The sequence below is a fragment of the Planctomycetota bacterium genome, from assembly GCA_035574235.1.
Lineage (GTDB): Bacteria > Planctomycetota > MHYJ01 > MHYJ01 > JACPRB01 > DATLZA01.
Map to the genome: position 1 here is coordinate 1 of DATLZA010000129.1, position 43,510 is coordinate 43,510.

General features: G+C 68.4%; 54 protein-coding genes. 39 read left to right on the forward strand and 15 right to left on the reverse strand.

Going from position 1 to position 43,510, the window contains the following annotated elements; genetic code table 11:
* Nucleotides 1-282 precede the first annotated feature (282 nt).
* Complete coding sequence (locus tag VNO22_11725) at nucleotides 283-555, forward strand: hypothetical protein (GenBank protein ID HXG62040.1); 273 nt, start codon at nucleotides 283-285, stop codon at nucleotides 553-555.
* Here VNO22_11725 and serS read toward each other — a convergent pair.
* The gene (gene serS, locus VNO22_11730) at nucleotides 552-1,850 is read right to left on the reverse strand and encodes a serine--tRNA ligase (protein ID HXG62041.1); all 1,299 of its coding nucleotides are present in this window, start codon (nucleotides 1,848-1,850) and stop codon (nucleotides 552-554) included. The two genes, VNO22_11725 and serS, sit on opposite strands and share 4 nt — an antisense overlap.
* A gap of 137 nt (nucleotides 1,851-1,987) precedes the next feature.
* On the opposite strand from serS, the gene rpsQ reads away from it, so the two are divergent.
* The 20 genes from rpsQ to rplQ all read left to right on the forward strand — a co-directional run bounded on the left by rpsQ (nucleotide 1,988) and on the right by rplQ (nucleotide 12,786).
* A complete protein-coding gene (gene rpsQ, locus VNO22_11735) occupies nucleotides 1,988-2,341 on the forward strand; it encodes a 30S ribosomal protein S17 (GenBank protein HXG62042.1) in 354 nt (117 codons plus the stop codon).
* A gap of 13 nt (nucleotides 2,342-2,354) precedes the next feature.
* Nucleotides 2,355-2,720 carry a 50S ribosomal protein L14 gene (gene rplN, locus VNO22_11740; GenBank protein HXG62043.1) on the forward strand — a complete coding sequence of 122 codons (366 nt, stop codon included), beginning with the start codon at nucleotides 2,355-2,357 and terminating at the stop codon, nucleotides 2,718-2,720.
* Nucleotides 2,717-3,034 (forward strand): 50S ribosomal protein L24, encoded by a 318-nt coding sequence (gene rplX, locus VNO22_11745; protein HXG62044.1) that lies wholly within the window; start codon nucleotides 2,717-2,719, stop codon nucleotides 3,032-3,034. The genes rplN and rplX overlap by 4 nt, the downstream gene beginning before the upstream one ends.
* Nucleotides 3,031-3,576, forward strand: coding sequence for a 50S ribosomal protein L5 (gene rplE, locus VNO22_11750; protein ID HXG62045.1), 546 nt, complete (start codon nucleotides 3,031-3,033; stop codon nucleotides 3,574-3,576). Before rplX ends, rplE begins: the two co-directional genes overlap by 4 nt.
* Before the next feature lie 47 nt (nucleotides 3,577-3,623).
* Entirely contained in the window at nucleotides 3,624-3,809 is a 186-nt protein-coding gene (locus tag VNO22_11755; GenBank protein ID HXG62046.1) for a type Z 30S ribosomal protein S14, read from the forward strand.
* Between the two features lie 21 nt (nucleotides 3,810-3,830).
* Nucleotides 3,831-4,238 (forward strand): 30S ribosomal protein S8, encoded by a 408-nt coding sequence (rpsH, locus tag VNO22_11760; GenBank protein ID HXG62047.1) that lies wholly within the window; start codon nucleotides 3,831-3,833, stop codon nucleotides 4,236-4,238.
* 4 nt (nucleotides 4,239-4,242) lie between these two features.
* The gene (gene rplF / locus VNO22_11765) at nucleotides 4,243-4,794 is read left to right on the forward strand and encodes a 50S ribosomal protein L6 (protein ID HXG62048.1); all 552 of its coding nucleotides are present in this window, start codon (nucleotides 4,243-4,245) and stop codon (nucleotides 4,792-4,794) included.
* A gap of 20 nt (nucleotides 4,795-4,814) precedes the next feature.
* Nucleotides 4,815-5,330, forward strand: a complete 516-nt coding sequence (gene rplR, locus VNO22_11770; GenBank protein HXG62049.1) for a 50S ribosomal protein L18 — start codon at nucleotides 4,815-4,817, stop codon at nucleotides 5,328-5,330.
* A 9-nt stretch (nucleotides 5,331-5,339) separates the two neighbouring features.
* Nucleotides 5,340-5,906 (forward strand): 30S ribosomal protein S5, encoded by a 567-nt coding sequence (gene rpsE / locus VNO22_11775; protein ID HXG62050.1) that lies wholly within the window; start codon nucleotides 5,340-5,342, stop codon nucleotides 5,904-5,906.
* Nucleotides 5,903-6,364 (forward strand): 50S ribosomal protein L15, encoded by a 462-nt coding sequence (gene rplO, locus VNO22_11780; protein ID HXG62051.1) that lies wholly within the window; start codon nucleotides 5,903-5,905, stop codon nucleotides 6,362-6,364. Before rpsE ends, rplO begins: the two co-directional genes overlap by 4 nt.
* A 3-nt stretch (nucleotides 6,365-6,367) precedes the next feature.
* Nucleotides 6,368-7,714 carry a preprotein translocase subunit SecY gene (secY, locus tag VNO22_11785; GenBank protein HXG62052.1) on the forward strand — a complete coding sequence of 449 codons (1,347 nt, stop codon included), beginning with the start codon at nucleotides 6,368-6,370 and terminating at the stop codon, nucleotides 7,712-7,714.
* A gap of 96 nt (nucleotides 7,715-7,810) precedes the next feature.
* The gene (locus VNO22_11790) at nucleotides 7,811-8,470 is read left to right on the forward strand and encodes an adenylate kinase (GenBank protein ID HXG62053.1); all 660 of its coding nucleotides are present in this window, start codon (nucleotides 7,811-7,813) and stop codon (nucleotides 8,468-8,470) included.
* A gap of 3 nt (nucleotides 8,471-8,473) precedes the next feature.
* Entirely contained in the window at nucleotides 8,474-9,256 is a 783-nt protein-coding gene (map, locus tag VNO22_11795; protein HXG62054.1) for a type I methionyl aminopeptidase, read from the forward strand.
* A gap of 60 nt (nucleotides 9,257-9,316) precedes the next feature.
* Complete coding sequence (infA, locus tag VNO22_11800) at nucleotides 9,317-9,541, forward strand: translation initiation factor IF-1 (GenBank protein HXG62055.1); 225 nt, start codon at nucleotides 9,317-9,319, stop codon at nucleotides 9,539-9,541.
* An 8-nt stretch (nucleotides 9,542-9,549) separates the two neighbouring features.
* On the forward strand, nucleotides 9,550-9,663 hold the full coding sequence (rpmJ, locus tag VNO22_11805; GenBank protein HXG62056.1) for a 50S ribosomal protein L36: 114 nt from the start codon (nucleotides 9,550-9,552) through the stop codon (nucleotides 9,661-9,663).
* 4 nt (nucleotides 9,664-9,667) lie between these two features.
* Nucleotides 9,668-10,051, forward strand: coding sequence for a 30S ribosomal protein S13 (gene rpsM / locus VNO22_11810; protein ID HXG62057.1), 384 nt, complete (start codon nucleotides 9,668-9,670; stop codon nucleotides 10,049-10,051).
* A 13-nt stretch (nucleotides 10,052-10,064) separates the two neighbouring features.
* Nucleotides 10,065-10,511, forward strand: a complete 447-nt coding sequence (gene rpsK / locus VNO22_11815) for a 30S ribosomal protein S11 (GenBank protein HXG62058.1) — start codon at nucleotides 10,065-10,067, stop codon at nucleotides 10,509-10,511.
* Between the two features lie 3 nt (nucleotides 10,512-10,514).
* Entirely contained in the window at nucleotides 10,515-11,141 is a 627-nt protein-coding gene (gene rpsD / locus VNO22_11820; protein HXG62059.1) for a 30S ribosomal protein S4, read from the forward strand.
* A gap of 105 nt (nucleotides 11,142-11,246) precedes the next feature.
* Nucleotides 11,247-12,269: a DNA-directed RNA polymerase subunit alpha gene (locus VNO22_11825; GenBank protein ID HXG62060.1), complete on the forward strand. Its 1,023-nt coding sequence runs from the start codon at nucleotides 11,247-11,249 to the stop codon at nucleotides 12,267-12,269.
* A gap of 4 nt (nucleotides 12,270-12,273) precedes the next feature.
* On the forward strand, nucleotides 12,274-12,786 hold the full coding sequence (gene rplQ / locus VNO22_11830; protein ID HXG62061.1) for a 50S ribosomal protein L17: 513 nt from the start codon (nucleotides 12,274-12,276) through the stop codon (nucleotides 12,784-12,786).
* Nucleotides 12,787-12,802: 16 nt separating this feature from the next.
* Here rplQ and VNO22_11835 read toward each other — a convergent pair whose 3' ends face one another.
* The 3 genes from VNO22_11835 to dnaE all read right to left on the reverse strand — a co-directional run bounded on the left by VNO22_11835 (nucleotide 12,803) and on the right by dnaE (nucleotide 17,200).
* Nucleotides 12,803-13,168, reverse strand: coding sequence for an STAS domain-containing protein (locus VNO22_11835; protein HXG62062.1), 366 nt, complete (start codon nucleotides 13,166-13,168; stop codon nucleotides 12,803-12,805).
* Nucleotides 13,169-13,238: 70 nt separating this feature from the next.
* Nucleotides 13,239-13,745 carry a hypothetical protein gene (locus tag VNO22_11840; GenBank protein HXG62063.1) on the reverse strand — a complete coding sequence of 169 codons (507 nt, stop codon included), beginning with the start codon at nucleotides 13,743-13,745 and terminating at the stop codon, nucleotides 13,239-13,241.
* Nucleotides 13,742-17,200 carry a DNA polymerase III subunit alpha gene (dnaE, locus tag VNO22_11845; GenBank protein HXG62064.1) on the reverse strand — a complete coding sequence of 1,153 codons (3,459 nt, stop codon included), beginning with the start codon at nucleotides 17,198-17,200 and terminating at the stop codon, nucleotides 13,742-13,744. The genes VNO22_11840 and dnaE overlap by 4 nt, the downstream gene beginning before the upstream one ends.
* A 98-nt stretch (nucleotides 17,201-17,298) precedes the next feature.
* Here dnaE and VNO22_11850 point away from each other — a divergent pair, with 98 nt between their 5' ends.
* Entirely contained in the window at nucleotides 17,299-17,568 is a 270-nt protein-coding gene (locus tag VNO22_11850; GenBank protein HXG62065.1) for a helix-turn-helix domain-containing protein, read from the forward strand.
* Here VNO22_11850 and VNO22_11855 read toward each other — a convergent pair.
* Genes VNO22_11855 through VNO22_11870 form a run of 4 tightly spaced genes read right to left on the reverse strand, consistent with a single transcriptional unit; the run spans nucleotide 17,565 to nucleotide 21,025 of the window.
* Nucleotides 17,565-18,353, reverse strand: a complete 789-nt coding sequence (locus VNO22_11855) for a hypothetical protein (GenBank protein HXG62066.1) — start codon at nucleotides 18,351-18,353, stop codon at nucleotides 17,565-17,567. The genes VNO22_11850 and VNO22_11855 overlap by 4 nt on opposite strands.
* Complete coding sequence (locus VNO22_11860; protein ID HXG62067.1) at nucleotides 18,350-19,255, reverse strand: ABC transporter ATP-binding protein; 906 nt, start codon at nucleotides 19,253-19,255, stop codon at nucleotides 18,350-18,352. Before VNO22_11860 ends, VNO22_11855 begins: the two co-directional genes overlap by 4 nt.
* Nucleotides 19,252-20,112 (reverse strand): ABC transporter permease subunit, encoded by an 861-nt coding sequence (locus tag VNO22_11865; GenBank protein HXG62068.1) that lies wholly within the window; start codon nucleotides 20,110-20,112, stop codon nucleotides 19,252-19,254. Before VNO22_11865 ends, VNO22_11860 begins: the two co-directional genes overlap by 4 nt.
* Before the next feature lies 1 nt (nucleotide 20,113).
* The gene (locus VNO22_11870; GenBank protein ID HXG62069.1) at nucleotides 20,114-21,025 is read right to left on the reverse strand and encodes an ABC transporter ATP-binding protein; all 912 of its coding nucleotides are present in this window, start codon (nucleotides 21,023-21,025) and stop codon (nucleotides 20,114-20,116) included.
* Nucleotides 21,026-21,129: 104 nt separating this feature from the next.
* On the opposite strand from VNO22_11870, the gene VNO22_11875 reads away from it, so the two are divergent.
* From VNO22_11875 to VNO22_11905, 7 genes are all read left to right on the forward strand, one after another.
* Nucleotides 21,130-21,843, forward strand: a complete 714-nt coding sequence (locus VNO22_11875; protein HXG62070.1) for a hypothetical protein — start codon at nucleotides 21,130-21,132, stop codon at nucleotides 21,841-21,843.
* 69 nt (nucleotides 21,844-21,912) lie between these two features.
* Nucleotides 21,913-22,512 (forward strand): cyclodeaminase/cyclohydrolase family protein, encoded by a 600-nt coding sequence (locus VNO22_11880; protein ID HXG62071.1) that lies wholly within the window; start codon nucleotides 21,913-21,915, stop codon nucleotides 22,510-22,512.
* A complete protein-coding gene (locus tag VNO22_11885) occupies nucleotides 22,499-23,671 on the forward strand; it encodes a HEAT repeat domain-containing protein (protein ID HXG62072.1) in 1,173 nt (390 codons plus the stop codon). The genes VNO22_11880 and VNO22_11885 overlap by 14 nt, the downstream gene beginning before the upstream one ends.
* 9 nt (nucleotides 23,672-23,680) lie before the next feature.
* On the forward strand, nucleotides 23,681-24,316 hold the full coding sequence (locus tag VNO22_11890; protein ID HXG62073.1) for an NAD(P)H-hydrate epimerase: 636 nt from the start codon (nucleotides 23,681-23,683) through the stop codon (nucleotides 24,314-24,316).
* A 195-nt stretch (nucleotides 24,317-24,511) separates the two neighbouring features.
* Nucleotides 24,512-24,817 (forward strand): hypothetical protein, encoded by a 306-nt coding sequence (locus VNO22_11895; protein HXG62074.1) that lies wholly within the window; start codon nucleotides 24,512-24,514, stop codon nucleotides 24,815-24,817.
* Nucleotides 24,818-24,895: 78 nt separating this feature from the next.
* The gene (locus VNO22_11900; protein ID HXG62075.1) at nucleotides 24,896-25,984 is read left to right on the forward strand and encodes a glycosyltransferase; all 1,089 of its coding nucleotides are present in this window, start codon (nucleotides 24,896-24,898) and stop codon (nucleotides 25,982-25,984) included.
* The gene (locus tag VNO22_11905) at nucleotides 25,962-27,308 is read left to right on the forward strand and encodes a sigma-54 dependent transcriptional regulator (GenBank protein HXG62076.1); all 1,347 of its coding nucleotides are present in this window, start codon (nucleotides 25,962-25,964) and stop codon (nucleotides 27,306-27,308) included. The genes VNO22_11900 and VNO22_11905 overlap by 23 nt, the downstream gene beginning before the upstream one ends.
* Before the next feature lie 9 nt (nucleotides 27,309-27,317).
* On the opposite strand, the gene VNO22_11910 is transcribed toward VNO22_11905, so the two are convergent.
* Nucleotides 27,318-28,988, reverse strand: coding sequence for a DUF1570 domain-containing protein (locus tag VNO22_11910; GenBank protein HXG62077.1), 1,671 nt, complete (start codon nucleotides 28,986-28,988; stop codon nucleotides 27,318-27,320).
* A gap of 170 nt (nucleotides 28,989-29,158) precedes the next feature.
* On the opposite strand from VNO22_11910, the gene VNO22_11915 reads away from it, so the two are divergent.
* Genes VNO22_11915 through VNO22_11925 form a run of 3 tightly spaced genes read left to right on the forward strand, consistent with a single transcriptional unit; the run spans nucleotide 29,159 to nucleotide 32,392 of the window.
* Nucleotides 29,159-30,613, forward strand: a complete 1,455-nt coding sequence (locus VNO22_11915) for an SUMF1/EgtB/PvdO family nonheme iron enzyme (protein ID HXG62078.1) — start codon at nucleotides 29,159-29,161, stop codon at nucleotides 30,611-30,613.
* Nucleotides 30,614-30,629: 16 nt separating this feature from the next.
* Complete coding sequence (locus VNO22_11920) at nucleotides 30,630-31,217, forward strand: sigma-70 family RNA polymerase sigma factor (GenBank protein ID HXG62079.1); 588 nt, start codon at nucleotides 30,630-30,632, stop codon at nucleotides 31,215-31,217.
* Nucleotides 31,218-31,273: 56 nt separating this feature from the next.
* Entirely contained in the window at nucleotides 31,274-32,392 is a 1,119-nt protein-coding gene (locus VNO22_11925; GenBank protein HXG62080.1) for a zf-HC2 domain-containing protein, read from the forward strand.
* Between the two features lie 5 nt (nucleotides 32,393-32,397).
* On the opposite strand, the gene yidD is transcribed toward VNO22_11925, so the two are convergent.
* Nucleotides 32,398-32,607, reverse strand: a complete 210-nt coding sequence (yidD, locus tag VNO22_11930; GenBank protein ID HXG62081.1) for a membrane protein insertion efficiency factor YidD — start codon at nucleotides 32,605-32,607, stop codon at nucleotides 32,398-32,400.
* Nucleotides 32,604-32,948 carry a ribonuclease P protein component gene (rnpA, locus tag VNO22_11935; protein HXG62082.1) on the reverse strand — a complete coding sequence of 115 codons (345 nt, stop codon included), beginning with the start codon at nucleotides 32,946-32,948 and terminating at the stop codon, nucleotides 32,604-32,606. Before rnpA ends, yidD begins: the two co-directional genes overlap by 4 nt.
* A gap of 86 nt (nucleotides 32,949-33,034) precedes the next feature.
* On the opposite strand from rnpA, the gene lysS reads away from it, so the two are divergent.
* The 6 genes from lysS (at nucleotide 33,035) to VNO22_11965 (ending at nucleotide 41,271) form a co-directional block, all read left to right on the forward strand.
* Entirely contained in the window at nucleotides 33,035-34,471 is a 1,437-nt protein-coding gene (gene lysS / locus VNO22_11940) for a lysine--tRNA ligase (protein HXG62083.1), read from the forward strand.
* 7 nt (nucleotides 34,472-34,478) lie between these two features.
* Nucleotides 34,479-36,206 (forward strand): FtsX-like permease family protein, encoded by a 1,728-nt coding sequence (locus VNO22_11945; protein ID HXG62084.1) that lies wholly within the window; start codon nucleotides 34,479-34,481, stop codon nucleotides 36,204-36,206.
* The gene (locus VNO22_11950; GenBank protein HXG62085.1) at nucleotides 36,199-36,891 is read left to right on the forward strand and encodes an ABC transporter ATP-binding protein; all 693 of its coding nucleotides are present in this window, start codon (nucleotides 36,199-36,201) and stop codon (nucleotides 36,889-36,891) included. Before VNO22_11945 ends, VNO22_11950 begins: the two co-directional genes overlap by 8 nt.
* A 64-nt stretch (nucleotides 36,892-36,955) precedes the next feature.
* The gene (locus tag VNO22_11955; protein ID HXG62086.1) at nucleotides 36,956-38,404 is read left to right on the forward strand and encodes an HD domain-containing phosphohydrolase; all 1,449 of its coding nucleotides are present in this window, start codon (nucleotides 36,956-36,958) and stop codon (nucleotides 38,402-38,404) included.
* Nucleotides 38,401-39,990 carry an L-aspartate oxidase gene (gene nadB, locus VNO22_11960; GenBank protein HXG62087.1) on the forward strand — a complete coding sequence of 530 codons (1,590 nt, stop codon included), beginning with the start codon at nucleotides 38,401-38,403 and terminating at the stop codon, nucleotides 39,988-39,990. Before VNO22_11955 ends, nadB begins: the two co-directional genes overlap by 4 nt.
* A 27-nt stretch (nucleotides 39,991-40,017) precedes the next feature.
* Entirely contained in the window at nucleotides 40,018-41,271 is a 1,254-nt protein-coding gene (locus VNO22_11965; protein ID HXG62088.1) for a Glu/Leu/Phe/Val dehydrogenase dimerization domain-containing protein, read from the forward strand.
* Here VNO22_11965 and VNO22_11970 read toward each other — a convergent pair.
* Genes VNO22_11970 through VNO22_11985 form a run of 4 tightly spaced genes read right to left on the reverse strand, consistent with a single transcriptional unit; the run spans nucleotide 41,241 to nucleotide 43,077 of the window.
* Nucleotides 41,241-41,717, reverse strand: coding sequence for a metal-dependent hydrolase (locus tag VNO22_11970; GenBank protein HXG62089.1), 477 nt, complete (start codon nucleotides 41,715-41,717; stop codon nucleotides 41,241-41,243). The genes VNO22_11965 and VNO22_11970 overlap by 31 nt on opposite strands.
* Nucleotides 41,717-42,172, reverse strand: coding sequence for a hypothetical protein (locus VNO22_11975; protein HXG62090.1), 456 nt, complete (start codon nucleotides 42,170-42,172; stop codon nucleotides 41,717-41,719). The genes VNO22_11970 and VNO22_11975 overlap by 1 nt, the downstream gene beginning before the upstream one ends.
* Complete coding sequence (locus tag VNO22_11980; GenBank protein ID HXG62091.1) at nucleotides 42,159-42,617, reverse strand: metal-dependent hydrolase; 459 nt, start codon at nucleotides 42,615-42,617, stop codon at nucleotides 42,159-42,161. The genes VNO22_11975 and VNO22_11980 overlap by 14 nt, the downstream gene beginning before the upstream one ends.
* A 1-nt stretch (nucleotide 42,618) precedes the next feature.
* Nucleotides 42,619-43,077 (reverse strand): hypothetical protein, encoded by a 459-nt coding sequence (locus VNO22_11985; protein ID HXG62092.1) that lies wholly within the window; start codon nucleotides 43,075-43,077, stop codon nucleotides 42,619-42,621.
* A gap of 301 nt (nucleotides 43,078-43,378) precedes the next feature.
* Here VNO22_11985 and VNO22_11990 point away from each other — a divergent pair.
* The coding region (locus VNO22_11990) for an Hsp70 family protein (protein ID HXG62093.1) at nucleotides 43,379-43,510 on the forward strand (132 nt) is incomplete at its 3' end.

A 43,510-nucleotide genomic window follows, 5' to 3' on the forward strand; every position in this document is an offset into this window, starting at 1 on the left:
CATGTAGACGGCGACCACGGTTCCCGTGGCATGCGTCGTGTTCCCGAGCACGGTGCCGGCCACGCGGATCCAGACGACTTCGTAGACCAGACCGCACAAGCCGGATGCGAAGAAGAGAAGCAGCGCCGCGGTTTTCATGAACTGGAGTGTACCCGCCGAAAGGTCGGAATCCGGAAGATTCTGCGCGAAGCGCCACCGGTTGGCCCGGATTCCCGGATTCGTGCGCCCGCGGGGTACGAAGTCGAGCGCGTCGCCGGTCCGCCGCTGGTCGAGCGTCCCATCATGGCCGGGTTCGACGACCAGGGGCGTCTTTACGTGAGCGATTCCGCCGGGGTCAACCTGCGCTTTCCTCAGCTCTCGGAGGCGGCGCCTCATCGGATCGTGCGGCTCGCGCGGCGGTCTTCGCGTTTCGGGAAGGGCTCAGGGAGGGTCCGGCGCGCCGCGATCGAGGACATCCGCGAAGGCCGCACGTCGATCATGCCCGCGGGGCTGGACCGGCAGCTCGCTCGGGAGGAGTTGCGGGACCTTCCGGCCTTTCTGGCGTCGCTTTGTTAGGCCGGCCGGATCGCCGGCAGGCCGTGCATGTAGGGGCGCAGCGCCTCCGGGACGACGACGCTGCCGTCGGCCTGCTGGTAGTTCTCGAGGATCGCGATCACGGTGCGGGGAAGCGCCAGCCCCGATCCGTTGAGGGTATGGACGAAGCGCACCTTGCCGTCGGCGTCGCGGAAGCGCATGTTGAGGCGCCGGGCCTGGAAGTCCGTGAAGTTGGAACAGCTGGAGACCTCGAGCCATTTGTCCAGACCGGGCGCCCACGCCTCAAGGTCGTAGGTCTTCGCGCTCGCAAAGCTCATGTCGCCCGTGGACAGAAGCACGACGCGATAAGGCAGTCCGAGCCGCCGGAGAACCTCCTCGGCGTTGCCGGTGAGGGACTCCAGCTCGTCCCAGGAGCGTTCGGGGCGGACGAGCTTGACCATCTCAACCTTGTCGAACTGGTGGATGCGCTGCATGCCGCGGGTGTCCTTGGAGTAGGCGCCGGCCTCGCGGCGGAAGCAGGCGGTGTAGCTCGTGTAGTAGATGGGGAGCCGCGCGTGGGGCAGGATCTCGTCGCGGTGGAGGTTGGTGACGGGCACCTCGGCGGTCGGGATGAGCCAGAGCTCGTCGTCCCGCAGACGGTACATGTCTTCCTCGAGCTTGGGGATCTGGCCGGTGCCGTACATCGAGGCGCGGTTGGCGAGGTAGGGGGGCCAGATCTCGACGTAGCCGTGCTCACGAATGTGGAGGTCGAGCATGAAATTGATAAGGGCGCGCTCGAGGAGGGCGCCGGCTCCTTTGAGGAGAAGGAAGTTGGAGCCGGAAAGCTTGGCGGAGCGCTCCTCGTCGAGGATGCCGAGGTCGCGGCCCAGGTCCCAGTGGGGCTTGGGGGCGAAGTCGAAGCGGCGGGCGGCGGGAGAGAAGCCCTCGGGCCACGTGCGCACGACGACGTTCCCGCGCGCGTCGGGGGCGACGGGGACGCTTTCGTGGGCCAGGTTGGGAATCCACTGGAGCAGGTCTTCCAGCCGGCGCTCGAGGGCTTTCATTTCCTCCTCGCGCTGGCGGATCGATTCTTTGACGGCCTTGGACTCCGCCTGGGGGGCCGAGACGTCGGCCTTGGGATCCTTTTTCTTGAGGGCGGCGATCTCCTCGGAGAGGGCGTTGATGCGGGCGCGGGCGGCGTCCACGTCCTGTTGAAGCTTCTTTTTTTGTTCGTAGAGGCGGACGACGGCGTCCACGTCGGCGCGGCGTTCGTTCTTGCGGAGGGCGTTTTCCCGGACGGCCTGCGCGTTTTCGGCGATGAATTTGACGTCCAGCATGGGGCGCGATTGTAGGAGGCGGGGACCCGTTCTTTCAATACAAAAGGGTGGGGCGGATTACGGGTTTTTGCTTGACTTCCGCGGGGGCGCGGGTATTAATTGTGTCCTCTTAACCGAGGCACTTTTCGGAGCCTGACGTGCCCCCGAAAACCGAGACGAAGGAAACTGTCGCCCGGAGCCGCCGCCGCACGGTGGTGGGAGTGGTGATCGGCGACAAGATGCAGAAGACGATCAAGGTGCAGGTCGAGCGCCTGGTGCGCCATCCGGAGTTCGAGAAGACGCTGCGCAAGCACTACGTCTGCTACGCGCACGACGAGAAGCGGGAAGCGCGCCGGGGCGACAAGGTCGAGCTGATGGAGACGCGGCCGCTCTCCCGGCTCAAGCACTGGAGGCTGGTGCGGGTGCTGGAGCGCTCGGCGGCGGGGGCGGCCGCGCCGGACGCCCGCCAGGCGGCGCGTCCGGGAGGCGGGGCGGAGTCGTCCCAGGCCTGAGGGGGACCCATCCATGATCCAGCTCAAGACGATTCTCGACGTGGCCGACAACACCGGGGCGAAGCTCGCCTCATGTATTCAGATCCTCGGGGACTCCAAGCGCCGCTACGGCCGGATCGGGGACATCATCGTGGCCAACGTCAAGCGGGCGGATCCCGGGGCGGCGATCAAGCAGGGGGATGTGGTTCGAGGGGTGATCGTGCGGACGCGGGCGGCGGCCCGGCGCGAGGACGGCTCGTACGTGCGGTTCGACCGCAACGCGATGGTGCTTCTGGACAACGACGGAAATCCGCGCGGAACGCGCATCTTCGGGGCGGTGCCGCGGGAGCTGCGCAACAAGTTCATGAAGATCATTTCGCTGGCGGCGGAAGTCGTATGATCCGCAGAAACGACATTGTTCGGGTGATCGCCGGCTCCGAAAAGGGGAAGACGGGGAAGGTGCTTTCCGTGGACCGGAAGGCGGGGCGGGCGCTCGTCGAAGGGGTGAACCGGCGGTGGAAGCACCTGCGCCGGTCGCAGCAGCACCCGCACGGGGCGCGTATTCAGAAGGAAGCGCCGCTGGATCTTTCGAATCTTCAGCTTCTCTGCGGCTCCTGCAACAAGCCGACGCGGGCGGTCATGAAGCGCCTGGAGGATGGGGAGCGGGTCCGCATCTGCAAGAAATGCCGCCAGGCGGTGGCGGCCGAGGTCTGATGGCCAGATTGCTTGAACGGTACCGGACGGAAGTGGTTCCGCAGCTCCAGAAGGAGCTGGGCACGGAGAATCCCCACGCGCTTCCGCGGCTGGACAAGATCGTGGTGTCCATGGGCGTGGGGAAGGCCCTGGAGAACAAGAACCGCCTGGACGCGGCGGCGCGCGATCTGGCGACGATCACGGGCCAGAAGCCGCTGGTGACGCGGGCGCGCAAGTCGGTGGCGGGCTTCAAGCTGCGCAAGGGGCAGGAGATCGGCCTCAAGGTGACGCTGCGGGGCCGGAGGATGTACGAGTTCCTGGACCGGCTGATCACGATCGTGATGCCCCGCATCCGGGACTTCCGGGGGCTGTCCCCGAAATCCTTCGACGGGGCCGGCAACTACAACCTGGGCATCTCCGAGCAGGTGGTGTTCCCGGAGATCAACATCGACAAGATGGAGTTCGTCCAGGGGATGAACATCACGATCGGGGTGAAGGCGCGCAAGCCGGAACATTCGTTCGAGCTTCTGCGCCGGCTGGGGGTGCCGTTCCGGGCGTCGTGAGGCGGGCGGCGGGGCAAGGCGTTCATCAACGCGAGGGTTTTTGAGTCATGGCGAGTCTTCGGTGGCGGGTCAAGCAGAAGCGCACGCCCAAGTTCCGCGTGCGGGCGTACAACCGCTGCGAGATCTGCGGGCGCCGGCGCGGGTACTATCGGAAGTTCCACATCTGCCGCCTGTGCTTCCGGAAGCTCGCCAGCAACGCGGAGATTCCGGGGGTCCGGAAGGCCTCCTGGTAAGGGTATAAGGGAGCCGTTCGCATGCCGAGTTCGGATCCGGTCGGCGACATGATCGCCATGATCAAGAACGCCGCGCAGCGGCGCCATCCGCGTCTTTCGCTGCCGCACTCCCGGCTGAAGGAGGGGGTGGCGCGGGTGCTCCAGAAGGAGGGGTACCTCCAGGACGTCCGGGTGACCGCCGACGAGAAGCGGCCCCAGATCAAGACGCTGCATCTGTACCTCCGGTACGATGAGGACGGGGCCTGCGTGATCTCGGAGATCCGGCGGGTGTCGCGGCCGGGGTGCCGGATTTTCCGCGGCGTGGACCGGCTGGGCCGGGTGCTGGACGGCCTGGGAATCGCCGTTCTTTCGACGTCCAAGGGGATCCTGAGCGACCGCCAGGCGCGCCGGGAGCGCGTGGGCGGCGAAGTCCTCTGCAAGGTGTGGTGAGGTCATGTCGCGCCTCGGGAAAAAGCCGATCGATCTGCCGGAGAAGGTCAAAGTCAGCGTGGCGGGACAGACCGTCACGGCCGAAGGCCCTCAGGGGCGGCACGCGCTGACGCTGCCGGCGGAGGTGTCGGCCAAGGTGGAGGAGGGCAAGCGGGTCGTCGTTTCCTGCAAGGGACAGACCCAGCAGCAGAAGGCGCTCTGGGGGACCTGGCGCAGCCATGTGGCCAACCTGATCGAAGGGGTTTCGAAGGGGTACGAGAAGAGTCTGGAGATCAACGGGGTCGGCTATAACGCCAAGGTGCAGGGCGACAAGCTCGTAATGACGCTGGGCTTTTCGCATCCGGTGGAGATGACGATTCCCAAGGGGCTGGCGGTGGCGTGCCCCTCGCCCACCGCGATCGTGGTCAAAGGCGTGGACAAGCACCTGGTCGGGCAGTTCGCCGCCGAGGTTCGGGCCAAGCGCCCGGCGGAGCCCTATAACCTCAAGGGCATCAAGTACAAGGACGAGGCGGTGCGCCGCAAGGCGGGCAAGACCTTCGTCACCGGGGCGACTTAAGAGACGAGGCGGGGGCGACCGTGAACCTGATCCGAGCGCAGGAAAGGCGCAAGTGGGAGCGGCGGCAGCGCCGGTCCTGGCATGTGGGCAACCGCATCTTCGGAACGAAGGAGCGGCCGCGGCTGTCCGTCTACCGGAGCCATCGGCACTTTCATTGTCAGATCATCGACGACACGACGGGGCACACCCTGGCGGCGGCCTCGACCCTGATGAAGGACCTGCGCGGGCAGCTCAAGCACGGAGGCGACAAGAAGGCGGCGGCCCTGGTGGGGCAGAAGCTGGCCGAGGTCGCCCGGGCGAAGGGGATCACGCGGGTCGTGTTCGACCGGAATTTTTACCGCTTTCACGGGCGGGTGCGCGCGTTCGCCGAGGCGGCGGCGAAGGGGGGGCTGGAGTTCCTGGTGAACCCGGACAAGAAGGAGCGTGCGCCCAAGGCGGCCAAACCGGCCAAGCCGGAGAAGGCTCCCGCCGCCAAGCCCAAGGGCGAAGGAAAGCCCGCCGCCAAGGCGCCGGCGCCCAAGCCCGAATCCAAGTAGAGGTGACGGATGGCCGAAGTGCGTGAGCGGCGCGAGAGCCGCGCGGGCGAGGACCTGGAGGAAATCGTCGTCAAGGTCAAGCGCTGCGCCAAGGTGGTCAAGGGCGGCAAGCGCTTCAGTTTCAACGCGCTGGTCGTCGTGGGCGACCGGAAGGGCCGCGTGGGCTGGGGCTACGGGAAGGCCAACGAAGTTCCCTTCGCGGTCAACAAAGGCATCCAGGAGGGCAAGAAGAACCTGATCGAGGTGCCCGTGGTGCGCACGACGATTCCCCACGAGGTGCGCCAGAAGCACGGGGCGACGGAAGTCGTGCTCCGTCCGGCCTGCGAGGGAACGGGCATCAAGGCCGGCGCGGCCGCCCGGGCGGTCCTGGAGCTGGCCGGCATCCACAACGTCCTGTCCAAGGTGTTCGGCAGCACGAATCCCATCAACGTGGTCAAGGCCACGTTCGAAGCGCTCTGCCGGCTGCGGCCGATCGGTCGGGTCGAGGAGCTGCGGGGCGTGAAGCTTCGCGAGAAGACGTCGGAGGCGCCGGCGCCGGCCGCCGCGGCGGCGTCCTCCGGGGAGACGAAGGCATGAACCTGACCGACGCCCGGAAGTCGCGGATTCCGCGCAAGAAGAAGTTCCCCGTGGGGCGCGGCCACTCCAGCGGGCTGGGCAAGACCTGCGGGCGGGGGCGCAAGGGCCAGTACGCCCGCCAGGGTGAAAGGTTCCGGCCCTACTTCGAGGGCGGACAGATGCCCATGGTGCGGCGCCTGCCCAAGCGGGGCTTCAATAACGCCGCGTTCAAGACGGATTACGAGGTCGTCAACGTCGGACAGCTCGAGGCGGCGTTCGCCCCGGGCGCCACCGTGGACGAAGCGGCCCTCCGGGCCAAGGGCCTGGTCCGCCGGACGGCCGATGGAGTCAAGATCCTGGGCGAGGGGGAGCTCACGAAGAAGCTCGTCGTCAAGGCTCACGCGTTCACCCGGTCGGCCGAGGAGAAGATCGTGAAGGCCGGGGGGAGCGTGGAGCGCCTGGGCGCCGCGGCGCGGTAGGCCATGCAGATCCTTCAGTCGTTCCAGAATATCTTCAAGATTCCGGAGCTGCGCGCCCGGATCCTCTGGACGTTCGCGCTTCTGATCGTCTTCCGGCTGGGAACCCACATTCCGCTTCCGGGCGTGAGCCCCGAGGGCATCCGTTCGTGGGCCGAGCAGCTGGAGCGGGAGGGGGGCGATCTTTTCGCCATGCTCCAGGTGTTCACGGGCGGCGGGTTCCTGAACCTGGCGCTCTTTTCGCTCGGGATCATGCCCTACATCACGGCCTCCATCATCATGCAGCTCATGACCAAGGTGAGCCCGACGCTGGAGGCGATCGCCAAGGAAGGTCCCAGCGGGCAGCGCAAGATCCAGCAGTACACCCGCTACGCCACGATTCCGGTGTGCCTGATCCAGGGGTTTTTCGCGGCCCGGCAGCTCGCCCAGGCGAGCGCTCAGCAGGCCGCGCAGAGCGGGCTTCCGCTTTTGACGAGCACGGGCTTCGGGACCTCGTTTCTCCTGGTGCTCGGCATGACGGCGGGGGCGCTCTTTGTCATGTGGCTGGGGGAGCAGATCAGCGAGCGGGGGATCGGAAACGGCGCCAGCGTCCTCATCATGGCCGGGATCGTCGCGCGGATGCCGGAGACGCTCTGGGAGATGTACACCAAGGCCCGGGAAGGATACGGCACGGTCACCATGGGTTCCATCCTGGCCACGCTGGCGCTTTATCTGGCGGCCATCGTGGGGGTCGTCTTCGTGACGCAGGCCCAGCGGCGGATTCCGCTCCAGCACGCCAAGCACATCCGGGGGCGGCGGATGATGACGGGCGGCCGGAACTACCTCCCCCTGCGGGTCAACACGGCGGGCGTGATGCCCGTGATCTTCGCCTCGTCGCTTCTGATTCTGCCGTCGCTTCTTTCGTATATTCCCGGTCTGGGATTCATGAGGGATATCTTCCAGCGCGGGTGGTTCTTCTACACGATCTTCTACGTGACGATGATCGTGTTCTTCTCGTACTTCTGGACGTACCTTTTCATGAAGCCGTCGGAGATCGCTCTTCAGCTCAAGGAGGCCGGCAGCTTCGTGCCGGGGATCCGTCCGGGGGAGAATACGACCGCCTACCTCGACCAGATCCTTTCGCGGATCACGCTCTGCGGGGCGGTGTTCCTGTGCGTCATCGCGCTGCTTCCGGATCTTCTGTCGGTGGCGATGGGGGTGGACCGGTATCTGGTGTCGTTCCTGGGCGGCACGGGGATCCTCATCGTCGTGGGCGTGAGCCTGGACGTGGTCCAGAAGATCGAATCGTATCTGCTGATGCATCACTACGGCGGCTTCCTCGGGCCGGGGACGACGATCCGCGGGCGGCGGTAGACCGCCGCGGGGTCCTCCGGAGGCCGCCCGAAGGAGCCCGCGCGGGGCGGGCCTTCACCCAGGCTGCGGCCCGCGAAGGCGGGTCCGGGGGCAAACGTGAGGCTTCTGTTGATCGGCGCGCCGGGATCGGGGAAGGGGACCCAGGCCAAGCGGCTTGCCGAGGAGCGCGCCGTGCCCCACATCGCCACCGGCGACATTCTGCGCGAAGCGATCCGGCAGGACACCCCCGTCGGCCGCGAGGCCCGTCCCTACATCGCCGCCGGAGGGCTCGTCCCCGACGACATCATGATCCGGGTGATCGAAGAGCGCTTCGGACGCGCCGACGTGGCCGCCGGATACGTCCTGGACGGGTTTCCCCGGACGCTTCCTCAGGCGGAGGCGCTGGAGCGGCTGCTGGCACGCCTGGGGCGGCCGCTGGAGCGGGTGCTCCTGCTGGAATGCCCCGAGGAGACGGTGCTGGACCGGATCACGGGACGGCGGACGTGCGAGGTCTGCGGGATGCCCTACCATCGGCGCCACCGTCCCCCGAGGCGCGAAGGGGTGTGCGATCGGGACGGGGGCCGGCTTGTCCAGCGCGAAGATGACACGGAACCCAAGGCGCGACGGCGCCTGGAGAAGTACCGGGCGGAGACGGCGGCGGTGGTGCCCTTCTACGAGGCGCGCGGGATCCTGAGGCGGGTGGACGCGTCGCGGTCGCCCGACGAGGTCTACGGGGCGATCCTGGCGTCCGTGAAGGATCTCGGGGGGAGGGAATAGGCCGTGGCCCCCATCGTGAAGGAAGTCTGGGAAATCGACCTGATGCGGCAGGCGGGCCGCATCGTGGCGCAGGGGCTCAAGCTTCTGGCGGAGCATGTGCGGCCGGGGGTGACGACCGCCGAGCTCGACGCGCTCTACGAGCGGCACGTGCGCGAGTCCGGCGCGGTGCCCACCTTCAAGGGATACCGGGGGTTTCCCGCCTCGATTTGCGTCTCGATCAACGAGGAAGTGGTGCACGGGATTCCCTCGCCCCGCCGGGTTCTCAAGGAAGGGGACATTGTTTCCCTGGACGCCGGAGCGACGTACAAGGGGTACGTGGGGGACGCCGCCGTGACGCTCCCGGTGGGGAAGATTTCCCCGGCGGCCCGGCGGCTGATCGACACGACGCGCGAGGCCCTGGAGGAGGCGATCAAGCTCGTGGCGCCCGGCGTCGGGCTTTCGAAGATCGCCGCGACGATTCAGCGGTACGCCGAGAGCCGCGGCTACAGCGTCGTCAAGAAGTTCGTCGGCCACGGGATCGGCCGGCAGATGCACGAGGAGCCGCAGGTGCCCAACTACGTGGACGGGCTGCCGCTGGAGCAGTTCGAATACATCCTGAAGCCCGGCATCTGCATCGCCATCGAGCCGATGCTCAACGAGGGGACCGACGACGTGCGGACCCTCAAGGACAACTGGACGGTGGTGACGCGGGACCGGAAGCTGTCGGCCCATTTCGAGCACACGGTGGCGGTGACCGAGAAGGGGCACGAGGTCCTGACGCGGCTGGAGGACCCGGGGCGCGCTTGACACGGCGGGGTCGAATCCCTATAGTAGGCGTTCCGCCGCGGGGCGTTTTTCGGGAGTCCGATGGCCAAAGAAGAGCCGATCCGCGTGGAGGCGATCGTCAAGGAGTCGCTTCCGAACGCGATGTTCCGGGTGAGTCTCGTGAAAAATCCGAACCACACGGTGCTCACCCACGTGTCCGGGAAGATGCGGATGAATTTCATCAAGATCCTCCCGGGCGACAAGGTGATCGTGGAGATGAGCCCGTACGACCTGACCAAGGGGCGCATCATTTACCGGGAGCATTAGCCGCGGCCATGAAAGTCCGACCGTCGGTGAAGAGGATTTGCGAGAAGTGCCAGATCGTCCGGCGCAAGGGGCGCATCCGGGTGATCTGCGCCAATCCGAAACACAAGCAGAGGCAGGGGTAAGCGTATGGCGCGCGTCGCCGGAGTGGAGATTCCCGCCCAGAAGCCCGCGTGGGTGTCGCTCACGTACGTTTTCGGGATCGGCCCGACGCTGTCGCGGAAGATCCTGAAGGAGGCGGGCGTGCCCGAACAGACGCGGGTGAAGGACCTCACGGAGGACCAGCTGGCGCGGATCAACTCGATCGTGGACAAGAACTACGTGGTCGAAGGCGCGCTGCGCCGCGTCATCGCCCAGAACATTCAGCGTCTCAAGGATATCGGGTCCTATCGCGGGGCCCGGCACCGGCGGGGGCTGCCGGTGCGGGGCCAGAGGACGCGCTCCAACGCGCGCACGCGCAAGGGACCGCGCAAGACCGTAGCGGGCAAGAAGCAGCCCAAGTCGCCGACCTAGAGGAGGAGCGCCCGTGGCCGACGAGAAGGACAAGAAGGACGCCGCCAAGCCCGCCGAGGGGGCGGCCCCGAAGGCCGAAGAGAAGAAGGCACCGGCCCGAAAGGCCAAGAAGCTCGTGCCCAAGGCCATCGCCCACATTCAGGCGACCTTCAACAACACGATCATCACCATTACCGATCCCGCGGGGGACACGCTGTGCTGGGCGTCCGCCGGGACGATCGGCTACAAGGGGTCTCGGAAGTCCACCCCCTTCGCGGCCCAGAAGGCGGCCGAGAGCGCCGCGGAGAAGGCCCAGAAGTTCGGCGTCCGGGAGGTGGAAGTGCGCATCAAGGGCCCGGGGGCCGGGCGGGAGAGCGCGATCCGGGCGCTTCAGTCGGCGGGGCTGGAGGTCCGCGTGATCGAGGACGTGACGCCCCTGCCGCACAACGGCTGCCGGCCCCGGAAGAAGAGGAGAGTGTAAGCGATGGCGCGCATCACCGGAGCCAAGTGCCGGATCTGCCGGCGGCTGGGGACGAAGCTTTTCCTCAAGGGCACGCGCTGCGACACGCCCAAGTGCCCCATTGAGAAAGACAATAAGCCCCCCGGCCAGCACGGCGCCAAGCGCGTCCGGCTGACCGAGTACGGCATCCACCTGCGCGAAGTGCAGCGCGCCAAGAAGATGTACGGCGTCCTCCAGCGCCAGTTCCGCCGGTACTACGCCGAGGCCATCGCCAAGCCGGGCAACACCGGCGATTACCTCATCCAGACGCTGGAACGCCGCCTGGACAACGTGGTTTACCGGCTGCGCATGGGGACCTCGCGGGCGCACGCGCGCCAGCTCATCCTCCACGGCCACATCCGCGTCAACGGGCGCAAGGTCACGGTGCCTTCGTATCCCACGGACGCCGGGGACGTCATCGAGCCCGCGCGCCGCGAGCGCAGCGTCAAGATCGTCAAAGAGGCCCTGGCGCTCAAGAAGGACGTCGAGGTGCCTTCGTGGCTCAAGCTCGTCGAGGACCCGCCCCAGGGGACGGTGGTGTCCCTTCCGACGGCCCAGGAGCTTCAGGTGCCCGTGGAGTCCCAGCTCATCGTCGAATACATGTCGCGATAGACGTCGTGTCCGAGCGCCGGCCCGGACGGCCGGGCGCGCGCGGGCCTTCGCGCCCGCGGAAGCGCGCGCGTCCGTGCGGGCCGGCCAACCTGAGGAGCCGCGGTCATGAGAGTCCGCTGGAAGGAATTCGAGCTGCCCACCCGGGTCGCGCTGGACGAGAAAACGTCCACGCCCACCTACGGGATGTTCATCGCCGAGCCGTTCGAGCGCGGGTTCGGCACCACGATCGGAAATTCGCTGCGCCGCGTCCTTTACTCGTCCATCGAGGGAACCGCGGTCACCCACGTCAAGATCAAAGGGGCCGCCCACGAGTTCACGGCCCTCGAGGGCGTCGTCGAGGACGTCACCGACATCGTGCTCAATCTCAAACAGCTCGTCGTCAAGATCGCCGACGAGGGGCGCAAGACCCTGCGCCTGGACGTCCAGAAGAAGGGCCCCGTCAAGGCCGCCCAGATCGTGCCCGAGGCGGGCGTAGAGATCATCAACCCGGATCTGCACATCTGCACGCTGGCGGAGGACACGGAGTTTTCCGCCGAGATCACGGTGGCCAAGGGCCGCCGGTACGTGACCGCCGAGGAGCACTCCAAGGACGGGTCCGAGATCGGCGTGATCCCCGTGGACGCGAGCTTCTCGCCCGTCAAGCGCGTCCGGTACAAGGTCGAAAACACGCGGGTGGGGAAGCTCACCAACTACGAGCGCCTGATCCTGGAGATCTGGACGAACGGCACGATCTCCCCCGAGGAGGCTCTGACCGAGGCCTCCAAGATCCTCCGCAAGCATCTGAATCCCTTCGTCCAGTACTTCGAGCTGGGCCGGGAGCTTCAGGTCAACGAGAAGAAGGAGGAAGAGCTTCGCAAGAAGGAGCAGGAGAAGGAGGAGCTTCGCCAGAAGCTCTCGATGTCGATCTCGGAGCTCGACCTCTCGGTGCGCTCGGCCAATTGCCTGTCCAGCGAGCGGATCGAGACGATCGGGGAGCTCGTCTCGCGCTCCGAGGCGGAGCTTCTCAAGGTCCGCAACTTCGGCAAGACGTCCCTCCGGGAGGTCAAGAAGAAGCTGGCCGACATGGGGCTGTCGCTCGGCATGGACCTGGAGGGGATCTTCGGCAAGAAAGCCCCGTTCCCGGGATAGCGCCATGCGTCATCGACTCAAGGGCCGCAAGCTCGGACGGACCACCGCGCACCGGCAGGCGCTGGAGCGGAACCTCGTGCGGAGCCTCTTCACGTACGGCCGCGTGATCACCACGCTCGAGAAGGCCAAGGAGTTCCGGGGCACCGCCGAGCGGCTCATCCAGCTCGGCAAGAAGGGCGGACTGGCCAACTTCCGGCGGATCCTCCGCACCGTCCAGGACCGCGCGCTCGCCCGGAAGATCGTCGAGGACGTGGCCCGGCGCTTTCCCGACCGCCAGGGCGGCTACACGCGCGTCGTGCGGCTGGGGGGATCCCGCTGGGACGGCGACGGGCGCGGGCTTTACGCCTTCAACCGGCTGGGGGACAACGGCCGCAAGGCCATCTGGGAACTCGTGGTCCGCAAGGATCGCGAGGAGGAGATGAAGCTGGCCGGCGTCGGCGCGGCCGCCCGGGAGGCGGAGGAGGCCCGCCGCGCGGAGCGCAAGAAAGCCCGAGCGGGCGGAAGCGCTTCCCCCTAGATCCGCGCCGCGTTCGTCACCGGCGCAGGAGCGCCAGCGCGGCCCTCGTGTCGTCGGCGAACCGCAGGACCTTCGACAGGCCCAGGATGTTGAAGACGTCCAGGATCTCCGGGGGCGCGGCGGCGAAGACCACGTCTCCGTTGTGCTTGAGCGCGGTGTCGCGCGACCCGATGAAACACCCGAACCCGGCCGACGAAACGTAGCGGCAGCCCTTGAGGTTCACCACGATCCGGTAGATCCCCTTCCGGAAGATCTCGTCGATCGCCGCCTCGACCCGTCCGAAGTTGGACCAGTCCAGGGAGCCCTCGATCCGGATCTCCGCGACGCCGGGAGCGGCCTCCGAAACGTCCACTCGGATGTGTTCCGCATCGGCGTCGGACATGGTCGCTCCTCGGGATCCCCGCCCTTCGAGTATATCCCTCCCTCCGTCCGGCCGGGGAGGGCAAATCCGATCAGACCGGCATTCCTCCGGGTCCCAGCTCGACGTCGAAGAGCGCCTCCATCTGCCGGCGCAGGTCCTCGAGCTCCGCGTCCGAGATGGGCGGGTCGGGGATCTCCACGGTCTCGCCGTCCCACGATTTCTCCAGGCGCAGGCGGCCGTCGCGGGACCCCAAGAGGCGGACCCGGCGCTTGCGCGCCAGGAGAAGCGCCGTGAGGTAGGCGATCTTGGTCCGGGCGGGATCGTCGGAGGGCTTTTCGAGCAGCCTCTTGAAGAACTCCTGCATCGCGCCGACGTCCTCCAGGCGGCGGCGCTCCAGGCGCGGCATCCGGGTCTTCCAGAAGGAGAAGAGGTCCGGCCGCCGGTCCCAGCAGCTCAGGCAGACGTCGCGGCGTTCGAAGCGGGATTCGACCTCCGCGATCCCGGAGTAGTGCTCCTCCTCGGACCCGAAGGCGCGCCCGCAGACCGAACAGGCCCTCCCGCGGCGGGCGATCTTCCATTCCTCGGCGTGAAGCGTCATCGTTGCGGTTTCCCCGTCAACCTCACGTGTCCGGTGCCCAGCACCTCTTCTATATCGGCAAAAAACCGCGCGGAAGGCGACACGAAGTGTTCGTTGCCCGCCTTGACGAGCACGCGGTGACCCGAGGGGGTGTCCACCTCGAAGAAGACGGGGCAGGAGCCGGAGTGGGCCCGCAGGACGTCCTGAAGGCGCATGAGCAGGTCCTCGTCCAGACCCGCGCTGGCCACCGTGAGGCGCACGCTGCCGGCCAGGATCTCGGGCGCCTTCTCGACGGGCACCACCTGCGAGACCCGCAGGAGAGGCGTGTCCTCGCGGAAACCCACGCGGCCCGCCACGAAGACGATCGCGTCGTTGACGAGATGCTCGCGGTTGGCCCCGAAGTCGCCCGCGTAGCAGACCGCCTCGCAGCTTCCGGTCAGGTCGCCGAACTTGAAAAAGACGTACTTCTGGCCGGCGTTCTTTCCGGTCTTGGCGACCTGAACGCGCAGGCCGGAGATCATGCCGCCCAGGGTGACCTCCTGACCTTCCTCCAGGTCCGGGAGCCGGTCCACCGTGGCCGACGAGAGGCTGCGCAGGAGTTCTTCGTAGCGCACGAGCGGGTTCACCGTGACGTAGCAGCCCAGGGCCTCCTTTTCGTACGCCAGGAGGGTCTCCGGAGGCCACGGCGGGACGTCGGGCAGACGCTCCTCGGAACCGCCGTTCTGGGGCCCGTCGAACATCGACAGCTGTCCCGTCTTGCGATCGGCCTGCTTGAGCGCCCCCAGACGCAGCGCCGTCTCCAGGGCCTCCCAGAACTGCGCGCGATGGCCGCCCAGGCGGTCGAAGGCGCCGCATTTGACGAGCTGCTCGACCGCCTTCCGGTCGGCCGTCCGCGGATCCAGGCTCTCGCAGAACTGGAAGAGCGAGGAAAATCGACCGAGCCGCCGGCGGGCCTCGAGAATCCCCTGCACCGCCCGCTCTCCCACCCCCTTGACGGCGCCCAGGCCGAACCGGATCCTCCGTCCTTCGACCTTGAAGTCGAGGTCGCTCTCGTTGACGTCGGGAGGAAGCACCTCGATGCCGAGCTGCCGGCACTCCTCGATGTACTCGGCGAGCTTGTCGGTGTTTCCCATGGAGCAGGACATGAGCGCGGCCATGTACTCCACGGGATACTTCGCCTTGAGATAGGCCGTCTGGTACGAGACGATGCCGTAGGCGGCGCTGTGGGACTTGTTGAAGCCGTACCCCGCGAAGTAGGCCATGAGGTCGAAGATTTCGGTGGCCTTCTCCGCGGGAACTCCGTTCTTCCCGGCCCCCTGAATGAACTGCTCCTTGTACCGGGCCATGATCTCCGGGATCTTCTTGCCCATCGCCTTGCGGAGCCCGTCGGCGTCGGCCATCGAGAAGCCGGCCATCACGTTGGCGATCCGCATGACCTGCTCCTGGTAGAGGATGACCCCGTTGGTCTCCTTCAGGATCGGGTCGATCATCGGGTGGAGCGACTTGACGGGCTCCAGGCCGTGCTTGCAGCGGATGTACTGCTCCACCATTCCCGACTGCAGCGGCCCGGGGCGGAAGAGCGCGATCGTGGCGATGAGATCCTCGATCCGGTCGGGCCTCATCTTCTGCACGAGCTCGCGCATGCCGCGCGAGGTTTCGAGCTGGAAGACCCCCTTCACCGTGCCCCGGCCCAGCATGGCGAAGGTCTCGCGGTCGTCCAGCGGAATCCTGCCGAGGTCGACGTGTTCCCCGCGGGTCTTCTCGACGAGCTTGACCGCCCGGTCGAGAACCGTCAGCGTTTCCAGGCCCAGGATGTCCACCTTCAGGATCCCGAGCTTGGTGATCGCGTTCATGTCGTACTGCGTCATCACGGCCCCGTCCTGGACGTAAAGGGGCACGATGTCCTCGAGGGGCCGGTCGCCGATGACGACGCCGGACGCGTGCTTGCCCGCGTGGCGGGCGTTGCCCTCCAGCCGCAGCGCGATCTCCCAGACCTCCTTGAGGGCGGGGTTCTCGTCCAGCGCCTTCTGCAGGTCCGGCTCCATCCGCAGCGCGTCGGCCAGCGTGATGTCGAGGACCTTGGGGATCTTCTTGGCCAACTGGTCGATGACCTTGAGGTCCACGCCGAGCACCCGGCCCACGTCCCGCAGCACGGCCCGGGCCTTCATCGTGCCGTAGGTGATGATCTGGGCCACACGGTCCCGGCCGTATTTCTCGATGATGTAGTCGATGACGCGGCCGCGGTCCTCGTTGGAGAAATCCAGGTCGATGTCCGGCATCTCCTTGCGGGAGGGGTTCAGGAACCGCTCGAAGATGAGATCGTAGCGCAGGGGATCGATCGAGGTGATTCCCAGGCAGTAGCCCACGAGCGAGCCGGCCGCCGACCCCCGCCCGGGACCCACGCGGACGCCGTTCTCGCGCGCGAAGCGCCGCAGGTCCCAGACGATGAGGAAGTAGCTCGCGAACCCCATCTTGTCCATGACCGACAGCTCCTCGTCGAGCCGCCGGCTCACGGCCTCGGGGAGCGGATCGCCGTAGCGCTCCCGGGCGCCCTGGAACGACAGCTCCCGCAGATAGTCGACCGCCCGGGCGTACCCCGGCGGAAGGTCGAACGGGGGCAGATGGATCTCGTCGAAGCGCAGCTCCAGGGAGCACTGCTCGGCCACCTCGAGCGTCGTCCGGAGCGCTTCCGGAAGGTGCGCGAAGGCCCGCGCCATCTCCTCGGGGGACTTCACGTAGAATTCCGGGGTCGGCAGGCGCAGGCGGTCCGGATCCGAGACGAGGGATCCCGTGGACAGGGCCAGCAGCGCATCGTGGGCCTTCGCGTCGTCCCGGGCCATGTAGTGGGAGTCGTTCGTGGCCACGAGCTTCAGGCCCAGCTCGCGGGCCGCCCGCCGCGCCCCTTCCTGCAGCTTGCGTTCGTCCTCGAAGTCGTGGTTCTGGACTTCGAGGAAGAAGTGCTCGGGCCCGAAAATCTGGCGGTATTCGTCGGCGACACGCAGCGCGCGGTCCCAGTCCTCCGCCCGGCACGCCCGGCCGAATTCGGAGGAGGGACAGCCCGACAGCGCGATGAGCCCTTCGTGGTGACGGGCCAGCAGCTCCTTGTCCATCCGCGGCTTGTAGTAGAAGCCTTCGCGGAAGGAGGCGCTGGTGAGCTTGAGAAGGTTGCGGTATCCCTTCTCGTTGCGCACGAGCAGCGTCAGGTGGTACGCCGGCTCCTTGAGTCCCTTGACCTCCCGGCGCTCCAGGCGCGAGCCGGGCGCCACGTACGCCTCCATGCCCAGAATGGGCTTGACCCCGGCCTTGAGGGCGGCGTCGTAGAATTCGATCGCCCCGAACATGTTGCCGTGGTCGGTGAGCGCGCAGGCGCGCATGCCGAGCTGCGCCACCTTCTTGACGAGGTCCTGGATCTTGCAGGCTCCGTCCAGGAAGGAGTAATCGCTGTGGACGTGCAAATGGACGAACTCGGGGTTCACCGTGCGCGGATTATAAGGCCGCCCGCCGCGTGCGTCAAAGTCCCGTCCGGCCCTCCGGCGAGGTATCATACGGAAGGGCGGGGGCCGGGGGTGGGGCGATGGCCGGAAGACGCGCGGGAGAATTCACCACGGGCCAGGTGGCCCGCCTCGTCGGCACCAGCCGCACCACGGTCGCGCGCGCGATCCGCCGGGGGCTCGTGCGCGCCCGCCGGACGGCCGGCGGCTGGTACGTGCTTTCCCGCGAGGAAGTCCTGCACTTCCTCTGGGAACTCTCCTTCACCCGCACCGCGGCGCCCCACGTGCGCAAGGCGGCCGCCCGCGTCTACGCGCGCATGATCGCCGCCCCCCGCCCGCGGCCCCGGCGCTAACGGGCCTCCTTTCCTTCGATCGACCGGTTCATCGCCGCCACCATGGCCGCCGCCAGGGCCAGCCCCGCCAGCGCCGAAAGGAAGACCGACGCCTCCGCGTATTCCGGCAGCTCGAAATTCCGCACGTACTTGAAGACGCGCCCGGGCCGGCCTTCGAAAAGCAGCGTCCGGAGAAGCGCCCGCACGTTGTTGGTGACCGTGTAGGCGGCGAACTTCACCGGCCACCAGGTCACCATGAGCTCCCAGAAGAAAACGGGCGCCACCGCCGCCGTCATCGCCCCCCTCGGGTGCCGGAACGCGAAGCCGCACGTCATGGCGTATCCCAGCGCGATCACGATCCCCGCCCCTCCCGCGAGCGTGCAGACGCCGACGTCGCGCGCCAGGGTCGGGAACGGCCCCCCGGCCGCCCGCGCCGCCAGCGCGGTCAATAGCAGGCTCGCGCCGAGGAGAGCCCCGAGCGCCGCCGCGGTCACCCCCGCCTGGACGAGCACGGTCAGCCAGCGGGGAAGCGCCGACAGGAACAGATACCCCGCCGTCCCGTCCTCGATTTCCCCGGACGAAAGGGAAAGCCCGTAGATCACGCCCAGGAGGTAGACGACGAACCAGAGCGTCACGTAGAAGACGATCTGGCGGAACACCTCCGGCGCGCGCGCCTCGGGCGCCAGCGCGGCCACCAGAGCCAGGACGGGCGGCAGGCCCAGAAGAAACGCCGCGGCCGCCGCGCGCCGGCCGGAGCCGAAGGTGCGCAGCGTCAGGCCCGCCAGTCCCAGAATCGCGCGGATCATTGCGTCAGGTATCGGAACACCGCCTCCAGGCCCTCGTCCGGGGAGTGAATCTCCTCGATCGGCAGGTCCGCCTCCAGCGCCAGCCGCGGCAGCTTCGCGTAGAAGACGTCCGGCTCCGGCGTGCGCACCCAGAGCGTTCCGTCCTCGAAGCGCACCTCCACCACTTCCGGCTCCCGCGCCAGGAGCGAGGCGAGATCCCGCGGGCGCGGCGTCCGCAGCCGCACGGAGTGGGGATGCCGGTCCAGGAGCGAGCGGATTTCCCGCACGTCCCCTTCCGCCACGAGCCGCCCCCGGTGGATGAGCACGATCCGCCGCGTGAGCTGCTCGATCTCGCGCAGGACGTGGCTGGAGACCAGAACGCTGCGGCCCTCCGCGGCGAAGGACTTGATCAGAGCGATCAGGTCCTGGCGGACGAGGGGATCGCAGCCCGTCAGGGGTTCGTCGAGCACCAGAAGCTCCGGTCCGTGGGCGACGGCCTGGGCGAGCTTGAGGCGCTGGCGCATCCCGCGGCTGTATCCGGCGATCCGGCGGTCGGCCACCTCCGCGAGGCGGACCCGCTCAAGGGCCTCCGTCGCGGCGCGCGCGGCGTGGCGCACCCCGCGCAGACGGGCCAGAGCCGTGACGAACTCGCGTCCCGTCAGGCCCTCCCAGAAGCCGTCGTGCTCGGGACAGTGGCCGATCCGGCGCGCCAGGCGCGGGTTGTTCCAGGGACGCTCCCCGAGGACGCGGATCCGCCCGGACGATTCCTGCATGAGGCCGATCACGATCCGCAGGAACGTGCTCTTGCCCGCCCCGTTGGGGCCGAGAAGTCCGGTGATCCCCGGCGGCACCGAGAGCGTGACGTCGTTGAGCGCGATCACGCGCCCGTACCACTTGTTCAGGCGCTCCGCCTGGAGGATCATTCGCCCTCCTCCGCCGCCCGCAGGCGCCAGGCCGTCACGGCCAGGGACACCAGCGTCACGCCCCCGAGGATGAGGAGCGGTTCCTCCCACCCGCAGGCCAGAACCGGATCCGTGCGCTGGCGCGCCGGATAAAGGAGGTCGCCCAGGTGCGCCGTCAGCCGCACCCAGGAAATCATGCGGCACCACTCGCGGTCGAGAAGGTTCGTCAAAGCCTCGCTGAACGCCCAGCTGGAGAAGAAGAGCGAAGCCCAGAGGAGCCCCGCCACCTGGGCGCTCCGGGTGAGCGACGAACAGGCCAGGACCGCCGCCGTCATGGGAACGACGATGACGAGCGAGTGGAGCGTGATCGCGCCCAGGTCCGCCAGGCGCTGGCCGAAGGTGAGCTTCTCGGAACCCATGCCGAGCTGGCCGAGAAAAAGCGCCACCCCGGGACCCCAGGTGGCCGCCATGAGGAATCCGGCCAGCGCCAGGAACTTTCCGGCGAGGTAATCCCGCCGCCGGATGGCCCGGGAGAAGTACATTACGATCGCCCGATGCCTGAGGTCGCGCGCGATGAGGGAGGCTCCGACCGTCGTCGAAAGGACCATGAGGATCATCGAGAAGAGGAAGTTGTTGTAGAAGCCTTCGCGGTAAAGGCGGTTGCCGAAGGCGTAGGGCACGACCACCTGCTGCGAGGCGGCGATGAAAAGGATCAGAAGCCAGCTTCCGACGACGACGAAGGAAAGCGCCACGACCAGAAGCGTCCGCCGGCTCCGAAAGGCCAGGGCGAGATCCATCCACGCCATCGCCGCCACGCGCCGCGCGCGCGACGTGTACGTTCCGGACCAGGGCCGGTAGGACGGGTCGTAAACCGCCATGTCAGGCGCCGCCGACGATTTCCGCGAAGCGTTCCTCCAGGCGCGCGCGGGCCCGCTCCAGACCCCGCAGCTGCACGCCCGCTTCGACGGCCGCCTCAAGCAGCGGCCGCGTTCCCGCCGCCCCCGTCACGCGCAGCGCATCCTCGTCCTCCTGAGGCCGCGCCTCCAGGCCGCGGCGGCGCAGGGCCCGGAGGAAGGCCTCCCGGTCCCCCTTCACGCGCACGTCGTAGGCTTCCTCTCCGCCCTCCAGGAGGCGGCCGATCTCGTCGTTGGCCACCGGGCGCCCGCGATGCAGGATGACGACGCGGTCACAGACCGCCTCGACGTCGTGCAGCAGATGCGTCGAGAGGAGCACGTGGATGCCGCGCGTCCGGGCGATGTCCCGGATGAGGTCGAGCATCTCCTCCCGGGCCCGCGGGTCCAGGCCGGTCGTGGGTTCGTCCAGGAGGAGAAGCCGCGGATGATGGACGATCGCCTGGGCGAACTTCGCCTTCTGTTTCATGCCCGTGGAATAGGATCCCACGTCCCGGTAGCGCTCTTCGTGGAGGCCCACGTAGTTGAGCACCATGTGGGTGCGCTGCATGGCGTCCGTATGGGGCAGGCCGGTCAGGCGCGCGGCCAGATAGACCGCGTCGACGGCGTTCATGCCGGGGATGAAGCTCTCAAATTCCGGCATGTAGCCGATCTGCTGGCGGATCTCGAGGATCCGGCGCCTGGGGTCGAGGCCCAGGACGCGCGCGCTTCCCGACGTGGGGCGCACGAAGCCGAGGAGGATTTTCAGGAGCGTGGACTTCCCCGCTCCGTTGGGTCCGAGAAGCCCCACGGCGCCCCCCGGGACGCGCAGCGTGAGGCCGTCCAGGGCGCGGGTGCGGCCGTAATCCTTGACGAGGGCGTCCGTTTCAATGACGTCCACGAAAACCCATCTTACTCCAGCGGGGTCCCGGCGGAAAGAGGGAGTCCGGGGAATTCGCGCTCCCCTCGACACGGAGGGGCCGGGTTGATAGGCTCTCGGAAGGCATGACGGCGGAGGAAATCGTCCGGGAGATCGTCGAGGATCGGCACCGCGGGGCGACGGAGCTGGCGGAGCGGGCGCTCGATGCGCTGGCGCTTTCGCGATCCGTGGCGGCCCGCCTGCGCGGCGCGCGGCCGGGTCTTCCGCTGATCGACGCGGTTGTTGGCGCGGCCCTCCGGCATGGGGTCGCTGCGGCGCGCCGCGATCTGCGGCGGCGGCGGGCGCGGCTCCTCGAGCAGGTCCGGCACATCCTTCCCCCTCGCGCCCGGTACATCGTCTTCGGCGGCAGCGGCACCGTGGAGGCCGTGCTCCGGGCCGTCCGGGCGCAGCGGGTCGAGGAGTTTCCCGCCGACGTGGCTCTGGTCGGGGCGGACGCGCTCCTGCCGGGGGGCGATTTCATCAACGCGCGGGGCACGGCCGGGTTCGTGCGCCGGGCGCGGGAGGCGCACTGCGGGGTTTTCGTGGTGGCCTCCGATCTCAAGCGGGTGCGGCGGGAGGTGCCCTTGGAGCCGGGTCTGGAGCGCGTGGACGGCCGCTGGATCCACGGCGTACTGACGGAAACGGGGCTTCACTATCCGGCGCTGGCCGCGGTCCCGGGGGTAGATCCGTCCTGGATCGACCGGGGAGCGCTCGATCCGTCCGTCCGGCGCGGTCGCTGCCATCCTCATCACGGACCCGACGCGGCGGTCCTCCGCGTCCCTCGCCGGCGTCCTGTGTGATATGATGGCGCGGCGCGGCCGGGATGGTTCCAGGGCGAGGACCGGTTCGAGTCCTGCGGGGTGATCCTCATGCTGATCGATCTCAAGCTTTCGGATTTCCTGGAAGCGGTGGCGGCCAAGACGCCGACGCCGGGCGGAGGAAGCGTCGCCGCCGCGGTCGGAGGCCTGGGGGCCGCCCTGGGGGTGATGGTCGCCCGGTACTCGGAAGCCGCCGACGCGGAGGGCGCGCTGGACGAGGTCAAAAACGGCTTTCTTCCGCTCGTGGACAAGGACGCGGAGGCGTACGGGCAGGTGAACTCCGCCCGCCTGCTTCCGAAGGGGACCGAGGAGGAAAAGAAACGCCGCAAGGAGGCGCTCCAGAACGCGCTGGTGGAAGCGTCCGAGGCGCCTCTCAAAGGGATGGCCCTGGCGGTGCGGGGCCTGCGGGCGCTGGCGGATCTGGCCCCGCGCTGCAATCGGCATCTGGCGAGCGACCTGGCCGGGGCGGTTTCCTGCCTGGAGGCGGCGCTGGCCGGGTGCGGCGAGAACGTGCGCGTCAACGCGGTTGCGATTCTGGACAAGGAACGCCGGGGGCGCCTTCAGGACGAGCGGAGGCGCCTTCTGGAGGACGGCGCGGCGCTCAAGGCACGGATTCTGAAGGAAGTCGAGGTTCTCCATGCCCGCACGTGACGGCGTGAACCGGATCGCGCTTTGGGCCGTTTGGGCGGGGCTGGCCGCCGGCTGCTCGGGCTCCGCCGCGGGGTCCGGCCGTGGAGGAGGGGGGCCTCGGGAGGACGACTTGGGTCCGTTGGACCTGGAAATCGTGCGGGCCGCCTCCGAGAAGCATCGCCAGTACGTCGAAGCGCTGCTCCTGTGCGGGAGCTCCGCTCCGGCGGACTGGGATCGGGCCCGCCGCGCCCTGGAGATCCTGCAGCCGTACCATGTCTTCCGCGAGGATCCGGAACTGATTCGCGCCTTCCGGGCGGGGGACGAGCGGGCCCGCCTCGAGCTGGGCCGGCGGGGGAGAATCCTGCAGGCGCTTTCCGTTCTGTGGGGACGCTACGACAAGGACGCGTGGGACGAGGCGCGGCGGACGCTTCTCGACGAAGGAGAGCCGGGTCAGGTGCTTCTCGCGACCACGCTCCTGCAGAGGCTCCTGAGCGAGCAGTTCCGGGTGGAGGAAGTCCCGGACGCGCGCAACCCGGCGCTGCGCCAGGTTCGGGACGTGTCGGTCCACCTGCGCTACCAGATCGTCGAGTCGGGTCCGGTGGCGCTGGAGACCGCGGTGGCTCTGGCGGACGCGCTGGCGAAGGACACGCCCGCGACGCCGCTGTTTCGTCACGAGGATCTGACCCAGGTGCTTCTGGTGCTCATCCAATTCGGCGACCGGGGGCGTCCGAAGGTCGAGGAGTTGGCGGGGCATCCGAATCCGAATGTCCGCCGGGTGGTCGCGCGGGCGCTGGGGGAGGGAAGGGACCCGGCGGGCCTGTCGCTTCTGGCCCGGATGCTGGCGGGGGACGCGGAGTGGGCGGTGCGGGCGGGGGCGGCGCAGGGGCTGGGCCGGATGGCTCCGGCGCGCGCGGCGGCGGGCCGGATTCTCGTTGAGCGGCTTCGGGAGGAGCGCGACCGCACGGTGCGGCTGGCGATTCTGGAGGCTCTCGGGGAGCTTCGTTACGAGGAGGCGATCCCCGACCTTATGGCGATGCTGGACGTTCCAAGCGTGGAGGTGTCCACGGCGGCGATGGCCGCGCTGTACCGCATTACAGGCGAAAAATTCGTCCGGCGGGAGGACTGGTCCCGCTGGTATGCCGAGCAGTATCCGCGCTGGAAGTCCCGCCGTCCGAAGTAGCGCGCCGCGATGCGTCACGTCACCCGCCGGGAAATGCAGGAGATCGACCGCCGCGCGACGGAGGAGTTCGGCGTGTCGGCCGACACCCTGATGGAGAACGCGGGCCGGGCGGTGGCCGACGTGGTGGAAGAACGGATTTCGCGCGCGTGTCCCGTGGTGGTCGTCTGCGGCAAGGGGAACAACGGCGGCGACGGATTCGTGGCCGCGCGGCACCTTGCGGAGCGCGGGTTCGAGGTGGAGGTTCTGGCGCTGGAGCCGCGGTACGACCCGGCCACGCCGGCGGGCCGGGCCTGGGAGAAGGTTCGGGACCGCGTGGAGTTCGTCGGCCGGTTCAAAACGCGCCCCATGGCGGCGATCGTGGACGCCCTCTTCGGCACGGGGCTTTCCCGCGAGGTGCGCGGCCGGGAGCGCGACCTCATTCAGGCGATGAACGCGTTCGATCCGCGCTGGTTTCCCATCGTGGCGGTGGACATCCCTTCGGGGCTGGACGCGGATACCGGTCGCCCCCTCGGCGTGGCGGTTCGGGCCGCCGCCACCGTGACGCTGGGCCTGCCGAAGGTGGGGTTTCTCCGGCCGGAGGCTCGACCGTACGTGGGCGAAGTGATCGTGGCGGACATCGGTTTCCCTCCCGAACTGCTGCGCTGACGCGACAGGCGCCCGGAAATTCGATTGACAGTCTCCGCTTCTCGTGTCAGAATAAATTCACAAATTTACGCATAAGTAAGTTTGTAAAGTAGGCGCAGACCGAATCGCAGGGCATCGAGAGGGGAGGCGAGGGGCGAAGCCTGGCCTGAAGGGGAGGGGGCGTGGAGCGAATCAGGGTTCGGACGGGGGCCGACGATGGATGATGCCGCCGCCCGGCGCGCGTCGCAGGTGTGCCGGATTCTCGGAAATCCTCTGGCCTACCGCATCGTCCGCCGGCTGGTCGGGGCCCGGCTCAGACCGATGGAGCTGGCGCGGGAACTTCGGGCCTCTCCCACCTCGATCGTCAACCAACTCAAGCACCTCAAAATCGCCGGGGTGGTGCGCTACCGGTCCACCGGCGTCCGGCGCGGCGGGCGGCGCGTGGAATACTGGCTGGCCGACCCGTCCCTGGGCCGCTGCGTCGAGGGACTGGAGCGCTGCCTCGGGCGCCTGCCCCGGTAGCCGCGCCCGCCTCGCTCCAAGGGACGGAACGGCCGCTTTCGGATGGCGTCCCCCGCCGCCGCGTGCTACGCTGATCCCATGACCCGAATTCTCGTTCTTTCGGCCTCCGCCGGCGCGGGCCATAACCGCGCCGCCGAAGCCATCGCCGAGAACGCGCGCGCCTTCTGCCCGGGCGTCGAGGTCGCCTGGGTGGATTCCCTCCGCTACACGAACCGCCTTTTCGCCAAGGTCTACGAGCAGAGCTACTTCTGGATGGCCACCTACGCCCCCAACCTCTGGGGCGCGGTCTACGACCGCATGGGCCGCAACGTGGAGCGACGGCGCCTCAAGAAGGCGATCGAGCTCTACGACCGGCTCACCTACCGGAAACTCATGGAACACGTGGAAGAATTCCGGCCCGACGTGGCGATCTGCACCCATTTCCTCCCGGCCAACGTGCTCCTGGCCAAGCGCGTCGGCATCCCCGTCTATATCGTCGTCACGGACTACGACGTGCATACGATGTGGCTCAACCGCCGGGCCGCCGGGTACTTCGTCGGTTGCGAGGAGGTCAAGGTCAAGCTCGCCCGCTACGGGTACCCGCCCGACCGCATCCACCTGACGGGCATCCCCATTCATCCGGCGTTCGCCCAGGACGGCGCGTACCCGCCGTCCGATCGCCCGCGGCTTCTTTTCATGAGCGGCGGTTTCGGCATGGGACAGATGGAGGAGGCGCTCGCGCGGCTCCTCGAAGTCCCCGTTCCCTTTCACCTGACCGTCGTGGCCGGGAAAAACGAACGGATGCGCCGGAAGCTGGCGGCGCGGGCGGGCGACCGCGCCGAAGTCCACGGTTTCGTCCACAACGTCCCGGAGCTCATGGGGCGCAGCGACCTCATGATCACCAAGGCGGGCGGGCTGACGGTCAGCGAGTGCCTGGCCCGGCGCCTGCCCATGGTCATTTTCGCCCCGATCCCCGGCCAGGAGGAATGCAACGCCGACTACCTCGTCGAGCTCGGCGCCGCCGTCAAGGCGCGTTCGATCGATCTTCTCGACTACAAAGTCGCCCGCCTGTTGGAAACTCCGGCGCGCCTGGATATGATGAAACGGGCGGCCGGGGCCGCCGCGCGTCCGTACGCGGGGCGGGACATCCTCCGCCGCGTCCTGGATGAAAATCCTCCTGGCCGATGACGAGCGCACCATCGCCGTCACCCTCGCCGACGCCCTCCGGGCCGCCGGCTACCACGTTACCGTCGCCTCCGACGGCGACCAGGCCCTCCGGGCGCTCGCCGAGGACTCCTTCGACTGCCTGATCACGGACATGCGCCTGCCCCGCGCCGACGGCCGCGCGGTGCTCCGGCGGGCGCGGGAACTCCAGCCTTCCTGCAAGGTCCTGCTCATCACCGCCTACGCCAGCGTCGAGGACGCCGTGGCCGCGGTCAAGGAGGGCGCGGAGGACTATCTTCAGAAGCCCTTCTTCAACGAGGACGTCGTGGCCCGCGTCCGGCGCATCGAGCGCCTGGTGCGTCTGGAGCGGGAAAACCGCGAGCTGCGCGAGGAACTCGCCGGGCGCCGGGGGTTCGGGGCCCTCGTCGGCCGGTCCGCGAAGATGCAGGCCGTCTACGACCTCATCCGGTCCGTCGCCCCCAGCGACGCCAACGTCCTCATCGAGGGCGAAAGCGGCACCGGGAAGGAGCTCGTGGCCGAGGCCCTGCACGCCCACTCGCCCCGCCGGGAGGGCCCTCTCGTGAAGATGTCCTGCAGCGTCTTTCCCGAGACGCTTCTTGAAGATGAACTCTTCGGCCACGTGCGGGGAGCCTTCACCGACGCCCGCGCCGACAAACCCGGCCGGTTCGAACGCGCCCACGGCGGCACGCTCTTCATCGACGACATCGACGACATGCAGCCGCTTCCCCAGGTCAAGCTCCTGCGCGTCATCCAGGAGCGCGAGGTCGAGCGGCTGGGCTCCGACCGCGCGGTGAAGGTGGATGTGCGCCTCATCGCCGCGACCAAGAAGGATCTCTGGGAGCTCGTCCGGGCGGGACGCTTCCGCGAGGACCTCTTTCATCGCCTCAACGTCGTCAAGATCCGCGTCCCGCCCCTGCGGGAGCGTCCGGAAGATATTCCGCTTCTGGTGGACCATTTCATGCGCCTCTGCGGGCGCGGCCGGGAGTACGCGGTGGCCCCCGAAGTTCTCGAAGCGCTGCAGGCCTACGCGTGGCCCGGCAACGTCCGGGAGCTTCAGCACGCCGTGGAGCGCGCCATCGTGCTGGCGGGAGAGGAGCGCGTCCTCAAGCGGGAACATCTCCTGCGACCCCTGGGCGCCTCGAGCCCTGAGCCGCCCGCCGGCGGGCCGCCGGCCACCCTGGCCGAAACGATCGCCGAGGCCGAAGAGCGCCACATCCGCGCCGTTATGGCCTACACCCGCGGCCATCGGGGCGAAGCGTCGCGGATCCTCGGAATCTCCCGCAAGACCCTGTGGGAGAAGCTGCGGCAATACGGCATCGAGGAGTGAGGCGGCGGACTACTTGCGGACCCGCAGCTTCTTGACGTATTCCTTCCACTCCCGCTCGAGGTCGTCGATCGAGACGGGTTTCCCCTTCACCCGGAAGGCCTCCTGATAGACTTCCGCGCGCGATTTGCCCACCTTGAAGCCGTCGATCAGCCGGATGACGATCTCGGAATACTGGCCCTTGCCCTGGTCGAGCGTCGGATAATTCCAGAGGAAGTGCACGAACGACCACGACTGCGGGTAGTGGACGTCCGCACGCGCCATGAACGTCGCCCGGTTCATCCCCAGCAGGTCCTTGAGGCTCGACGTCCGCTTGGTCTGGAGGTGTTCCTTGATCGCGTCCACGCGCCAGGCCGCCACGCCCCCCAGGGTGAAGACGTACAAGTCCCGCCCCCGGATTTCCGAGGCTCCGAAGCAGTCGGCCAGGCCCTCGCTGAACCACATGGGGAGATCCGGCGTGTCGTAGAAGCCGGGAAAAGCCAGGTCGAAGAACTGGTGGCATCCCTCATGGCAGAGGATCTGGAAGACGATGCCCGTCTCCGCGCTGTCCTCGTAACCGACGAGCTCCTTGCTGCCCGAGTTGTAGTAGGCCGCCGAGCCGGGAGGGGCCCCCGCGCTCAGGTACGTGGAACGATCCTTGTACAACCGAAGCGTCGCCTTCTGGGCCAGGCGCCCCTGGAATCGGAAGGCGAGCGCATATTTTTCGAAGAGAAGCTCCATCTTGAATTTGAGGTCCTGAAGGATCTGCCGGTCCGTGGCTTTGGTCCTGCGGTTCTGCGCCCCCTTCTGGACGTAGATGACGTAGTGCGCGGTCTCTCCGACCAGCCAGTGCCCTTCCTCCCGGTCCGCCACGTCCGCTTTGAGCTTCTGGAAGTAGTCGCGCACCGCGCGGTCCAGGCTCGAGGCTCCGCCGGCCCAGAGCTCCTTGAGCGCCTCCTCGGGCTTGCGTCCCTCCTCGAGCGCCGCCAGAAAGCGGGGGACCGCGGCGGCGTTCTTACCCCGGCCGCCCTCGTCGTCCGGGGCGTTGAAGAGGAAATAAAAGATCCCCCAGGCCTCCAGATCCACCACCCGACGCCGGATATCATAGTCCCGCCCCTCCGCGCGGAGCGCGCGCTCGAGAGCGTACCCGTCGGGCGAACGCAGAAGGTTCTGGAGGGAAAGGATGTTCATGTGGGCGTCGGGAATCTTCGGGGAATCCATCTCGAGCTTCCCGGCCGCCGCGCGGGAAGAGGCGAAATATCCTCCGAGACCGGCGAAAATCCAGGGAGGAAGATCGGTCCGAGCGCCCACCTTGGGGTAGGCGGCGTTCACGTAGAGCCGCGTGCCGCCGGCGGCCACGTGCTGGAGGACCTGTTCATCGCAGAGCACATGAAGCTCTTCGTGGCGGATCCTGTGCGGCTGTCCCTGTCCGATCTGCTCGTGAAAGGCGTCGGCGTTGAAGTGCAGCACGATCCGCATCTTGCCGCCCGGGGGCGTTCCTCCGAGCTTCGAGGTCCAGGCGGCCCAGAGGTCTTCGAGCGTCGCGGGGAAGTGCTCGTCGGGAAGGACCCCCCGCGCCGAGGCGATCCGGAAATGCTCGGTTTCAAATTCGGTTCGGGGACGGCCGCCGGGCCGGCCTTCCTGACTCGAGGACATCCCCGCGATGGCCAGAATACAGGCGGACGCCGGCCCCCATGGACGCATGCGCAATCCTCCTCCCACCGGTTCGCCTTCCGCCGAACCGCCCACGATCCTTTCCTATTATATGCGCGATCTCCGTCGCGGGTGGGGACCCAAAGGCGTGCGCCGTCCTTTTCCCGCCGCGGCAACGCCACTCTTTGATCCGGGGCCGGCGAATCCGTAGAATGCCAGAAATGGCGCCTGAAGCGAAGCCCCGCGGGGCCAATCCCTGGCCTCTGGCGGGAATCCTCGTGCTCGTCGTGCTTCTTTCCGCGTTTCTGGTCCTTCAATGGCGCCGCCGGGATGCCGAGCGCGTTCGAATCAAGGAGCCCGTTCCCGCGCCGGCGCCGCACGTCTCCGTCGAGCCGGAAGTTCCTCCTCCTCCGCCGCGTGCCGCGGAACCCGCCCCGGCGTCGCGCCCGAATCCGGCCGGGGAGTACGCGGCCAAGCTCGAGGCCGCGCGGAAGGCGGCCGACGAGGGGCGCTGGGACGACGCCGAAAAGCTCGCCGCCGAGGCCCGGTCGCTCGCGCCCGAGGGCGAAGGACTGCGGGAATTGGCCGATCGCATCTCCCGCGGGCGGAAGGCCGAAGCCGAGCGCGCCGCCGAGGAGCGGCGCCGCCGCGAGAAGGCCCTCGCCGAGATCCGCGAGCAGGTCGAGAAGCTCCGCCGCGACGATCTCTGGGAGGCGGCGCTCCAGGTCCTCGAGAAGGCGCGGACCGAGCATCCCGGTCTGGCCGCCGACGAGGAGTTCCGGCACCTGATCGATCAGATCGCGTCGCTGCGCCGCGAGGCGGAGCAGCAGTATGAGCGCTCGATGGCCGAGGCCCGCCGGCACCTCGAGGCCGGCGCGTTTCCGGCCGCCATGGCCGCCGCGGAGCGGGCGGCGGCGTTCTACCCTGAGCGGCGGAGTCTCGTCCTCGAATTCCAGGAACGCATTCGGACGCTTTCGGCCCGGAAGAACATGGTGCGGATCCCTTCCACGGTCTGCTGGGTGGGCGGGGATTCCGACGAATATCCGGACGAGAAACCGCTGCGCTCGGTCAAACTGCCCGCTTTCCTCATCGACCGCTACGAGGTCACGAACGAGGAGTACTACGCCTTCATGCTGGCGACGCGGCGTCCGCCTCCGGCCCGGTCGCCGTACTGGCCGGGCGGGAAACCCCTCAAGGGGCGGGAGCGCCACCCGGTCGTATACGTCACGTACGAAGACGCCGAGGCGTACGCCCGGTGGGCGGGCAAGCGCCTGCCGACCGCCGAGGAGTGGGAAGTGGCCGCCCGGGGGCCGGACCGCCGGGAATATCCCTGGGGCAACCTCTTCGCCGAGAAGGAAAACGTCTTCCACGCCAACTCGCTTGAGTACTGGCAGCTCCACAAGCACCTGGCGCCCGGCACGGCGCCCGTGGACGCGACCGACCTCCCCAACGACCCCAGCCCTTTCGGCGTATACGGTATGGCCGGCAACGTGTGGGAATGGACCTCCACGACGATGCGCCGCAAGGTGGGGGATCGGGAGGAGGAGTTTCGCATCCTGAAGGGCGGCTCCTTCATGACCGACCGCCGCGCGCTGCGCTGCGCCAATGTGTACCCGGAGGACCCGCGGCTGGGCCATCCGGACGTGGGCTTCCGCTGCGTGGCGGACATCCCGTAGGCGCGAGGAGCGCTCCATGACGGCGTCCCTCCGGGACCTTCCGGACCGCGAGCTGGTGGCGCGGTGCGCCCGGCAGGACGATCCCGCCGCCTTCAACGAACTGGTCGTCCGCCACCAGGAGAGGATCTACGCGGCCGTCCGGCGGTTCTGCGGCAACGACGAAGACGCCTGCGACGTCGTTCAGCGCGCGTTTCTGAACGCCTATCGAAAGATCGGCGAGTTCAAGGGAGACGCGGCGTTCTCGACGTGGCTCTACCGGATCGCCTTCAACGAGGCGGTCTCCTACCGCCGGGAACGCCGGCGGCCCGCTGTCCCGCTGGAAGCGTCCGATGACGGCGTCCGGCCCGGCCTCGAGCCCGCCGAGCGGATCGATCCCGCCGCGCGCCTGGAGTCCGAGGAAACCCAGAAGAAGGTCCAGCAGGCGCTCGATCTTCTTTCCGACGAGGACCGCCAGGTCATCCTCCTGCGCGATCTCCAGGGGCACTCGTACGAAGAGATCGCGGAGATCCTGGGGATTCCCAAGGGGACGGTGCGCTCCCGGTTGCACCGGGCGCGGCTGGAACTGAAGGAACGGCTCAAGTCGTTTATCGGAACCCTGGCCTGATGGAGGACGTCGAAAGCATGGGGCCCGGAAGGCCGGGCCCCGGAGAATGGAGGCCGATGGGCTGCGCCTTCGACAAGGAATTGCTCACCGGGTACTACGACGGGGAGCTCGACGGGGCCGAGAAGGCCAAAGTCGAGCGCCACATCGCCGGCTGCTCGGAGTGTCTTCGCGATCTGGGAGAGATCCGGTCGGTGTCGCAGCTCGTCCGCAAGCTGTCGCGGCCGGGCCTGCCCCGGGAGGCGTCGGAGGGGATCGCGCGGGCGCTCGAGGGCGAGCGGGCGGCGCGGCGGCGGGACCGGTGGCGGAGGCGCCTGGTGTGGTCCATGGCCGCCGCGGCCGGCGTTTTCCTCGCCCTCAACGTCGCCTACTTTCTGAGGGTGGAGCGTTCCGGCGGGCGGGAAGACCTGGCGCCCGCGATCGGGCATCTTCAGGCGCCGGAGGGGGACGAAACGCTCGGCAAGAGAGAGCTTCCGGGCGGGCTTTCCAAGCTCCGGCAGGAGGGCGCGACGCGGACCGAGCCTCCGGCGGCGGCGCTCCCGCCCTCCGCGGACCGGGCCGGGACGGCGGCTCCCGGCGCTCCTCCGGCCCCGGAACCTCCCAAGGCGGCGCCGGCGCCGGTCGCCTCGTCGGATAAGGGACAGGAGAACCTGCGCGCCCTTGCGGAAAAGGGACGGCCGGCGGCGCCGGAGGCGGAAGAAAAGCCTGCGGCGATGAGGCGGGGCGCCACCGTCGGCGGAATGCAACGGGAGCGTGCCGGAGCGCCGGCGGCGAAGGAGGAGCTCCAGGCGGCGCCGGCGGGAGGAGTGGAATGGACCGTCCGGGCCGCCGATCCCGCACGCGCCCGGGAGCAGGTCGAGCGGGCGCTTCGGAAGGTCGGGGTCGCCGTCCCGGAGACCAAGACGGCTCCGGCGCCGAGCGCTCCCATCGTCGTGGAGGCGACGGCCGAGCAGCTCCAGCGGATTCGGAAGGAACTCCAGAGCGAGTCGGGGATTCTTCTGGTTCTCGCGGCGCCGGAGGCGTCTTCGGCGCGGAAGGGCGCGCCGGCCGACGCCAGGTCGGGCGCCGACGCGGGCGGCGCGAAGTCGGTTCCGTCCGGGAAGGCCGATTTTGCCGCCGCCCCGGCGCGGGTGCGGCTGGTTCTTCACGTGCTGGCTGCCGAGCCCGACAAAAAATAGGTTCCTTACGGCACGGGGTCGAATCCGTGTCCGCCCCAGGGAGCGCACCGCAGGAGGCGCCGGAGCCCGTACGCCGTTCCCTTCCAGGCTCCGTGTTTCCGGATCGCCTCGATCATGTAGTTCGAGCAGCTCGGGAAGTAGCGGCAGGAAGGCGGAAGCCACGGGGAGATGAGGATCTGATAGGCCCGCACGAGCGCCACGAGGATCGTTTTCATCGGTTTCGATGTCGGCGGATGAGTTCCAGGAGCGCCGCTTCCACGGCGGGGCGCTTGAGATGGCCCGGAGGGGCCGTCGGGACCGCCACGATGTCGAGGCCCGGGCCGATCGCGGCTTTGTTGCGCCGGAAGGATTCGCGCAGCAGCCGCTTCCAGCGGTTCCGGCCGACGGCCCGGCAGAGCCGCCGGGGGACGCTGACGGCGAAGCGCGAGAACGCCAGCTCGTTTCCCTTCACGTGCACGCGCAGGAGGCGGCCGTGCCACCGGCGGCCGCGGCGGTAGACTTCGTCGATGTCCCTCTGCCGCGTGAGCCGCTCGGACCGGGGGAGCCCTTCGTTCACGAGCGCTTATCATAGCACGTCCAGGGCGCCGGCGCATCGGGCGGTTCTGGACTTGGGGCTCCGCCCTCTGCTAACATCCGGGCCCCATGTCCGATGAACGCGAAGAGCGCCTGAAGTGCCTGGAAACCCTGCGCGGCCTGGGGGTGGACCCCTTCGGCCGGCGCTTCGACGGCGCGCAGCCGGCCGGCGAGATCGCGGCCCGGTACGCCGAGCTCGAAAATCGCCCGGTCACCGCCGCCGGACGGGTCACCGCTCTGCGCGGGTTCGGCAAGGCCGCGTTCCTCGATCTGCGGGATTGGACCGGCAAGATCCAGGTCCACGCCCGCAAGGACAAGCTCGCCGACGTCTGGCCGGTCTTCGAAAATCTCCACATCGGCGACTGGGCGGCCTTTTCCGGCCCTCTCGGCAAGACCCGGACCGGCGAAATCACGATCTTCGCCGAGCGTTTCACCTTTCTCACGAAGACCCTCCGGCCGCTTCCCGAAAAGTGGCACGGCCTGACCGACCCCGAGGCCCGCTACCGCCAGCGCTACCTCGATCTCATCGCCAACCCCGAGGTTCTGCGGAAGTTCCTCAAGCGAACCCGCATTCTCTCGCTGATGCGTCGCTTCCTCGACGACCGGGGGTATGTCGAAGTCGAAACGCCGATGATGCATTCGATCCCGGGAGGGGCGGCCGCGCGTCCCTTCAAGACGCATCACAACGCGCTCGACATGGACCTTTACCTCCGCATCGCCCTGGAGATCCCCCTCAAGAAGCTCCTCGTCGGGGGCGTTCAGAAGGTCTACGAAATCGGCCGCGTATTCCGCAACGAAGGCGTGGACACCCAGCACAACCCCGAGTTCACCCTCCTGGAGCTCTATCACGCCTTCGGCGACCTGCGGACGATGATGGAGCTCGTCGAGAACCTCGTGGCTTTCCTGGCGCGGGAGATCGCCGGAGGCACGCGGGTTCCCTACGGGGAGCGGACGATCGACCTGACGCCCCCCTGGCCGCGCAAGGACTTCGGCGCGCTCATCCGGGAACACGCCGGCATCGACCCCGAGGACCTCGACGCCTGCCGCCGGAAACTCGCCGATCGCGGCATCGAAGTCGCCGGGCTCTCCAAGCCCGAGCTTCAGGACGAAGTGTTCGGGCAGTTCGTCCAGCCGCATCTTCAGGACGCCTGTTTCGTCCTCCAGCAGCCCATCGAGATGACCCCGCTCTGCCGCGAGCTGCCCGACCGGCCCGGATACGCCGACCGGTTCGAGGTCTATGCCGCCGGATTCGAGATCTCGAACGCCTACACCGAGCTCAACGACCCCCTCGAGCAGCGCCGGCGGCTCGTCGCCCAGGCCGGCGGCGACGAGATGGCCCGGGAAGGCAAAATCGACGAGGACTTCCTCCTGGCCCTCGAGCACGGCATGCCTCCGGCCGGCGGCATCGGCATCGGCGTGGATCGCCTCGTCATGATCCTGACCGACAACCCTTCGATCCGCGAGGTCATCCTCTTCCCGCTGCTGCGGGAACCGGGGAAGAAGTAGGCCGGACGTGTACAAGCTCTTCATGGCGTTCCGGTACCTCCGGGCGCACCGGATCGTCTACTTCTCGATCGCGGGCGTCGCGCTCGGGATCATGACGCTCGTGGTCGTCACCTCGATCATGGGCGGCTTTTCCCGCGACATGCGCGCCCGGATCCGGGGGATGCTGACGGACATCGTGGTCTCCTCCTACGACAAGAGCCTGTGGATCTCGCAGTACGACGAGATCTGCGCCCGCATTTCGGCGCTTCCTCACGTGCGGGGCTGCGCGCCCCGGATCGAGTACGCCGCCTGGCTCGGCCGCGGCAGCGCCCCGCGGGACGTCGTCCTCCTGGGCGTCCTGCCGGACAAGGAACGGCTCGTGGGCGACCTCGCCCGGTACTTCGCCCAGGGAACCAAGCGCGCGTTCGACTTTCGGGAAGACTCCGGGGATGTGCCTCCGCACCCGGGCCTGGTCGTGGGGGCGGAACTTCCCGCCTTCGGCCGGGCGGGCCTGACGACCGCCCGCTACGGCGACGTCCCCATGCTGCTGGTCGGCGATTTCACGGTGGTCGGCACCTTCCGCAGCGGCATGACCGATTACGACTCGAACTACGTTTTCATGCACCTGGCCGACGCCCAGAGGTTCCTCAAGCTCGCCGATCCGCCCCGCGTGAATCAGCTCGCCGTGGCCGTGGACGACTACGCCCGGCACGGCCTCGACGTCCGGCGCGCGATTCTGGACACCCTCCACGAGTTCCGTCCGTGTTCCAACCCCGAGTCCCACCGGTTCTTCCGCTGCGGGCTCTTCCGCACGCAGACCTGGGAGCAGGTGCGCGGAACGCTCCTGGCCGCGGTGGACGTGGAGCGGGCGATCATGATCATCGTCCTTTTCCTCATCGTCGTCGTGGCGGCCTTCAACATCGCGGCCATCTACACGCTCGTCGTGCGGGCCAAGACGCGCGACATCGGGATCCTCCGCGCCCTGGGGGCCACCGAGCAGGGCATCGTCTCGATCTTCCTGACGAGCGGAGGGCTCTGCGGGGTGATCGGCTCGGCCTTCGGGCTGCTGTTGGGGCTTCTCCTGGCGCACAACGTCAACGAGATCCAGGATTTCGTCCGCGTCGTCTCGCGGGAGATGAACCGGATGCGGATGGAGTGGGGGGGAAGCGCCTGGGCCGCGGGGGCGCTCCTAGCGGCCGGCGCGGCGCTCGTGGCCAACTGGGCCGTCCTCTACAAGGAGCGGCGGCCCCACCCGTGGCTGCGCATCGGCGCGGCGGCGGCGGCTTTCGCGGGGGCGGCGTGGCTTTCGACCGCCTGGGTGCCGGGCTACCAGCCGGTGGACGCCTACGATCCGCGCCTCGGGCCGGGCTTCCGGGCCAGGCTCGTGGGCGGAACCGTCCTGGCCTGGCTCCTCGTGGCCGGGAGCTGGAGGTTCCTGGACCGCTGGAGGCGCCGTCCCGGCTGGATCTTCTTCGGATTCGCCGCCACGATCCTCTTTTCCGCCTTCCTCCTGGCGATCGTCGCGGCGCTGGCGATCGCCCTTTCGGTGACGCTGCTTCGACCGGAGCCGGGATGGCGGGGGCTGGAGCTTTTCTCGCCCACGATCTACTACCTCGACCGCATCCCGGTCCACGTGGATTACCGGGCCCTCGCCCTGATCGTGGCGCTGACGCTCGTCGTGAGCGTCATCTTCTCCATCTATCCGGCGCTGCGCGCGGCCGCGGCGGACCCCATCGAGGCGATCCGCGATGAATGACTTCCTGCGGGTCGAGGACGTCGTCAAGGACTACCCCAGCGGCGAGACGACGCTGCGCGTCCTCAAGGGCGTGACGCTCTCGATCGAACCGGGCCGGATCACCGCCATCGTGGGCCCGTCGGGCGCGGGGAAATCCACGCTCCTTCACATCATGGGGTTCCTGGACCGGCCGACCTCCGGGGACGTGATCTATCGCGGCCGGCGCCTCTCCGCGCTGGACCGCCAGGAGCAGGCCCGTCTCCGGAACGCTCACTTCGGCTTCGTCTTTCAGATGTACCACCTGCTCCCGGAGCTCACGGCGCTCGAGAACAGTCTTCTTCCCCTCATGATCCGGGAGGGGACGGGGGAATGGCTGCGCCGCCGGGGCGATCACCACCGCCGGGTGCGGGAGCTTCTGGAACGGCTGGGGCTGGGATCGCGCCTGCACCATCTTCCTCCGCAGCTTTCCGGCGGCGAACGCCAGCGGGTGGCCATCGCCCGCGCCCTGGCCGGCGACCCGGAGATCGTCTTCTGCGACGAACCCACGGGGAACCTGGACGCCGCCACGTCGCGCGAGATTCAGAAACTCATCCTCGACCTCAACCGGGATACGGGAAAGACCTTCCTGATCGTCACGCACGATCCCGAAGTCGCCGCGATGGCCCACCGGCGACTGCGCCTGGTGGACGGCCGGTTCGTGGAATAGAGGATTTCCGGAGACGCCCCCCTTGACGGGCTCCCCTCCGCGATTATGATGAGACGACCGGCGAATGGCCTACATCCGCGTCGTGACGGGTCCCAACCAGGGCAAAACCTTCGAGATCCAGGATACGCCCCTCACGATCGGGCGGGAGGAGAGCCAGATCATTCAGATCCTCGATCAGGGGGTCTCCCGCGCGCACGCGGAGATTTTCCGCCTCGGGGAGCTTTGCTTCGTCCGCGACCTCAATTCCACCAACGGCACCTACGTCAATAACGTCCGCGTCACCGAGGAGCTTCTGAAGAACGGGGACCGGCTCCTCATCGGGACCACGGTCCTCGCGTTCGTGGACGAAGCCCCTTCCGCCCCGCGCCGCACGGTGGAGTTCGAGGAAGGGGACAAGGCCCTGGCCGGCGCGATCGAGCTTCCCCTGGGGCGCGTCGCCGGAGACGCAGGCTCGCGGACCTTCGGCGCGGCCTGCGAAATCGCGCGGGCGCTTTCCGAGGCCGCGGAGCCCGGCGCCGCCGTGGAACGGACGCTCGAGGTCCTGGCCCGCGCCCTGCGGGCCGATGCCGTCTACCTTTTCACCGCGGACGGAGGATTCGCCCCCGCCGCGGTCGTGCGGGCCCCCGGCGTGGCGGCCGGGGAGAAGGTCAGCCGCGCGATCCTCGAGCGGGTCCGCACGAGCGGGGTTCCCCTGCTGACCGCCGATGCCGGACAGGACGCGCGTTTCGCCGCCTCCGAGAGCGTGGTCCTGGGCCGGATCCGGTCGGTCGTCTGTGTGCCGGTGTTCGATGGGTCGGTCGTGGAGGGGCTCCTCTACGTGCACTCCAGCCGCGCGGGGGCGGCGCTTTCGTCGGCCGACCTCGAGCTGGCCGCCGCGGCCGCGCTGCAACTTTCGCTCGCCCGCCGGGCATTCCGGGATCGGGACCGGTTCCTGCGCCGGTGGGCGGGCACAGCGCAGGCGCTCGTGACGGCCATGGAGGCGGCGCTGCCCGGGGGACCCGGCCACGCCCGCCGGACGGCCGAGGTCGCCGCGGCCCTGGCGGAACGCATGGGCCTGAGCACGACCGAGGTCCACCGCGTCCGCCTGGCCGCGCTCCTGCACGACGCGGGCGACCTGGTGGCCCGCCACGGATCGCGCGGGGGCGCCGCCGAGCCGCCGCCCGAGGAGCATGTGCATGCCGGGGAACGCCTGCTGGCCGGAATCGAAGGAGCGGACGAGATCCTCCCGGGCATCCGGTATCATCACGAGCGCGCCGACGGCAGCGGCTTCCCCTATCGCCTGCGCAACGCCGACCTGCCCGTTCTGGCGCGGATCGTGATCGTGGCCAACGCCTTCGACGAAGCCTGCGCGCGCGGCGGGCCCGGCGGGCGAGGCCGCCCCGTCCGCGACGTCGTCCGTGAGCTGGCCCGCCAGGGCGGCGGCCTTTTCGACGAGGACGTCCTCAGGGCGCTCCTGCGATGCTACCGGCACGGGTCCCTCGCGGGCGCCCTTTCCGGCGGGCCGGCGACATGACGGTGCGGTATCTGCTGCCCTTCGACCTGGCGAAGCTTCCGGCGATCGAGGCGGACGTGCTCATCGTCGGCAGCGGGTCGGCGGCGCTACGGGCGGCCCTGGAGGCCGTCCGGGCCCGCCGGAAGGTGCTGATCGTCACCAAGCGGCGGCGGACCGACTGCAATTCCTTTTACGCCCAGGGAGGCATCGCCGCCGCTCTGGCGGAGCAGGATTCCCCCGAGGCGCACATCCAGGACACCCTGCGGGTGGGATGCGGCCTTTCGGATCCCGAGGCGGTCGAGGTGGTCATCCGCGAGGGAGCCGAGCGCGTGCGGGAGCTTCTGGAGTGGGGGGCTCCGTTCGACCGCGAAGGCCGGCGACTTTCCTTCGCGCGGGAAGGGGGGCATTCCACGGCGCGGGTGCTCCATCGCGGCGACGAGACGGGCGCGATGCTCGAACGGGAGCTTTTGCGGCATGTCCGGGCGCGCATCCTCGAGGATACGTTCGCCGTGGATCTGGTGACCTGGCGGGGCGCGTGCTGGGGGGCCCTCGTGTGGAATGCCAAGCGCGGCCTCCAGTGGGTCCGGGCCGCCCGCACGATCCTGGCCACCGGCGGATTGGGGCAGGTCTACCGCGAGACGACCAACCCCTCCGTGGCCACCGGAGACGGAGTCGCCATGGCCTGGCGCGCCGGGGCCGAGCTCATGGATCTCGAGTTCATGCAGTTCCATCCGACGACGCTCTACCTCGCGGGCGCCTCCCGCGCGCTCATCAGCGAGGCGGTCCGCGGCGCCGGAGCGATCCTCCGCGACCGCTCCGGACGCGCCTTCATGAAGGATTACCACCCGATGGCGGAGATGGCCCCGCGCGACGTCGTTTCGCGGTCCATCCTCCGGCACATGGTGGACACGCGGGACACGCAGGTGTACCTGGATGTCCGGCCGGTCAAGAGCCTTCCGCGGCAATTCCCGGGTCTGGCCCGCCTGTGCCGGAAGTTCGGCCTGGACCCCGCGCGGGATCTCATTCCCGTGCGGCCCGCCGCGCACTACATGATCGGGGGGATCCGCACGGACCTCTGGGGCCGTACTTCAGTCCCCAATCTCCTGGCGTGCGGCGAATGCGCCGCCGTGGGGTTCCATGGGGCCAATCGGCTGGCGTCGAACTCGCTCCTCGAGTGCCTCGTCTTCGGCAAGCGCGCGGGCTTCGTGGCCGCCCAGGAGGCGGCCGGCCCGGTGCCCGAATTCCGCCTGCGGGTCGGCCGCCGGGATCCGCGAGGCGCGGATCTCGACCTCGAGGACATCCGCAACTCCCTGCGGAGCGTCATGTGGCGTTATGTGGGGATCGAGCGGGAGGCCGAAGGCCTGCGCTACGCCATGAGTTCGATCGGCTTCTGGTCGGGATACGTCCTGGACCGGACGTTCGCCGACCCGGAGGGATGGGAGCTTCAGAACATGCTCGTCCTGGGGCGGCTGATGGCCCTGGCGGCCCTGCGCCGCACGGAGAGCCGCGGGGTCCATTTCCGGCGCGATTATCCCCGCACCGACGACCGCCGCTGGCGGGCTCACCTCGTGCTGCGGCGCAACGGGATCAAGCGGGATAAGATTTAGGCGGGCGGGGAATCAGGAGGAACGAGGATGGCCGAAACCTTCCGGCGCGCGATGACGGCGTTCGAGGAGGTCAACTGGCAGTACTCCCGGGCGGCCGAACTTCTGGAAATCCCGGAGCAGCACAAAGGAATCATGCGCAACTGTTACCGGGAACTTCGCGTCCAGATCATTCTGCACCGGGACGACGGGCGCCTGGAGGAGTACGTGGGCTACCGGGTCCAGCACAACGGCGCCCGCGGTCCCTACAAGGGCGGCATCCGCTACCACCCGAGCGTGGACATGGACGAGGTCCGGGCGCTCGCCTCGCTGATGACGTGGAAGACGGCGCTCGTCAACATCCCCTACGGAGGCGCCAAGGGAGGCGTCAACTGCGACCCACGGCAGCTTTCCGAGCGCGAGCTCCAGGAGATCACCCGCACCTTCACCCGAAAGATCGACATGGCCTTGGGGGTCTACCGGGACATTCCCGCGCCCGACGTGGGCACCAACGCCAAGGTCATGGGCTGGATGATGGACGAGTACGGACGCCGCCACGGCTACACCCCGGCGATCGTGACGGGGAAGCCCGTCTCCCTCGGCGGTTCCAAGGGCCGGGAATACGCCACGGGCCTGGGCGTCTTTTTCATCACCCAGCGGGCCTGCAAGGAGTTCGGCGTGCCTCTCCAGGGGGCCAAAGTGGCCGTCCAGGGATTCGGCAACGTCGGTTCCTGGACGGCGCGGTACCTGCATGACGCGGGCGCGCGGATCGTGGCCGTGCAGGACGCCGAGGGAACGGTCTACAACGAGAAAGGGATCGACCTTCCGGCGCTTCTGGCGCACGCGCGCGAGCGCCGGAGCGTGGCCGGCTTCAAAGGGGCCGATCCGATTCCCGGCGCGAAGTTCTTCGAGCTGCCCTGCGACATTCTCATTCCGGCGGCCTTGAACGGGGTGATCACCGAGGAAAACGCCCCGCGGATCCAGGCGCGCCTCATCGTGGAAGGAGCCAACAACCCCATCAATCCGCACGCCGATCACATTCTGGCGGAGCGGAAAATTCCCGTGGTGCCCGACATTCTGGCCAACGCCGGCGGCGTCACGGTTTCCTACTTCGAGTGGACCCAGAACCTCCAGCAGTTCTACTGGGAGGAAAGCGAGATCCAGAAGAAGCTCGAGACGATTCTGGACCGGGCCTACCAGGAGGTGTCGCAGGCCGCCCGCAAGTTCAACGTGACCTTCCGCAGGGCCGCCTTCATGGTGGCCATTCAGAGGGTCTACGAGGCGGTGCTCCTGCGGGGAATCTGAGCCCGGCGGGCCATCCCTTCCACGAGGGCGATCGCGACGGCCGCGGGGACCATGAAGAAGAGCGCGTCTTCGGGCGCATACCAGCCCAGCTCGACGCGATCCATCGTGAACGGGAACCCCCAAAGGATGACTCCGGAGCCCATGTAGTCCTTGCCGAGATCGACCAGGAGATGGGCGAGGCCGCCCGCCCAGAGCGCGCCGAACGCGCGCCGCCGCCAGCGTTCCTCGAAGAGGAGCGCCGCCGCCCAGCAGATCGGTACGAGCCCCAGCGGCGAGTGGGTGGGCTCGCAGAACCACGTGGGCGCCCCCAGCGCGTAGACCCCCGCTTTGTAGAGAAGGTCCGGAAGGCAGGCGCCCAGATAGACGAGGGCCCGCACCCGCGCGTCCGCCATCAGCGTCCGCGCGGGGAGAAACACGGCCGCCACGTGGGTGACCAGATCCGCCATCAGCGCCGCTCCGCCTGCGCCACCTCCGGATGGAAGGAGAAGCGGCGCCGGAAGTTGAGGAGGACCGCGCCCAGAACGGCCAGAGATACCGCCTCCACCGCCCAGCGCAGATTCGTCCGGCGGGGAAGGACGCGAAGCCGGTCGAGCTCGAGATGCGGGCCCGAGGCGTTCACGCGGCCCGTCAGACTGATTTCGTCCCCCGGCCGCACGGCGGCCCGGCCGCGGACGCGGAACCGCGCGCGGTCGCTTTCGATCCAGAAGCCTTCCGGATCGTCTTCGCCCACGCGGGCGGCGGGGATCCACACCGACTGACCCGACCAGCGCTGCGGCTCGGCCGCCAGCCGCCAGAGGGAGGGGTTGAGATCCCGTCCGCGGACGGCGCACCAGGTTCCCATGCCGAGCGCCAGGGCCGTGGCGACGGCCAGTTTCCATCCGAACCCTTTAGAGCCGAACATGCCGTCTCCGTTCGATGAGCCAGGCCGCCGTCAGAAGGACGGCGTTGAGCGGCAGGAAGAAGATCACGTTTTCGGGGTCCACGAGACCGAATTCGAATCCCCGGGTCGAGAAGGGATAAAGAAAGAACACCGCGCCCTGATCGAGGGTGTCCTTGAGCATGTCCACGGCGACGTGAAGCAAGCCTCCCGTGAAGAAGGCGGCGAAGGCCGCCCGCCGAAGAGGGAGGGCGACCCAGAGCGAGGCGAGATAGGAAAGGCAGAGGAGTCCCGGCAGGGAGTGGGTGGGGCGCACGAAGTCTTCCGACGCCCAGGCGATCCAGTAGAGGCTCTTGGCGGCCAGGTCCGGCAGGAACGTGCCCAGGATGAGGAGGAGGGAGACGTGGCGGTCCTTCACGAACGCCGCCGGGACACGGGCCACCGCCAGGTGCGTGAGAAGGTCGGCCATGTCAGGTCCGGCTCCGAAAGAGTCCTTCCCGGAGGCGGCTTCCGAACCGGCCTCGGATGAGCCAGAGGAAAACCGCCAGGGTGGCCAGCGAAAGGGCGTAGTTGGCCGGGCGCTTCCAGCCGTGGCCCTCGTTGTGCTGGACGAGGTCGGCGGCGACCCGGCGCGGCCCGACGATCCGGCCGCGAATGCTTACATACTCCCCGGACGGGGGAAGGGGAGGGGCCGCATCGATTCGGATGGGACCGACGCGGGTTTCGATCTCGAAGCCGTCCTCGTGGACGCGCAGGACCGGGCGGGGGGAGCTCCAGACGGCCTTGCCGGCGAGCCTGGGAGCGTAGACGGCCGATTCTTCCACGGTCGGGTAAAGGCGGGCGAAATCCCGCCGGGCGGCCTGCCCGAGGCCGGCGATGAGGGCGACGGCCGAGCAGACCTTCAGGAGCCAAAATCGGTTCGAGAACATGCCGCTGCATTCAAATCGGCAAGACGGGGCCTTCTTCCATTCGCCTTTTCAGAATGGCGACACGGGCGTCGCCCTTGCTCGGCTCCTCTCTGAGGGAGGGTGGGGGCCCCGATGATTCTGGATTCGCCCGGGGTCGCTTTTCCCTAATTTGACTGCCAGCGTCTGTCACACTGACACTTCGCTTCGATCCTTGCAGGGGGCGGGCTCATGTATTTGGGGCGCAATCACTTACACAATAAGTCTCGGCTGCGCTTTGGCAAAGCATTTGCGCCATGGCTGATGGGCAAACTCTGGAGGCAACATGGGCAAGATCGTCGGGATCGACCTGGGGACGACCAACTCGGTGGTGGCGGTGGTGGAGGGCAACGAAGTCAAGGTCATTCCCAATAAGCACGGGTCTCACCTGACTCCGTCGGTGGTGGCCTTTACCGAG

Excerpts from the sequence above, each read along its gene's own strand:
- VNO22_11725 (HXG62040.1), top strand. The coding sequence starts at position 283 with ATGGCCGGGTTCGACGACCAGGGGCGTCTTTACGTGAGCGATTCCGCC.
- serS (HXG62041.1), bottom strand. The coding sequence starts at position 1,850 with ATGCTGGACGTCAAATTCATCGCCGAAAACGCGCAGGCCGTCCGGGAA.
- rplN (HXG62043.1), top strand. The coding sequence starts at position 2,355 with ATGATCCAGCTCAAGACGATTCTCGACGTGGCCGACAACACCGGGGCG.
- rplX (HXG62044.1), top strand. The coding sequence starts at position 2,717 with ATGATCCGCAGAAACGACATTGTTCGGGTGATCGCCGGCTCCGAAAAG.
- VNO22_11755 (HXG62046.1), top strand. The coding sequence starts at position 3,624 with ATGGCGAGTCTTCGGTGGCGGGTCAAGCAGAAGCGCACGCCCAAGTTC.
- rpsH (HXG62047.1), top strand. The coding sequence starts at position 3,831 with ATGCCGAGTTCGGATCCGGTCGGCGACATGATCGCCATGATCAAGAAC.
- rplF (HXG62048.1), top strand. The coding sequence starts at position 4,243 with ATGTCGCGCCTCGGGAAAAAGCCGATCGATCTGCCGGAGAAGGTCAAA.
- rpsE (HXG62050.1), top strand. The coding sequence starts at position 5,340 with ATGGCCGAAGTGCGTGAGCGGCGCGAGAGCCGCGCGGGCGAGGACCTG.
- rplO (HXG62051.1), top strand. The coding sequence starts at position 5,903 with ATGAACCTGACCGACGCCCGGAAGTCGCGGATTCCGCGCAAGAAGAAG.
- secY (HXG62052.1), top strand. The coding sequence starts at position 6,368 with ATGCAGATCCTTCAGTCGTTCCAGAATATCTTCAAGATTCCGGAGCTG.
- infA (HXG62055.1), top strand. The coding sequence starts at position 9,317 with ATGGCCAAAGAAGAGCCGATCCGCGTGGAGGCGATCGTCAAGGAGTCG.
- rpmJ (HXG62056.1), top strand. The coding sequence starts at position 9,550 with ATGAAAGTCCGACCGTCGGTGAAGAGGATTTGCGAGAAGTGCCAGATC.
- rpsM (HXG62057.1), top strand. The coding sequence starts at position 9,668 with ATGGCGCGCGTCGCCGGAGTGGAGATTCCCGCCCAGAAGCCCGCGTGG.
- rpsD (HXG62059.1), top strand. The coding sequence starts at position 10,515 with ATGGCGCGCATCACCGGAGCCAAGTGCCGGATCTGCCGGCGGCTGGGG.
- VNO22_11825 (HXG62060.1), top strand. The coding sequence starts at position 11,247 with ATGAGAGTCCGCTGGAAGGAATTCGAGCTGCCCACCCGGGTCGCGCTG.
- rplQ (HXG62061.1), top strand. The coding sequence starts at position 12,274 with ATGCGTCATCGACTCAAGGGCCGCAAGCTCGGACGGACCACCGCGCAC.
- VNO22_11835 (HXG62062.1), bottom strand. The coding sequence starts at position 13,168 with ATGTCCGACGCCGATGCGGAACACATCCGAGTGGACGTTTCGGAGGCC.
- VNO22_11840 (HXG62063.1), bottom strand. The coding sequence starts at position 13,745 with ATGACGCTTCACGCCGAGGAATGGAAGATCGCCCGCCGCGGGAGGGCC.
- VNO22_11850 (HXG62065.1), top strand. The coding sequence starts at position 17,299 with ATGGCCGGAAGACGCGCGGGAGAATTCACCACGGGCCAGGTGGCCCGC.
- VNO22_11855 (HXG62066.1), bottom strand. The coding sequence starts at position 18,353 with ATGATCCGCGCGATTCTGGGACTGGCGGGCCTGACGCTGCGCACCTTC.
- VNO22_11860 (HXG62067.1), bottom strand. The coding sequence starts at position 19,255 with ATGATCCTCCAGGCGGAGCGCCTGAACAAGTGGTACGGGCGCGTGATC.
- VNO22_11865 (HXG62068.1), bottom strand. The coding sequence starts at position 20,112 with ATGGCGGTTTACGACCCGTCCTACCGGCCCTGGTCCGGAACGTACACG.
- VNO22_11875 (HXG62070.1), top strand. The coding sequence starts at position 21,130 with ATGACGGCGGAGGAAATCGTCCGGGAGATCGTCGAGGATCGGCACCGC.
- VNO22_11880 (HXG62071.1), top strand. The coding sequence starts at position 21,913 with ATGCTGATCGATCTCAAGCTTTCGGATTTCCTGGAAGCGGTGGCGGCC.
- VNO22_11885 (HXG62072.1), top strand. The coding sequence starts at position 22,499 with ATGCCCGCACGTGACGGCGTGAACCGGATCGCGCTTTGGGCCGTTTGG.
- VNO22_11890 (HXG62073.1), top strand. The coding sequence starts at position 23,681 with ATGCGTCACGTCACCCGCCGGGAAATGCAGGAGATCGACCGCCGCGCG.
- VNO22_11895 (HXG62074.1), top strand. The coding sequence starts at position 24,512 with ATGGATGATGCCGCCGCCCGGCGCGCGTCGCAGGTGTGCCGGATTCTC.
- VNO22_11900 (HXG62075.1), top strand. The coding sequence starts at position 24,896 with ATGACCCGAATTCTCGTTCTTTCGGCCTCCGCCGGCGCGGGCCATAAC.
- VNO22_11905 (HXG62076.1), top strand. The coding sequence starts at position 25,962 with ATGAAAATCCTCCTGGCCGATGACGAGCGCACCATCGCCGTCACCCTC.
- VNO22_11910 (HXG62077.1), bottom strand. The coding sequence starts at position 28,988 with ATGCGTCCATGGGGGCCGGCGTCCGCCTGTATTCTGGCCATCGCGGGG.
- VNO22_11915 (HXG62078.1), top strand. The coding sequence starts at position 29,159 with ATGGCGCCTGAAGCGAAGCCCCGCGGGGCCAATCCCTGGCCTCTGGCG.
- VNO22_11920 (HXG62079.1), top strand. The coding sequence starts at position 30,630 with ATGACGGCGTCCCTCCGGGACCTTCCGGACCGCGAGCTGGTGGCGCGG.
- VNO22_11925 (HXG62080.1), top strand. The coding sequence starts at position 31,274 with ATGGGCTGCGCCTTCGACAAGGAATTGCTCACCGGGTACTACGACGGG.
- yidD (HXG62081.1), bottom strand. The coding sequence starts at position 32,607 with ATGAAAACGATCCTCGTGGCGCTCGTGCGGGCCTATCAGATCCTCATC.
- lysS (HXG62083.1), top strand. The coding sequence starts at position 33,035 with ATGTCCGATGAACGCGAAGAGCGCCTGAAGTGCCTGGAAACCCTGCGC.
- VNO22_11950 (HXG62085.1), top strand. The coding sequence starts at position 36,199 with ATGAATGACTTCCTGCGGGTCGAGGACGTCGTCAAGGACTACCCCAGC.
- VNO22_11955 (HXG62086.1), top strand. The coding sequence starts at position 36,956 with ATGGCCTACATCCGCGTCGTGACGGGTCCCAACCAGGGCAAAACCTTC.
- nadB (HXG62087.1), top strand. The coding sequence starts at position 38,401 with ATGACGGTGCGGTATCTGCTGCCCTTCGACCTGGCGAAGCTTCCGGCG.
- VNO22_11965 (HXG62088.1), top strand. The coding sequence starts at position 40,018 with ATGGCCGAAACCTTCCGGCGCGCGATGACGGCGTTCGAGGAGGTCAAC.
- VNO22_11970 (HXG62089.1), bottom strand. The coding sequence starts at position 41,717 with ATGGCGGATCTGGTCACCCACGTGGCGGCCGTGTTTCTCCCCGCGCGG.
- VNO22_11975 (HXG62090.1), bottom strand. The coding sequence starts at position 42,172 with ATGTTCGGCTCTAAAGGGTTCGGATGGAAACTGGCCGTCGCCACGGCC.
- VNO22_11980 (HXG62091.1), bottom strand. The coding sequence starts at position 42,617 with ATGGCCGACCTTCTCACGCACCTGGCGGTGGCCCGTGTCCCGGCGGCG.
- VNO22_11985 (HXG62092.1), bottom strand. The coding sequence starts at position 43,077 with ATGTTCTCGAACCGATTTTGGCTCCTGAAGGTCTGCTCGGCCGTCGCC.